Here is a 42,360-nt window from a genome sequence, read left to right on the forward strand (position 1 = left end):
TCTGACCCGAATACTTCATTTAGTCCCTCTTCTTGTAGTAGTGTTAATCTATCAACGGAAGCAGATATTAAAAAAAGGATAGGGGAGTATTATCAACTGTTTAGTTATCTCGATCTCGTAGGAACAGGCGAACAAGTATATCATGAAATATTAAGTAACTGGAATACAGACAAAGCGTATCAGGTTAATAGCTGTGGTAACTGGTAAGCATTGTTAAAGAGGCGTTGCCATAAGACCGCATAAAATAATAACTATATATTGTTTAGTCCTTATCTTTTTTTATTATTTTGGATAAGGACTAAACAATTTTAGTTTTTACAGTAAAATTTATTAGAAGACTTTCCACCATTGGGATTCGAGCCTACCGGAGTGTAGGCTTCTTTTCTTTTACATACAGGTTCACTAACTCTTTCATAATACCTTTAACAAGTGAGGTACTGCTCATATCTATATTTTACTTAAAAATCTTGCCTCAAGTATAAAACATCATTCGAACTAGTAAATGCATAGACATCATTTTTGCTACGTTCCATTAACTTCTTTAGTGCAAATTTCTTTTCTTTCCTAGTAATAGGTTTATCCCCGCGAGAAATACTTATGATCTGACCATCTTTACTAAATTCGTGAACAAATCGTGTTGTCATACTATCATAAATTTCAAATTCAGAATCAGGCCATTGACTGGTCTTTTTCATTTGCCAAACAATAAATCTTAAGTCCTCAGTTACATTTTTTACTTTCATAAAAAATCACTCCTTGTTAAATAATAACAGTACATATGTTCTTGTTTTTATGATATAATAAGAACTAACGTTCGTCAATAAAAATGATGGAGGGATAAATATGATGGGATTATTAACTAACTCATTAGAAAAAAAAGGAAAAATTATGATTTACTATATGGACAATCAAAATATAGTTACTCAGAGGATTGTAAGAGTGATTAAGGTGGAAGATAATCGATTGATTGCTTATTGCTACTATAGACAGCAGGTGCGCTCATTTAAAATAGATAACATTTTATCATGTGGATCAGTGAAAGGGAGAGTAGGAGCATGAATGTCAATGATCGAGGAAATAAAAAGTGGTCAGCTATGATGTTGCCAGAACATGTTGTTGAACTTAAAAAGTTGAAAAAAGAAGTGTCACTACAACAAAAACCATCAATTGATGAACAACAATTTCAGGAGTTTAATTTTCGTTTGGCTTTAGCCCAAAAAGACAATTTGTGTGTAGAAGTGAAATATTTCCATTCAGGAAGCATAAAAATTGTAAAAGGATATGTGGATATGATTAATTATGTAGATCAATTTATGGTGATTGAAGGTATTAAATTAAATCCTGTTGAAATATTAGACGTAATAATCACATAAAAAAGGACATCCCATGTTTTTATTTGGGGTGTCCACGTATTGTCCACATAAAGTACACGGAATGTACATAAGGTAATATTTTCTATTTATTACTTAGAATAAATAAGTATGCTATTTATTGTTTTATCAATCTGTAGATATGTTAATGTTAGCCATTTATATGGTGATATATATTTGCAAGATATAAATGTTTTTAGGTTGGTTGGTTACTTTATAATCTTGCAAGACATTATTTTATCACGGTTTAAAGTTACTTTCCAGTCTTTAAAAGTGATTTGTAAATAACAGTCTAGATTTACATCAAATGTTGTTTGAATTTTGTTTTTGAAAAAAATGGAGAAAATGCACCGTATGTGCACCTTTCTCCATTAAGAAGTTTAAATCATGAATTTTATTGGAATAATCCTATCTAAGCAGCTGCTTTCTGCTCTTTATCTTTTTTGAAGACACCCATAAAACCTGCAATTCCAATTAAAATTGCGGAAATTAAATAAAACATAGAAATACTTATAAGGCCCCCAATTGCTGAAATTAATAATAAAATACCACCGAACTTGGCTTTTGACTTAACGACAACTGAACCCACAATAGCTAATGCGGAAAATAAGAAGGCTGCCCAGCCTAAGCCAGTAACTTCACTGGTACCTGTTTCACTAAATGCAGCATCTATACCGCCAACAAATAAAGCGAACATAGCACCAAAAAATCCAAAAATACCTCCAATTAATCCCAATACAAATTCTGTAGTTCTCATACAACTACCCCCTTAAAAAATTTTTTTATGTAATCTGTACAAAGGTATAGTTAGATCTATCTGTACAGTAATTACCACCTGTTAATTATAAAATATTTGAAATTAATCGTTAATGTATGTAATGATAAAATATACCTATATGAATGTTAAAATTTTTAGTTTCAAGAATAATTTAACTAATTTATATTATAATAATCCTATTTTATCATGTTTCTAAAACAGAAAAAATAAAAATTGCTAAAAATGTAAGCTGATTATGAAATTCCATTCCCTTATAGTCATCCATGTTCAAGAAGTATAGATCAATAGAACCAATCTTCCGATAATATAATGAATTTCCTCCTATTTGGATATCTTTATATTTTTTACGAGAAAAATCTTGTGAAAGCTGTAGGAATGTCTCTTACATAAACAACGATGGCACTAATGAGGTAACATATAAGAGGAAAAGCATTTGGGCTAGTGAAAAATTGTCAGATCAAAGACGATAGCTGTTGTCAGTCAGAAAGTTGAAGTGACAAAAAGGCCTTCGCTCTATTCAATATAGAGCGAAGGCCTTTTTAAAAGAGAATAAACCAGTCCATGTCTGATCTATTCCCCGTTATACCAAGCAATCAAAGCTTGCGTACCCCGATCTTCTAATCCTTTCTCAGCTAGTTCTTCGTATAATTCTAATGAAAGAGCAAGGCCTGGTGTGATGAGGTTCATTTTTTTGGCATTGGTTAAGGCGATTTTCATATCTTTAATAAAATGTTTGATGTAAAAGCCTGGATCAGTATCATTTTTAATCATTCGCGGAGCTAAATTGGATAACGACCAACTTCCGGCAGCTCCGGTTGAGATGCTTTTCAATACACGGACAGGGTCAAGCCCGGCTTTTTTGGCGTACATAATGGCTTCTGTTACCCCAATCATATTCGAGGCGATAGCGACTTGATTAGCCATTTTGGTATGCTGTCCAGCCCCTGGAGGTCCTTGTAGTACGATATTTTCTCCCATTAATTCGAAGATGGGGAGCATTGCTTCAAAATCTGACGGGGTACCGCCAACCATAATCGCCAGCTTGGCATTTATCGCACCTACATCTCCGCCAGATACCGGGGCATCTAAGCTATGTAATCCTTTGGCAGCAGCAGCTTGATAAATCTTTTCGGCTAATAGTGGATCTGAGGTCGTCATATCGATGAGAAAGGTACCTGTATTAGCATTGGCAATAATTCCGTTCTCGCCTAAGTAAACCCCTTCGACATCTTGCGGGTAGCCAACCATGGTGATAACTACATCCGACTGCTGCGTCAAACGGGCGGCATCGTCTTGCCAAACGGCGCCATCCTCTATTAGGTCTAACGCTTTTGCCTTCGTCCGTGTATACACATGTACTGGATGTCCTGCCTCCATTAAGTGGCGAGCCATACTTTTCCCCATCACGCCCGTTCCAATAAAACCAACTGTTTTCATCTAGTATCATCTCCTCGATTAGAAATTAAGCAACCGATTACATATTATTAATGTAACAAAAATAGCCAAGAGAAGAAAATAAAATGCGCAACAGCATTTTTTAAGAACAAAAGCGCAGAGCGCCCGTTCAGCAACGTACGAACTGGACTGAAGCGTAGGAGATAAAGGCAACACGGCGACGTAAGGAGTCGATGTTAACTTATCGTACGACGCTGAGGGAAGTTGCGCTAGTTGCTGGGCGCTCGGAGCTAGACGTGGCTATTCGTTTGCAAATAGTTATCCACAAGCGAGTATTTTATAATTTCCTAGACCATAAAAAAAGAAAACAAGCAGATTATTCCGCTTGTTTTCTGTAGAGAGTCTTACATATTTTCTTGTTCTGTGAGTGTTAGGGTAGTGGTTTGTAAGTTTCCATCGCGATAAAAGGTAATATTAACTTCATCTCCTACAGCTGTTTCACTGTATAGGTATTGTTTTAGGTCTAACATGGATTCAATCTCTTTTTCATCTATTTTGGTGATGACATCATAACGTTCTAATCCAGCTTCATCAGCAGGAGAATTAGGTTCAATTTGAGCAATCACTACCCCATTCTCTACACTTTCATCTAGCTTCAATGTTTCTTGGACGTTTCGAGTTGGAACAGTAGAAAGATCAACAGCGCTAAGTCCTAGGAAAGGACGAACTACTTGATTGTTCGTTTCTAGTTGGTCAATGATTGGTTTAGCATCATCAATTGGAATTGCAAAACCAATTCCTTCTACTTGGGCTTGTGCAATCTTCATCGAGTTAATCCCTATTAACTTACCATCTGCATTAATCAAGGCACCACCACTGTTACCAGGGTTAATAGCTGCATCTGTTTGGATCACACTGGTTGTCCAATCGGGCTGCCCATCTTGATTTAAATCTATATCAACGGAACGATCTAAGCCGCTAATAATACCTTGTGTTACAGACCCAGCAAACTCTTGACCTAATGGGTTACCGATGGCAATTGCTGTTTCTCCTACAGAAATATCATTGGAAGATCCCATCTCGGCTACCGTAGTTACTTCATCATTGGGAATGCGTAATACAGCTAGGTCTGTTAATTGATCGGTTCCGAGTACCTCAGCAGGGACATGCTCACCGTTTGTTAAGGTAACCTCCACTTCCTGAGCACCTTCTACCACATGGTTATTGGTGACAACATATGCATATTCCCCATCATCTTTATATACAACTCCGGAACCAGTACCAGCAGCGTCAGATTCCTCCCAGAGATTAACTTGTTGGATATTGGAGATACCAACTACGGCATCAGATACTTTCTTGACAGCAGCACTGACTATATTGGCAGTGTCTGTATTCACTAGATTTGTTGCAGCAGTGCTATTATCTTCTCCGGCTACTTCTTGAGTTGGGGCTTCTGTACTATCTCCAGCCGCCTCTGGTTCATCATGTACCATATTCCAAAAAATTCCGCCAGTGAACAGCGCTGCGATCACACCGCCAGCTACTCCGCTCATTAGCATAGGTAAGGTATTTTTTTCTTTTTTAGTAGATTGATTTGATTCCATATATATTCACAGCCTTTCTTGAATGGTTATTAAATTTCTTACTGTTATCATACTATTTATTTAAGGTACATTGATGTGATATTTGTAGAAAATATGTGTAAAAGTAACTAATTATCAATCATTACTTAAATTTTATTAGTAAATGTGAGAAAATATGAATAAAAGCCGTCCATTCGTGGTTTTTCTGTTGCTGATGGCTTGTACGGTGATAAATACAAAGAGGTGAAAAAAGATGAATCAATCTATATACATTGTAGAAGATGACGCAAATATTCGTGATATAGTAAAGGCTTATTTAGTAAAAGAAGGTTATCGTGTCACTTTGTTAAAAGATGCGGAAGAAGCATGGGAGCGTGCTCAAGACGGACAACCAGATATGTGGATCTTAGATATTATGCTGCCAGGTATGGATGGCTATGAATTGTGCAAGAGGATCCGGCAGGTTAGCGAAGTGCCGATTATAATTATTTCAGCAAAAGATGAGGAAGTCGATAAAATCTTAGGGTTAGAATTGGGAAGCGATGATTATTTAACCAAGCCATTTAGTCCTAGAGAACTAGTTGCCAGAATCAAGCGACTGTTTAAGAGAGCAGAGGCACAACCTGTACTAAAACAGGCAACAGATGATATCTTAAGGCTTGGCGCCTTAGAAATCGATCAAGCCGGCCGAATTGTCCATTGGCATGATAAAGAAATTGATGTGACGTCCAAGGAATTTGATATGTTAGTGATTTTTACAAAACAGCCTAATCGTGCTTTTTCACGAGAAGAGTTATTAACCTTTGTTTGGGGAAATGATTACTTTGGCAGTGACCGGGCGGTAGATGACTTAGTCAAGCGTCTAAGAAAAAAGCTGGAACACTTGCCAATTGAAACGGTCTGGGGCTATGGCTACCGCTTAGAATATGAGGAACAGCAATGAAACTTCAATATCAGCTAACGATTGCTTTTACGACTTTATTAGTGGTCATTATGACACTGGCTGGCATTACGATTTATGCCCAAATGCTGCAGATGTTAATTAAGGATGAACAGCGGCAATTGGCAGATAAGGGTGAGCTTGTTGTTGATTTTATTTTGTCTCAAGGACTAAATAATACGGATAATGTTCATCGCTTACTACAGCTGATAAGTGAATATGACCTTGAAGTGTTTGCTTACGATGAAGGGAAGGAATATATTATTTTTTCCTCCATGCCTAATACAGAGATGCTGGAAAACTGGGTAGAGCATTATAATCTCAATAGTCCTTCACAGCCCTTATGGCAAGGGGAAGAAGACCGTTATGTCGTATCGATTATTCCTTTTCTATCCCCGGTATCGACACAGCAATTAGTATTGCTCACGCCGTTGGATGATCTGCAGGGCGTTCAGAGCAGCTTGATCAATCGGTTAGTGATTATCTTTTTAATGGGAATCGCCGTAGCGGTCTTGCTTAGTCATTACTTAACAGTGAAACTGGTGACACCATTAACCCAATTGCGCCATCAGATGAAAAAGATTGAGAAGCGGCAATTCGATGATATGGAGACAATCAAGGCTAGCGGAGAGATTAAGGAAGTGGAAGAAAGTGTGCGGGAAATGGCAGATGAATTGAACAGTTTTATTCAATCCCAGCGTCATTTCTTTCAAAATGCCAGTCATGAACTGAAGACACCGTTGATGACTATTCAAGGCTATGCAGAAGGAATTCGTGATGGTATCTTTGATGGTGAGGAAAAAGACCGTGGATTTGATGTGATGGTTGCAGAGATTAACCGTTTGAAGAAAATCATTAATGAAATTATTTTATTAGCCAAGCTGGATAGTGAACCGGAGCTGTATCAACCTGATGTAATTGATTTGACAGAGTTTATGGAACGGGTGATGGAACGTGCCTTGCCAATTGCCAGTGAGAAGGGAATTGACATTTCTCTCACACAAAATGAACAGGTACGCCTGTATGCAGATGAAGAGAAATTATTGCAGGCAGTGATGAATCTGGTTGCGAATGCAATTCGGCATGCAACTAGCAAAGTGGAGATCATGACAACGATTGAACAGAATAAGTTAATGATGAAGGTTCAAGATGATGGGCAGGGAATTGATGACGAACTCTTAAAGAAAATCTTCCACCGTTTTATCAAAGGGGAGAGTGGAGATACTGGCTTAGGTTTAGCGATTGCCAGAGCGATTGTAGAGCAATCAGGCGGTACGATTAAAGCGATGAACAAGTCAGATCATGGTGCCTTATTTACGATTGCTTTCGCAAAATTCGAAAAAAATCCAGAAAAATAATAGTAATTTCTCTTAATTGTGGTATACTAGTTTAGTTGTAGAACGTGTAAATTGTCGAATGAATGCATGTTTTTAAGCGTAGGCTATCAGCTAATCACAAGGAAACCGTATCGATGTTTTTCTCACCGATCAGTAAAGCGAGTGTTGGTATGTTAGCTTCGTGTCTAATTTATAAGGAGAGAACAAAGATGACGCAATTAAGAGAGAACCTTCGAAATATAGCGATTATTGCCCACGTAGACCATGGAAAAACGACTTTAGTAGATCAGTTACTTCGTTACTCGGGGACTTTTCGTGAGCATGAACAGGTAGCCGAACGTGCTATGGATTCTAATGATATTGAAAAAGAACGTGGAATTACTATCTTGGCAAAGAATACAGCCATTAATTATAAAGATACTCGTATCAATATTCTGGATACGCCAGGACATGCCGATTTCGGCGGTGAAGTAGAGCGGATTATGAAGATGGTAGATGGGGTATTGTTAGTAGTAGACGCCTATGAGGGCTGTATGCCGCAAACCCGTTTTGTATTAAAAAAGGCTTTGGAACAGAAATTGCAGCCGATTGTTGTCATAAACAAGATTGACCGTCCAAATGCCCGTCCAAATGAAGTAATCGATGAGGTGTTAGATTTATTTATTGAGTTGGGAGCAGATGATGATCAATTGGAATTCCCAGTTGTTTATGCTTCTGCTTTAAATGGTACATCCAGCTTCCCAGATGAAGAACAGCAAGAAACAATGGAACCTGTCTTTGAAACGATTTTAGAGAAAATTCCGGCACCAATCGATAATGCGGATGAACCACTACAATTCCAAGTAACTATGTTGGACTATAATGATTATTTAGGCCGAATTGGGGTTGGCCGAGTGTTCCGCGGAACAATCAAAGTGGGCCAGCAAGTATCTTTAATGAAAACAGATGGATCAGTTAAGAACTTCCGTGTCAATAAACTATTTGGTTTTATTGGTTTAAAACGAATCGAGATTCAAGAGGCAGCAGCAGGGGATATTATTGCGGTAACTGGTATGGAGGACATCAATGTTGGGGAAACAGTTTGTCCAACTGATCACCAAGAAGCACTGCCAATCTTGCGTATTGATGAACCAACTCTGCAAATGACCTTTGTGGTAAACAACAGCCCATTTGCAGGACGGGAAGGGAAATATATCACCTCTCGCCAAATCGAAGAACGACTTATGTCTCAACTAGAAACAGATGTAAGTTTGCGTGTAGAACAGACTGCTTCACCAGATGCGTGGGTTGTCTCAGGGCGTGGTGAATTACACTTATCGATCTTAGTAGAGAATATGCGCCGGGAAGGGTATGAGCTTCAGCTCTCCAAACCGGAAGTTATTGTGAAAGAAATCGATGGAGTGCAATGTGAACCAGTGGAACGTGTCCAAATCGATGTGCCCGAAGAGTATACAGGCCCTGTAATGGAGGCGCTAGGTTCTCGTAAAGGCGAAATGATCGATATGGTGAACCATGGAACAGGGCAAGTGCGAATGGAGTTTAAGGTGCCATCCCGCGGATTGATTGGTTATGCCACAGAGTTTATGACCCAAACCCGTGGTTATGGTATCATCAACCATACCTTTGAAGAATATGCTCCACTTTTCAAAGGGCAAGTAGGCGGTCGGCGTGAAGGTGTACTCGTTTCATTGGAGAATGGAAAAGCCTCAACATATGGGATTATGAATTTAGAAGATCGTGGTATTATCTTTGTCGATCCTGGAACAGAGGTATACGCAGGAATGATTGTCGGCGAACATAACCGTGAGAATGACTTAACTGTTAATATTACGAAGGAAAAACATTTAACCAATGTTCGTTCTGCCACAAAAGATCAAACGGCAACGATTCGTAAGACGCGTAAGTTATCGTTAGAAGAGGCTATTCAGTATTTAAATGATGATGAATACTGTGAAGTAACACCGGAATCGATCCGACTTCGCAAGAAAATCTTGAATAAAAATGAACGAGAAAAAGCCGCTAAAAAGAAAGGCTGATTTCTTTGAAAATCCTCAGTGAGCATAAGGCTTGCTTGAGGATTTTCGTTTATCATGCTGTTCATTGTCTGGAAGCTTTCTTAGTTTGGCTGCTATTCGGAAAGGTGTTCATATCGATACTAATAAATAAAAAATGGATCAATTTAGAAACGGGGTGAAAGGATGCGTTTTTTTAAACGAGTTAAGTTCTTGTTTCAGTTTCGTCAGTCAATTCCTTTCTTCAAGGAGTTCTATTTATCACGGGAGGTAACAATTGCCTCTAAACTGATATCCGTCTTACTAATTATCGGTTACGCTGTTTTTCCGTTTGATTTGATCCCTGATTATTTGCTTGTTTTAGGTATTTTTGATGATATAGTAGTGATTAGTTTTATCCTGCAGTTAATGGTTAAGATGGCTCCAGATCAGCTCAAAACAAAATATAATTTGAAGCAGTAAGATATACTGCCATTTTTTTGCAGTGTAATTGGCTGTATGCCTTTCAATTCAAACAATAAGGCTAAGTGGGAGATCCAACAGCCAGTAAGTCTTGATTGGTTCAACTAAGGTTTGGTAGGGGAGAGAGGAAACGGACGAAGTTCACGGCGTCGTGTCGTAGCGCCTGCACTAGCGCATTCTATGCCTCGGCCCACTGAACGAAGTTTCACTTTATGGTAGAATAAATGAAAACAACATAGGAGTGCGGTATATGACAAAATTCGGGATGATGCTTCTTACCATCTTGCTATTATTGGCTGGGTGTGGAGAAAGTGATCAAACGAGCGAACCGAGTGAACAAATAAGGACACCTAAATTGCCAGAAAAAGAGGCCGTAGAAATTAACCCTAAAATAACTGTGGCTGCAGTGGGAGACATTTTAATTCATGACAGGGTTTATGAGGATGCTTGGGATGGTGATCGATATGATTTTCTCTCCATGATGACTGAGGTTGGCGAGTACTTAGAGGAACCGGACATTACCATGGCTAATCAGGAAACGATTATGGGAGGCGAGGAGATTGGTTTATCTGGTTATCCGTCCTTTAACAGTCCATATGAAATAGGAGATGATCTCCAAGAGACGGGTGTGGATATGGTAACGATGGCTAATAACCATACCTTGGACAGAGGAGAACAGGCGATACGCAATGCGATTGACTATTATGAAGAAATTGGTATGGAATACACCGGCAGCTTTAAAAGTGAGGCAGATCGAGAACGGATAAGAGTGTTAGAAACAGAACAAGGTATTTCGATTGCCTTTTTGAGCTATACCTATGGTACCAATGGTATTTCGACGCCGCATGGAAAGGACTACCTTGTTAATCTAATAGACCGGGAACAGATTGCCCAAGACGTCGAGAAAGCAGAGCAAGAAGCTGATATTACGATTGTTAGTCTGCATTTTGGCCAAGAAGAAGAGCGTTCTCCAAATCAAGAGCAGCAAGAACTGGCACAATATGCCGCTGATCTAGGAGTGGAAGTGGTGATTGGTCATCATCCTCATGTGCTGCAGCCAATGGAATGGATCGAAGGGCGGGACGGAAAACCGACATTAGTTGCTTATTCCCTTGGGAATTTTTTATCTGGACAGTATCAATTCTATAATCGGATTGGCGGGATATTACAATTCGATCTTGTCAAAGAGAAAAATGAAGTTACCGTACAAGCCCCGCGGTTTCTGCCGACATTTGTGACTTTTGATATAGAAGAGGATATCATGAAGAATGTGCAGGTAGTACCGCTGGAGGAAGTGCCAGAAGGTCAAATAGATGATCCTGGACAGGCTTTAGAGGAAATCGAAGCCCACCTTTCTCAGAATATGCCCGAATTAGAATTTATCAGGAACAATGGGACAGATTAGTTGCGCTAGTGTAAGGAAAATGCTAGTTTTTAATACAAAGGAACTAAAAAAGGAGAATGAATAATGGAAGCAATTCAAACTGTAGAACAATTTAACGATATTATTTCATCTGATAAGCCAGTAATTATCAAATTTTATGCTGATTGGTGTCCAGACTGCAAACGTATGGACATGTTTATTGGTGAGATACTAGAGCAGTATAATAACTATGATTGGTATCAAGTAAACAGTGACGAGGTAGCTGGTCTGGCGGAGAAATATGATGTAATGGGAATTCCGAGCCTGCTTATTTTTCAAAACGGTGAAAAGGTCGCACACCGTCACAGTGCCTACACCAAAACACCAGATGATGTTCTATCATTTCTACAAGAAGAATTAGCATAATCATAGGGGCTTTTACCACAATCCGCTGGTAGAAGCTCTTTTGTTGAAATCAACAGAAACCGATCCTGCCTTGGAACAGTAAAGAAAAATAAGATCCAGTGTACGCGCTGATTATTACGGAAAAGGAGCGAATGCTTATCAATCATAGGTATAGTACAAGCGATTTTCCCTCACAACATATCTAATAAAATTTCCGCAATGAATATGTCCATCGTAACTAACCTCAGCGGAAAGGAAACTTTTCACACTATTGTACCGTATGCATAATACATGCAACGGAATTTATTCCTTTTGATTGAGTCTGCCAACTTGACGGAGTCTGGGGCAGACATATGAGAGATAGCCATCTGATAAATGGAGGGAGGGGATTGTGTGCTAGAAGTGAACGGCTTAGAAGTATCTATTCAACAGCAGGTAATTTTGCATGAGATTAGCTTTTCACTGCAACAGGGTTCTATCACGGCATTAATCGGTCATAATGGGGCCGGTAAATCAACCATTATGAAGACGATAATGGGATGGCAGGAAAAACGGGAAGGGACCATTCAATTGAATGGAGTCGATCAAGATCAATCATTTGTGGATTTCAAGCGTCAGTTATCGTACATACCCGAAGAACCATTCTTATTGCCAGAATTAACAGTGATGCAGCATTTTCAATTATATGGTCAAAGTTATCAGCTAGAACAGGAATTATTTAGAGAACGCGTCCAAATATTTACAAAAACCTTTGAATTAGCCGATAAATTAAATGAATATCCTGAAGCACTTTCAAAGGGGATGCGCCAAAAAGTCCAGACAATTTGTGCACTGCTGCCCGATGTCTCCTTATTGTTAATCGATGAACCTTTTATGGGATTAGATATAGATGCCGCCGCCGATTTAACCGAACTTTTAAAAGAAAAGGCGGCTAAAGGTACCATGATTTTATTGACGTCTCACCAACTGGAGCGGATGGAGGAATTGGCAGAACATTATATCATGCTGCATCATGGAGAGATAGAAGAACAGGGATTGATGGTCCATTTTCAAGCTTTATCGAGGAGAACTACCAAATGAAAGCCACGATACAGTTGTTGCGATTCTTGAGAAAAAGCCGGGCACAAAAGAAAAAGAAGTTATACCAGCAGGCAGTTGGTGTGGCATTTGATTGGGTCATCATGATCTACCTAGCATTTTTTGCGGGGCTGGGTGTTTTTATTGGCTATGGCTTTATTCAAGAGGCTGCAGATATGTTGCTGGCTTATCAGTCCTTGTTGGCAAGTATTTTGCCAGTAGTGCTTCTTGGTATTGTCCTCAGTATGATAGGGCTCTCTTTCTATCAGCCGGGAATAGCGATTACTAGTACGGAATGGAAGCTTACTTCCTTGCCGTTTACTATGGAGCATATTTGGCTGTTACTTTATTTAAGGGCAATCGCACATAGGGCATTACTAGTGAGTGTAATCTTTTTTATGATCTTTATCCTCACCCCTTATCCATTAGAATTTGTCTTACCATGGTATAGTTACTTTTTGCTGGCAGCTGTCCTAACTCTCTTACCTCAGTGGTATATATTCCAGATAGAGGGCTGGAGAAAGCTGTTGTTTTGCCTTGTTGGTTTTGTCCTGATCATAATGGCAAGGCTGTTATTTGCGATATTGGATTTAGATCCTACACATGTCTTTATTCTTGCATTGGCACTGCTCCATGTTTATTTATGGCCAAGAAGGCTAACTCACATTAATTGGCAAAAGGTAATGGAAAAAAATGATGAAAAGGTATGGAATATTACGTTTGTCAACTATATGAGCGGTAATCATCAGCCCAAGATAAAGCGACATTATTTTGTCAAAAGCTTATTTGCCTCTCCACGGCGAAAACAGCCATTTGATTATCAAGATAAGATGAAGGTGATGCGCAAGTTATGGTGGAAAAGTTTTGAGCAAGAAGTTAATCAGGTGGCAAAATTTATCTCCAGTCTATTGGGATTAGTGATTGTATTACTATTTCTTCCATCAGAGATGCAAGGAATCATGAGTCTTGTTATTATTTTTTTATTTGTAACTATTTCGACCAGTTTCTTTCTATTTTATTTCAAGATAAATTAATCCATAGTATTCCATGGGATGTGAACGCCATCCTTCGATCTTTCTGGCAATTCGTTATATGGCCTGTAATTGGTTTACCGACTTTGATAATGATTATGATAGGAATTAGCCATACCTGGAGTCTATTATTGATCTTACAGGGCCTCTTTTTAATCTTTGTTTTATTATTTTTAATGGCGTTGCAATTGGAAGAAATGGCTTGTAAGTTGCAGAATAAATGGTATCAGATTTCTCCTTTCGAACGAGGGATTCGTCTGTTAACATACATCAGCGTGGCGGTAAGTTTTATATATCTGTGGATTATAGGATTAAGCATTGTTTTATTAGGGTATTGGAAGCTAAGAATAAAAAAAGATGTATAAAGTGAATGTTAACAAAGTGTAGTAGAGGGGACTAACATCGGCAACGACTTGGGCATATGATTACTCGTCCTGCCGAAAATATGTGTTGCTACCGATATGTCCGTCGAAAGTGCAATTAACACAAGAAGTTTGCCATGTCATTTTTATTAAATGTTTTGAACATCCTGATAAAGTTTAAAGGGGATAGTGGAAGGGTGATGAATATGTTGCAAGAGAAGAATGAATATATACAGAAGAAACAAGATCCGTCTCTGAAGTTGTTTGTTGTACTGTCTAAGGCTTATCGGTCGGTTGCTGATCAAGTCGCAAAAGACATAAGCAGTTATGGCCTTAACACGACTGATTTTGGTGTATTGGAATTGCTGTATCATCAAGGTGATCATACATTGCAGAAGATTGGGGAAAAGATTTTGCTGGCAAGCGGCAGTATTACTTATGTTGTAGATAAATTAGAGAAGAAAGGTCTGATTAAACGCACGCCATGTCCAACAGACCGCCGTATCACATATGCTTCGATTACAGCGGAAGGTGAGCAATTACTGAACGATATCTTTCCGCAGCATTGGAGACAAATAGAGGCGATTATGGGGGGCTTAGAGGAGGAAGAGAAATTAGCAGCGATTCAATTGTTAAAGAAGCTCGGGTTATATGCGAATAATCTTTCTAAGAAAAAATAGTTTGAAACCTGTAAGAGGTGGGTAGAAATAACTATAAGCATTTGTTCGAAAAAGTTTACTTAGAATGATATCTCGATTACGAAAGATTACTTTTTTGGTTTATGGAACACACCGTTAAGGAACCACAGGACCATGAGAAGGGGACTGTACTTCTTAAGCCATCATGTTATCTGTGCAGCAGAACAGTAAATCATACGTATGAGTCATATCGTTAGTTGTTTATCAAGGTATGGATGCATTCATGCTTTTCTCTCGGAGTTAATCGGTTAGCATGTGATGGAGTGGACAACAAATGGTTTCATTCTAGGGTAGGGAACTTTTTGAACACGCACTATCATCACTTTCTGAGGGGGTACATCCAGTGAATCAGCAAATAGATGTATACATCAGCGATAATTGTGCAGAATGTGAAAAGTTAATACAATTTTTAGAAGAGGCTAACCTATCTTTTTATGAGAAAAACACTACAAAAGATAAACAGAACTTAATGGAATTACAGCAACAAAATGTGTTTATCACACCTGCAGTTATTATCGATGACCATCATCCCATTATCGGGTTTCAACCAGATAAAATAATACGTTTAGTGAATTTATAAGTAACCATTCGCCACCCACTTGCATAGGCTAACAAAAAGCAGATCGGGTGGAGGGATAAAAATGGACTATTATAGGTATAATAATGGGTATCCAGGGCAATTTCCGAATCAGCAGGCTTCGCCTCATTATATGCCGCAAACATACACAACGCCATTACCAATGACACCTTTTCAATATTATCAGAAACCAATGATGCCCAATCCTTATGAAGGCTGGAAGCAAACCTCTTCTTCGCCAAAACCTTCTAATTCTATGTTACAATATTTTCAGGATAAGAATGGTGAAATGGATTTGGATAAGGTTTTTCATACGGTCAATCAATTAGCTAATACTTATCAGCAGGTGTCCCCTTTAGTGAAGAATATGGGTGGGTGGTTAAAAGCATTTCAAAAATAACTTGGCAATGTGCATAGATGAGATACCATGTAACAGATTCGCATAGAAACGAATTAATCCGTTTTCTAAATCAAAGGGAATTCTTTATTTAGCGAAACTAGAGGTATGCTATGAGCATGGATCAGGCAAGCTTTAGCTTGAACGTATGCCATTTGAAGAAAAGAATCGGGAGCAGGTCCATAAAGGGATCAGCCCCCGATTCTTTTCCTGCCGACAAATCCCATTGTTGTTTATTGAGCGTTAAGCTGCCGTAATCTTCTTTTTTTATAAGGAAGGAATGCAGTGATTCTAATGCGCTGCTCATTATTTACTAACTCGTGAGAAGTCGTCTTTCTGATGAAATCTCACTGAAAATAAAAGGAGTATGATATATATGCCAGCATGTCTTATTATACATGGATTTACGGGTGGTCCTTATGAGGTAGAGCCGTTAGCCGATTATCTTGCAGAATACACGGACTGGCATGTTGAGGTTCCAAGTTTACCTGGCCATGGATTAGGAGAAGATCAACGTCATTTAGAACTTACCTCGGTTTCCTATCAAGATTGGCTTGATGAAGCTGAAGGTGCCTATTTAGAATTGCAAAAAGAACATGATATCATTTATTTGATTGGTTTTTCCATGGGAGGGATGATTGCTGCTTATTTGGCAGCAAAGTATTCTTGTGAAAGACTAGTACTGCTGTCTACTTCACGACGATATATTAGCATCCCGCAGATGGGTTTAGATATGTTTCGTTTTGCCCAAAAGGCAGTCAAACGGCAATTAAAGGATGATCAATTATTTAACCATTATCGCAAGAAATATGGCACTGTTCCAGCAAGGTCCGTACGGGAATTTTTGCGCTGTATGAAATTCACTCGTCCATATTTGAAGGAAATTAAACAACCTGTTCTCATTGTACAAGGTTTGCAGGACGGCATGGTACCTTATTCGGCTGTACATTACCTGGATAAAGAACTGCCGGTCGAAGCAGAAATTATCTATTTCTACGATTCCAAACATTTGATTTGTTTGGGAGAGGATAAAGATGTTGTCATTGCCGCCGTGTTTAACTTCCTGACCAAAAAAGATATTTCCCAAAAGATACGCTCTGTCTAAGGAGAGGCGTATCTTTTTGTTGCATAGCAATATAGTCTTAGAAAGCCACTTCAGAGACTATCCCATTCCCCACAGATTCCACAGGAAATTTTTTCCGATAAGATCTTCAGCCTCCTTATTGGGAATTGATCGTGATAATTATCGTCTGTAAGATTTTAAATTGAGATATCAAATAACCAATGTATGAAACGGGCAAAACTTTTGCTGATATGACTAAATTGGAAATAATGACATACATAATTCAGCTTTTCAAATGAATATATTCTCCAGTTAAAGTTTATGTTAAGAAATAGTAAAAAACATTGGGGATAGACGATTTGTAGCTTAAAATGAGTCATGTCTAGTTTGGCAAATCACTAAAAGGGGGCAGCCATGAATAAATACTATGATGAAATTCCATATATTCGGGCAATAGCATGTATCATGGTGGTTCTGGTTCATGTTTCTGCTAATTCATATAGCAATTCTCATTTTGCTGATTTTTGGAGTCTTTATATTAATCAGTACAGTCGTTTAGGAACACCTGTGTTTGCGGTTATAAGCGGTTTCTTGCTGTTTCATTCAGTGAATGGCAGATCTTTTCGTCTTAGCAGGTTTTTAAAATCGAGAACAGCCAAGATTGTACTCCCTTTTATAATCTGGTCTATGGTTTATTTAGTGATAAGGGCCTCCTATGGAGAAGAAGTTTTTACGAGTATGCGGCAATTTTTAGGTCATTTTGTGTATGGTTCAGCCCAGTATCATTTGTATTTCATTGTGACGGTCATTCAGTTTTATCTAATTTTCCCTTTGCTTCAGATAATAAAAAATAGACGGATTATTCTGTGGCTGTTTTTTGTTAGTATTCCAATGCAATATTGGTGGTTTCAAGCGGCTACTGAGGTGAGCTTGCGATCGGGAATAGTAGATAATATCATTCATCATCATTCATTTTTACTGTATTGGCTTTCCTATTTTATCTTTGGAGGTGTATTACAGTTCTATTACCACGAAATCAAGGAATGGATTGCCAAATATAAGTATCTTGTTTTATCTGCTTTTATTATTACGCTTGTATTGATCTTCCGTGAAATAGAACAAGGGAGCTTGATTGCTTCATCAAGGGCAGAGAATATGTTGTATGTTCCCGTTTTTGTGTTGTTCTTACTAATGACTTTTCCCTATCTAAGCAAATACTCGTCATTTGCAGTGATATGGCGATTGGTTGGCAGTTATTCAATGGGAATTTATTTGGTGCATCCACTGATTATTTTTTTATTGGATAAAATAAATCCGCTATACCCGTTATTATCTTATCAAATCGTGCTGGTGTTTCTCCTTGTCCTTACCTTATCGATTTTGCTAATTCGTTGTATCCTCTTTCTCCCGCTTTCTAACTATATTATTCCAGTTGGGAGGAGAAAGTAAAAATGATGACAGACTATCTCAGGATAGCGTCATCATTTTTTGTCCTCTTATAGAGAAAGGCTGCCAGATGTTCTTATTCATGTGATATAGTAATTTTCATTTTGCGGTTGCGGCGTGTGCTGGCTACAAATAGTAACAGACCAAAGATAACGATTGTTCCGCCCAGCCATTGGGACCAAGAGATCAATTCACCTAAAATAAGGTAGGCTAACAATGAGGCACCGATTGGTTCAAATAGTATCGCCATCGATATATAAGAAGCACTCAGCCATTTTAAGGCCCAATTGAGTAAGTTAAGTCCAAAGATAGTAGGGATAACGGCTAAGGCAATAAAAATCAGCCATTCACTGGACTGAAACCCGGTTAAGGGATTTTGTCTGATAAGGTTATAGATAAGAATGATCACGGCGCCACAACCATAAGCGATAAAGGTATAGCTCATCACAGATATTTTCGTGCGTACTCCTTGCCCAAATAAGAAATAAATTGTGATAAAAACTGCCCCAAGTAAAGCTAGAAAGTCACCATAAAGTGCTTCGCCGGCTATTTGAAAATCTCCCCATGCAATGATAAAACTGCCAAAGATGGCGATGATCATACTAATCACGGTACCGGCAGAGAAGCGTTCATTAAAAAATAAATATGTACCAATAAAAGCAAAGATAGGCTGGAGGGTAACAATTACGGTTGAACTAGCAACAGATGTATATTGAAAGGATTCAAACCATACGATAAAATGAATACCAAGACTAAATCCTGCCAGCATGGTAAGCAGCCATTCCTTTTTTCCTAGTTTTCGTAGTTCGTCTTTCTTTTTTAAGACGATATAAGGTAATAATATAAGTCCGGCAAAAATGAGGCGGTAATTGGCTGTGACAGCTGAGGGAATGTCTCCTGCCAGTTTCACCAAAACTGCTGCTGTAGAGACAGACAGTACACCAAAGAATATTGCCATATATGGAATAAAGGTTTTTTTCATGATATTCACCTACATTTGGAATCGTTTATGGGTGGAGCAAATATAAGAATTAATTCTGTGCACTTGTCATTACTGAAAAATTCCCAGGATGTTTAGCTGAAAAGGCATGTATTTTGTATTTTCATTATAACTTAGTATAACAGTATCTTTGGTATTATAACATTAATTGTGCAATATTCTATAGAATTATTCATCATTATGTGTTATTATGTAATAATCCATTGAATGGTCATTCATGAGCCTCTTCCAAAGTGGAAGGAAGGCTCTTTTCATTGCGCTGGCTCAAAGCGTCCTTAAAGAGGTTGTTCAAAAAGTTCAATAAAAATGACACAGCAAATGTTTCTGTGATATGAGTAACCACAGCCTCATGATGTTGGGAACTTAACCGATGAGGTCCTGTTTACGGAACCTTTTGAACACCCACATATAGGTGGTATGTATCTTCGTATGAGCAGAGGCTGACGATAGAAGCATCACATAAGTAAGCAGAAAAAGATTACGATTAAATACTCATGTAAATTCTCTAACTTGGATACACTGGAAATAACGATGAAAATAATGATAATAGAGATGAGATATAGATAGTAAAAGAAGGAGTAGAATAAACAAGTGACAAATTTTAATGAACTAGGTATTTCAACCCCGATTATGAAAGCTTTGGAGAGGATGGGATTTGAAGAGGCAACCCCGATTCAATCTCAGACTATTCCATTAGGCCTGGCGGGAAAAGATGTAATTGGACAAGCACAAACAGGTACAGGTAAAACGGCAGCATTTGGAATCCCAATGTTGGAGAAAATTGATGTGAATCAACGTGTGATTCAAGGATTAGTGGTAGCCCCTACAAGGGAATTGGCTATCCAAGTATCAGAGGAACTGCATAAGTTAGGGAAAATTAAAGGTGTTCGTACGTTACCGGTGTATGGCGGTCAGCATATGGATCGTCAAATTCGTTCTTTGAAGGACCGCCCGCACATTGTGGTAGCGACTCCTGGACGTTTATTAGACCACTTGCGTCGCCGGACTATCCGTGTTGATCAAGTGCATACTGCTGTATTAGATGAAGCAGATGAAATGTTAAACATGGGCTTTATCGATGACATTCGTGATATTCTAAAGGCAATTCCAGAAGACAGACAAACCTTGCTATTCTCGGCAACTATGCCAAAAGAAATCCGTGATATTGCCACTACTTTGATGAAACAGCCAGAAGAAGTAAAAGTGAAGGCAAAAGAAATGACGGTTTCTAATATTGACCAATTTTTCGTAGAAGTACATGAAAAACAAAAATTCGATACCCTAACCAACCTCCTAGATATTCATGTACCAGAATTGGCGATTATCTTTGGACGTACGAAGAAACGTGTAGATGAACTTACAGAAGGGTTACAAGCTCGCGGCTTCCGTGCAGAAGGTATCCACGGTGACCTGACACAAGGTAAACGTACGTCAGTATTAAACAAATTTAAGTTTGGCCGCATTGAAATCCTTGTGGCTACAGATGTAGCTGCTCGTGGATTAGATATTTCTGGTGTGACACATGTGTATAACTTTGATATTCCTCAGGATCCAGAGAGTTACGTACACCGTATCGGTCGTACAGGACGTGCTGGAAAAACGGGAGAGGCTATCTCATTTATTACACCGCGTGAAGTACCACACCTACAGCTAATTGAAAAAGTGACGAAGAGTAAAATGAAACGGATGACGGCTCCGAGCTACGATGAGGCTAAAAGGGGTCAGCAGCAATTAACAATTCAGAAAATGGTTAAAACGATTGAGAAGAAAGATCTGCAAGATTACCGTGAAACAGCTAGTGAGATCTTGGACGAATATGATTCCGTCACAGTCGTTGCTGCAGCTCTTAAAATGTTGACAAGAGAAAGACGTCAAACGCCTGTCACTTTATCATCTGTTCAACCAGTTAGTGTGAAGAAGGCGAGTAAAGGTAATAACAACAAGAAGTTTTTCCGTAACGAGAAACGCAGTTATGGCAGAAAAAACAAACAAGGCAGCGGCGGCCGCAACCGCAAATTCCAGAATAAACGAAACAACAATAAAAATCGCTAAGTAAATATGGAAAAAGGATGAGCTGGGATCGAGATGGCTCGTCCTTTTTTGATTTTAGTCAGTGATGCCTTACAAGCAGACCAGACCTTTCATCTGACTACTCAAGACAGGATGAAGTGTAATTCTTGAGGGATAGCGTAATGAGAGGCAGGAATGCTAATATAGGTAAACGGTAGGATAACATTGACAACGGTTACATTTAGCCTTATACTTTAGGAGAAAAGTTGATATGATTGAGATATGAAACTGGAGACTCATTAAATGATCCATGCAGGTTAGACTGGATCCGTTTTGGTGAGTCTTTTTCTTCATTCAGCTAAGCAGATGGTAGGTGCCGTATACCCTCTCCTTCAAACTTCAACAGGAGTCGGTGAGACTTGACGAGAAGGGTGCTTTAGGTACGTAGCTGAACAAAAGTTCTATTGACGAAAAACTTATTTTATTAAAGGAGGAAGGCAATATGGGATTACATGAAGTAGCATTTCCGTCATTTAGTGAACAAGATACGATTAAGGGGTGGATTTATACTCCGATTCGAAAACCGAAAGGGATTGTACAGCTGGTGCATGGCTTTGGAGAGCATTCCAGGCGATATTTGCATATGATTTTGCGTTTGAATGAGGAAGGGTATATCGTGGCTTGTGACGACCATATTGGCCATGGTAAGACAGCATATGATTCGGGCAACTGGGAAAATTGGGGAGAGAAAGGCTATATGACGATGGCAGAAGATGAGCATCAATTCCGTCAGATTGTACAAGAGAAATTTCCTCATTTGCCATTTTTCTTATTCGGCCATAGTATGGGATCGATGATTGTTCGAAATTATCTGACCAAATATGGTGAGGGGCTGAGTGGTATTATCTTGTGCGGAACATCGGGTGTTTTCCCGTTTGCCGCAGAATTGAGTGTAGAGCTGAAGAGCCGAATAGAGGCTGGAGAAGGCGATCAGGTGGACACGGATGCGTTAGGCAAGTTACTGGGCTGGATGACAGAGCGAATTGATCAGCCGAATACAGCAAATGATTGGATTAGTGGTGATCCAGATATTGTAGCTGATCATGCTAATGACCCATTTAATAATTTTACGTCACCTCCTAATATCCGTTCTCTATACTATTTTGTGCAGATGATGGAGCAGATTGTAGGCACGGAGTGGGCGGAGAAGGTACCGAGCTCCATTCCGATATATAATATTGCAGGTGATCAGGATCCTGTTGGTTTATATGGAGAAGGGGTATATGCCGTATCCAATTGGCTAGCAGAGACAGGCCATAACGTAAAAACAAAGCTTTACAGCGGCTACCGTCATGAGATTCATAATTATCGTGATATCCGCGAAGAAGTAGAGGATGGAATAGTAGCCTTTATAGACGAAGTTTTACAAGGAACAGTCAAGTAAATAAAGCGGCTCAGAAAATGCACTTCTGAGCCGTTTTATTTATAGATCCATATCATTCTTTCTAAAGCAAACTCCCCAACAACCCAAGTACTACCAGTAGGATAAAAAAGCCAAAAATAATCTTTTTGAGATAGGGCTGGAAGCGGTATTGTTTTTTATTCCAGCGGTTTGGATCAAAGCCTACTTGTCCTTCTGGCACTGCTTTTCTTCGTATTGGCCGTGGGACAAACGCTGTTACATTTTTAAGGATGATCGGTCCGAGGGCAAACCCTGCAATAAAACCAAAGATGTGGCCGGCAATATTAATATTAGGACGAAGAAAGGTCATAACCAGGCCAATTATGGAAATAAGGAAAATTAATCGGGCGCTTTGCGGGTCAATCAGCTGTTTTTCAAAGAAAATCATAAACATATATAAACCAAAGAGTCCAAAGATGGCCCCGGAAGCTCCGACATGTGCATAGAGGGGATTTGGTTCAATAATATAGGTCAGGATATTAGCAGCGATCCCGGTAATCAGATAAGCTACTATGAATTTGAATTTGCCCAGCATTTGCTCCAAAGCTGGCGCAAATAGGATCAGTGAAAAGGAATTAAACGCAAGGTGAGCAAAGCCACCATGTAAGAAAATCGGGGTAACTAATCTCCAATATTCTCCCTGTTCGATGCCAAGATTGATTCCAACCCCTAAATAATATAACCATTGCCCCCATTCCGGAACAAAAGTAGTGAAAAGCCACACACTAACCTGCAAAATAATAATAGCCGATACAATGGGATAAAAATGCAAAAAACCTTTAAAACCTTCTGTTCTAATAAACATAGAATACTCCCTTTACTTTATAGATTGATTTTATGATTGTGGTAATAGTCTGTGATCCCTCCACTTTCAATGATACGAAGATCAAAGAGACCGAATGTTTGGATAACAGGTGCTAACATTTTTTGTAAGATGCATATAGTTGGATAAAGAAAGGCCTGACGGATGAAAACCTTCCTTTATTTTATCATAATCATGCCCTTTTTTACTATGAAAGCCGTCCTTTTATAGAGGATGTTCAAAATTTTATTGAACTTTTTGAATGCGCTCTTATATAGTTCTGAATATTCATAGAACTCTAATTATTTTTTCACATCCCTCTCATGGCTCTCTCATTTTTCAGCCCTATAATTTACTCAAAGATAAAAAACGAGAAGAAATGGGAGGCTATCAGAATGAAAATTGTAATCATACCATCAGGATTTAAAGAATGTTTAAGTGCGGAGGAAGTGGCTGCCTCAATGGATTTAGGAGTACGGAGGTTTGACCCATATGTACAAACAGTAATGGTACCTATGATTGACGGTGGGGAAGGATTTGCTGAAACAATTGTAAAGATAAAAAAAGGAAAACTAATTTCGCAAGAAGTAATCGGACCAGTTCATGACAAGATAGAGAGCCATTTTGGTATTTATGAAGAAAATGGAATAAAAACAGCGGTAATTGAAATGGCTGCTGTTGCAGGACTGAAACTAGTTCCACATGCTAAGCGCAATCCTTTGCAAACTACTACATTTGGTGTGGGACAATTAATCAAAGCGGCTTTAGATGCAAAGGTGACTCATATTTTAATCGGGTGTGGTGACTCTGGAACATCAGATGGAGGAGCGGGTATGGCTCAGGCACTAGGTGTGCGTTTTCATGACAAACAGCAGCAAGTACTGGATATCAGCGGCGGTGGGGACTTGCCTCAGATTGCCTATATTGATAACTCTGATATAGATCCAAGACTGGCAAACGTGCAGATAGATGTAGCATGTAATTGGCATAACATTCTTTGTGGAGACAAAGGAGTGGCACGTGTCTTTGCACCGCAAAAAGGAGCTTCTCCTGAAGAGGTGGAGCAATTGGCATACAATTTAGAGCATTATGCGCAACTTATATGGCAACACAAAGGAATTGATGTAAGAACTGCACAGGGGAGTGGAGCTTCAGGCGGGTTAGGAGCGGGCTTACTTGCGTTTACTGAGGCAACATTGCATCCTCGATTTGAAATTATTATGCAATATATTCAAATTGAGGAACATATAAAAGGGGCAGACCTTGTTTTAACGGCGGAAGGTTGTTTGGATCATCAAACGCCAAATGGGAAAATACCAGCGGAAGTTGCAAGGATTGCAGGGTATCTAGGCGTTCCTGTTATTGCAATCACTGGAACAATTGGTGAAGGAGCGAGCGCCAATTATACAAGTGGAATTGCTGCTTATACCAGTATTATTCAAAGTCCCATATCTTTGGAAAAGGCAATGAAAAATGCCTCTGCATGGATAGCAGATAGTGCAGAAACAGCTGTGAGACAAATTCAGGTTGGTTATCAAATAGCAGAACGAAAATATAAGCGAGAGATAGTATGAATATGAATGCGGTTACTAGAATGGAAAGAAGAAAATCAACGTCTTTTCAGCTGTTCAAAGGTTACATGTTTTCCTTGCCGAATTACGCCTATATACTTTTAAGTCTATTTATTGTATTTTGTTTTGCGGTTCTGTATGCCAGTTCATTGAATTATGATGGGAAGGTTACACTGATTGTTTTTGCGATAGCAATGACCTTATGGATTACTACCAAACTTCCTGCCGGTTATGTAGCACTTGGAGCCCTTTTGTTGATTATCCTCTTAAGAGGAAGTGATACAAGTCTGTTATACGAATCTTTTTCATTAGAAATTGTTTGGTTAATGATTGGCGCATTTGTCATCGGGGAGGCCATCAAGGTCTCTGGATTTGCCAATAGAATGATGGAGGCTGTTATCAGTCGTTCTACTAACTCGAATGGCGTGTTATTTTATATGATGGCTGCCTTGTCCCTGCTGTCTATTTTTATTCCTTCTACGTCAGGCAGGGCTGCTATCACTCTGCCTGTTGTAAAGGAATTAGCGAATGTCATCAAGGATAAGAAACAAATACAAATTCTGGCTTTATTTGTACCGACTATTATTCTGATGACAACTTCAGCAACTCTTATTGGAGCTGGCTCACATTTAATTGGTGTAGAACTATTAGAAAAAGCAACTGGCAAGACCATTTCTTATCTGCAATGGCTTATATGGGGATTGCCATTCGCTGTGTTTATTAGCTTGGTCACTTATTTGGTGGTGCGTTTTCTGTTGGTTAAAAAGAGTTCTATTCCTTTATCATCAGCAGAGATCAAGAATCAGAGTATGCGTTTAAAAAAGAGGAAAATGACGAAAGATGAAAAGCGAGCATTAATGATTATTGGAATGTTGGTGTTGCTATGGTTAACAGAGGGACTTCACGGCTATGATATTGGATTAATAACAATAATCGGTGCATTAGCTTTTATGTCACCTAAGTTTGGACTGATCTCATGGAAACAAGGTATCGAGGCTGTATCATGGAATTTAATTCTATTCGTATCAGCTGCGACTGCTTTAGGGATAAATTTGGTAGATACAGGTGTGGTCAAATGGATTGAGACATCTATTTTTCAGCTGATCACTAGTTTTTCTGACTTTTCTACGTGGGGGATGCTTTGTTTTATTTTAGTTGTTTCTATTACAAGCCATTTATATATCACTTCTCATACAACAAGGGCTATTGTATTTATACCTGGATTAATTCTGCTGAGTACTTCTTTTGGTTTTAATACAACAGCTGTACTATTTTTAGGATTAGTAGGAATGAATTACTGCTTAACGTTTCCGGTAAGTTCCAAAGCACTGCTTGTTTATTTTGAAGCAGAAGAGATGCACTATCAAGCCAAAGATCTCATGAAGTTAAGCATGGTATTAATGCCGGTTTATTTCATCAGCATGCTGTTATTTTATTTTACGTATTGGGAATGGACCGGTTTATCTTTGTGAAAAATAGAAGGCATGGTGGATGCTAATCTTAAAGGTTTGTCTATTTCTTGAGTGGAAAATAGTAATACGTTCAATGGTTATTTTATTTTTTAATCTGGTAAGCTATACTATGATATAAAGCGAGATTAATCGGGGTATTAGCGTCCATTCCTCCGCTTAGACATCTTTCCAAGTCGGAAAGTAGGAGCCACACGGACGACTGCACCGGGATAAACTCTAAATAATTAGATTGGGTGGAGCAGATGATAGCTGGAATTGGAATAGATATCATTGAATTACATAGAATAGCAGAAATGCTGGAGCGTCAGCCGCGTTTACTGGAGCGGATTTTGACAGAACAGGAGCGGGCAATATTAGAACGCTACAACCCTGATAAGCGCAAGATCGAATTTATAGCCGGGCGTTTTGCTGCAAAAGAGGCCTTTTCTAAGGCAATGGGAACAGGTCTGGGCAAGTTGAGTTTTTTGGATATTGAAGTGACAACCAATGCACAAGGTGCACCTGTCTTAGCGGCTAAGCAATTAAAGGGGGCAACTTGTTTTGTCTCTATCTCTCATAGCGACGATTATGCGGTTGCTCAAGTAATAATTGAGAAGGAATCGTCATAATAAGAGAGGTTGTCTCATACTATTTTAGTGCGGGTAGGAGGGAACAAGATGTACATCGTAACCGCGGAAGAAATGTACGAAATAGATCGGTATGCGATAGAAGAAAAGGGAATTCAGGGTAAAATTTTAATGGAGAACGCAGGTGCTCAAGTTGCCAAGGCAATGATCCATGATCATGGAAAGCGGTCAAAAGCCGCCATAGTAGTCGGAAGTGGAAATAATGGCGGTGATGGTTTTGTTATTGCACGCTATTTACAGGAGTTCGGCTGTGAGGTGACCGTTTTTCAGATAGTTGCCGATCACAAGATAGCAGGGGATGCTGCATACCATAAACAGTTATGGTTGCAAGCAGGTGGAGCGCTCACACAGATTAAGGAGGCTGCTGATTTAAAGGAGAGATTAGCTCTGTTTGATATCGTGGTCGACGCTATCTTAGGAATTGGTGTCAAAGGTAATCTTCGTGAACCAATTCGCAGTATGATCAATGCGATCAATCAGTTATCGGTTAAGACCATCGCAGTGGATATTCCAAGTGGTTTACCTGCTGCAGACGATCATTCGGTCGATATAGCTGTTGAAGCGGACTATACCTATATCATTGACGCTCCCAAACAATCATTATTTTGTGAAGGGATGACCTGCTACTATGGCAGTTGGCAGGTACTGCCGATTGGTATTCCCAGTCAAGCGTATGCTGCTATACAGAGGGGGCTGTGGCGGCAGCGAGATGTCCAGGCTAGCTTGCCGAGGCGAGAGGTATTTTCTCATAAAGGGAGTCATGGCAAAGGAGCGGTAATAGGTGGTCAATTAACGATGCCTGGTTCGATCTGTTTGTCAGCAAAGGCAGCACTTCGCTCAGGGGCAGGGCTAGTAACAGTCGCTACATTGAGAGAGAATATTGTGATTGTAACAAATCAATGCGTGGAAGCGACTTATCATGTCCTACCTGATTTTACCGCACCTTTAAGTGAATCTAGTCTGCATACGTTAGCCAGTTATGACGCAATTGCGGTTGGCATGGGGATGGGAAGAGAACCCTCTGAATTGGTCCAAGCGTTATTGCAGGATACGGATGTACCTTTATTAATTGATGCAGATGGCCTGTATCAGTTAAAGCCATTATTAGCGAAAGGCTGGAATCGAATGGCTCCGGTGGTGATTACCCCTCATTATGGGGAGATGGCTATGCTGACAGGACAAGACGTTGCTTCATTAAAACAAGCCCCTTTCTCCATATCACAACAGTTTGCAGCAAGATATCAGGTCTATGTGGTGCTGAAAGGTAAATATACCATAATCACCAGTCCAAACGGTCAACAAATGGTTAGTGATCAAGGCAATGCGGGCTTAGCTAAAGGCGGAACAGGTGACGTTTTATCTGGTATTTTATTGACGATGTTGATGCAGCATGATGAGGTAATGCCAGCCTTAGCAAATGGATGTTATGTGCATGGAAGAGCGGCAGAAATTCTCGTCGAGCGGCAGCATACGACCACAGATTTGCTGGCAAGCGATGTGATTGAAGGTCTATCGCAAGTATTTCGTACATTAACTTAACGTGTGATTGTTCCCTTTGTCCACTTTAGAGGAGGCAAAGGAGAGATGTCGCGATGAAGAAATATAGCCTATTGATTATTGGCGTGCTGCTGTGCTTGGTATTAGCTGCATGTGGGGAAAAGTCAAAAGAAGATGTCATGGAGAAATTGGAAAGCGTTGCAGAGGACATGGGTTCTTATCAGTCTCAAGCAATGATGACCTTAGAGATAGGGAAAGAAGAGCAAGTCTACCTTGTTGAGGTTGCTCATAAGAAAGACGATTTTTATCGTGTTCTTTTGAAAAATGAGCAAGATGATGAGGGAAGCCAAATCATTCTGCGTAATGCCGATGGGGTGTTTGTTCTGACACCAGCATTAAATAAAAGTTTTCAATTTCAGAGTGAGTGGCCGACCAATAACAGCCAGCCTTACTTGTTCCAATCACTGCTTCAGGATATAGAGAATGACAGTGAAGCAGGGTTTAAGTCAACAGAGAATTATTATGTGTTTGAGACGAAAACAAGTTATGAAAGTAACAGCAACTTACCGTATCAAACCATTTATTTTGATAAGAAGACCTATACACCTGTATTGGTCGAGGTGCTAGATCAAGATAAAAATCCGTTAGTAAAGGTGGAATTCAGCAGCTTTGACATAGATGCAGACTTGCCGGAAAATACTTTTGATATGGAAACGAATATGACAAGCAGTATCTTCGGTGTGCCGGTGATGGCTCAGGAAGATCTGCCAAGCACACTCACTGTTCTATATCCTAATGAACCAATGGGGGCAGAATTAGTTGAGGAAAATCAAATGGATACGGAAAATGGTAAGCGCGTCCTGCTTTCCTATCAAGGAGAGAAAGATTTTACAATCATTCAAGAGACGTTGAATGTTTCTCCAACAAGTGCTGCTATTCCAGAGACAGTTTCTGGTGAACCGGTCGATCTTGGCTTTACGGTCGGCGCCTTCTCTGATAATTCATTAGAATGGTACCACCAAGGCGTACAGTACTTCCTAGCTAGTGAGCAATTGACGAAAGAAGAAATGCGTGAGGTTGCCAGATCTATGTCAACAGAGGAAGCTATCAAGTGATGAAAAAATACTTGTCGTAACTGTTGAGAATCGACTTTCTCAGCAGTTATTTTTTTCACAAAAGGATCGTCTCGAGAAGGCGAGTGGCCATCATTCTCTTCAAGCGGCCATTAACTGTCACAGAGTGGCCAGTAAACAGCTATAAGAGGCCACTAGTACACCACACACACCTTAGGCTCAAGGACTGTCTTTGCGCTTTGCGTATAATCGGTTTATAATGATAATCGTGTTAATTAAAAAGAAGGAGTCTTACAATGAATAAAAATTTTTACCGAGATTCATGGGTAGAAGTGAATTTGGATCATATTATATATAATATACAGCAACTCCGAAATAGATTATCAGACAAAACGAAGATATATGCAGTAGTCAAAGCAAATGGTTACGGACATGGGGATGTAGAAGTCGCAAAGGCTGCTTTAGCCGGAGGTGCCGACCGGCTAGCTGTCGCATTGTTGGATGAGGCATTGCAATTAAGGGAAGCCGGTATTACCGCACCTATCTTGGTGATGGGCTGGATACGTCCGGAAGATGCTGTTACTGCTGTACAGCATGACATTACGATTACATGTTTTCAAAAGGAATGGCTGGAGGCATTACAGCAATATGACCTGCCTAAGCCGCTAAAAGTCCATATGAAATGGGATACTGGCATGGGCCGGATTGGGATTAGAAGTGAACAAGAATTGCTGGAGATTCTGCCATATGTAACGGTTGATCATGTGGAATTAGAAGGGATCTTTACTCACTTTGCCACGGCAGATGAAGGCAGTACAGAGCTATTTGAATTCCAACTAGCTCAATTTAATAAATTATGGTGCCTTTTTCAAGCTAAATGGGAAGGTGAGCCCGTATTGCTTCATACAGGTAATAGTGCTGCCAGCATGCGTTTTCCTGAGAAGATGTTCGATTATGTCCGCTATGGTATCAGTATGTACGGCTTATATCCTTCTCCTGTTGTCAAAGAGGAACAGCCTATCGATTTGAAACCAGCTTTCTCTTTACAAAGTCGTCTCATCCATGTCAAAAAGGTGGAGAAAGGGGCAACGATTAGTTATGGCGCCACTTATGCAGCGAAAGAAGAAGAATGGATTGGAACGATTCCTTTAGGATATGCGGATGGCATTCGCCGGGCTTTGCAGGGTGCCGAGGTGCTTGTCAATGGCGAGCGTTGTGAAATAGTAGGGCGTATTTGTATGGATCAATTGATGGTGAGGCTATCGAAAAGTGCACAAGTGGGCGATCTAGTGACATTGATAGGTGAACAAGGAAACCAAAGGATTGAAATGGATGAATGGGCAGATTATTTGGATACGATTAACTATGAAATCGCCTGTATGATTAGTTATCGCGTGCCAAGAATATATCTGTCAGAGAAAGAGAAAATTGTCGAATAAGCGAGATAAAACTTCTGTTACTAAAGATCTTGTTGAAAAATAATTAAAATATTAGAAAACCCCTTTGCAATGGCATATTTTGAATGGTATGATAGTGTTAATTGAATGAATTAGGTATGTTTATGTCGGTGGAGGTGGATGATTTTGTCTGAAGATCTAAAAGAAGTTGCGGTACGCTTACCAAAAAACCTGCTGAATGAGGTGGATGGCTTGATGAAAAGCGAAAATAGTAATTTAAGCGACTTTATTTGCCAAGCAACCAAAACTTACTTGCAGGAAACAAAAAAGCGCCATATACAAGAGGCGATGCAAAAGGGCTATATGGAAATGGCTAATATCAATTTAAATATTGCTTCAGAAGCTTTCCAAGCGGAAGAGGAGGCCGAAATCACCCTAGAACGCTTAGTGAGCGGGGTGTAGCCTTTGAAGGTCAAACGAGGCGACGTATATTTCGCCGATCTTTCTCCCGTTGTGGGGTCTGAACAAGGTGGCGTCCGGCCTGTGTTAGTTTTGCAAAATGATATTGGAAATCGTTTTAGCCCAACCGTTATTGTAGCGGCTATTACGGCGCAAATACAAAAAGCGAAATTACCAACACATGTCGAAATTGATGCGGAAAAGTACGGTTTCGAGCGTAATTCAGTCATTTTATTGGAACAGATTAGAACGATTGATAAACAACGATTAACAGATAAGATTACACAATTAGACAGTACCATGATGGAAAAAATCGATAAAGGATTAGAAATCAGTTTGGGTTTAACCGATTTCTGATCCATTATCCCCTAAGCACCCTAGCTTTTTGAATATGAGAGGCTGGGTGCTTTTTGTAAGGAAAATAAGTGTATAAGTATTTTTTGTTATTAGTGGACGAATATTCTGATAAGTTAACAGCGGGGACCAGCTGCTGGTGAAAGTCTGGTATATACATATGTACATCTATGATCGGCTTCGATGAAATTACCCCAGTAAAAATTGATTAGTCAAAACACCTCTTTATTCGTTTTATCCCTTTACTTAAGAAATGAGATTAGATATTTTTGGTCAGGAAATTGATGAAAAATGTCTAAGCTGAAAAGCGGCTTTATTTCAATATTAAGCGTTAACAACTGGTGCTTGAGAAGGACTGTCGTTTAATAGATACCAATGAAAACTTATTTAGACTTATATATTTAAGGATCGTCAAAGTTCGATTTCTATTGTACAATCAATATATAGAATTTATAGTGGAGGTTTGTGAAAAAATGCCAGAAGTTTTGCGGAAGATTGTCATATCTAATAGTGATGTTATTTCAAAGAAGTGGTTAGCAGAGATAACGGAAAAACGAAAACCAGACTATAATACTAGTATTTCAGACAGCTTGTATCATACCACCAACCAGGAATTTATTAATGTGATTTTTTCTAGTATAAACCGCCAAGGAAATACAGGGGCAATGGATGACTTTGCTGAACGCCTGATTAATTTAGGGTGGCCGTTAAGCTATATTACAGAAGGCTTGCAGACTTTTAGAAAAGTGACAGTTGACTTTATTCTTGAACAGTCAGATCAAATCGATTCTGGGGAATTTTCCAAAATATTAAATGTAGTTGAGGATTGGATATCTCCAATTATTACACAATTAGTAAATGAATATTCGGGCAGCTGGGAGAATACTGTCTCTCTGCAGAGAATGGCATTAAGAGAACTATCCGCTCCGTTAATTCCGGTAATGAAAAATATTACGATTATGCCTTTAGTTGGGACAATCGACACCGAACGAGCGAAATCGATTATGGAGAATTTGCTGGAAGGTGTGATGAAACACCATTCAGAAGTGGTTCTCATTGATATCACGGGTGTCCCTGTCGTGGATACGATGGTAGCCCACCATATTATTCAGGCAGCAGAAGCTGTACGGCTGATCGGTGCTACTTGTATTCTAGTCGGAATCAGACCAGAAATTGCTCAAACGATTGTCAACTTAGGGATTGATTTAAGTAAATTCCCAACAAAGAGCACCTTAAGAAAAGGCTTTGCTACCGCTCTCAAAATCACCAACCGTGAAATTGTTAACTTAGATAACGCAAACGAAGATGTAACACAAATTCTAGACTCATTAAAAAAATAAGGAGGAGGTGCTATTATGAGAATACCAATATTAAAGCTGCATCATTATTTATTGGTATCCATACAAATAGAACTTGACGACCAAACTGCGATTAATTTCCAAGAAGACTTGCTCGATAAGATACATAAAAGTGGAGCAACCGGAGTTGTCATAGATTTAACATCCGTTGATATGATTGATTCTTTTATTGCCAAGGTGTTAGGTGATGTGGTATCCATGTCCGATTTGATGGGTGCTAAAGTAGTATTAACGGGAATTCAGCCGGCAGTGGCAGTTACGTTAATTGATCTAGGCATCCACTTGCAGAATGTCCCTACGGCTCTTGATTTAGAACAAGGTTTAATCAAACTTCGCCAGGAGCTTGAGGAGTGATGATGATAACTAAGTCGAGTGTGCATATAAAAAAAGAATGGGACATTGTAGGGGCCAGACAAATGGGAAGAGAGCTTGCAAAAGATTTAGGGTTTGGGACTGTCGATCAGGCTCGAATTACAACAGCGATTTCGGAATTAGCTCGTAATATATATCTTTATGCGGGATCAGGACAAATCATGTTTGAAATAGTGGAAGATCTCAATAAGAAAGGTTTAAAGATTATTGCTGTTGACAAAGGACCTGGAATACAAGATGTAAGCAAGGTAATGGAGGACGGCTTTTCCACTTCAGGGGGTTTAGGAGCAGGGTTGCCTGGTGTGAAAAGGCTTATGGATTATTTTGATATTGATTCTGCTCCTGATAAAGGAACAGTAATAACCACCATTAAATGGGTACGTTAGCAAAAATCCTGTCTTTTCATAACACTCCTAGATCAGCAAAGTGTGGAATGCTTTGACCATTTTAATGGTGCTAACAGGTAATCTTTTCCTTAAGAAACGAGGTGGAGTGTTTAAGTACCTGGATAAGTTGGACTGACCATGTGTTCCAATATGGATAGAAGTCTTACTTTTTGTAGTTAGGAGGTAATGGAATGGAACCCTATAAACTAGATTTTGAAAATTACCGAAAATTATTGATGAAATACATTGAATCAGAAGATGAATCAACATTATACCAAGCTGAACAGTTTACTAGGACATCCATGCAACAGCACATTTCTCCAGAAGAGATTATTAATGTGCATATTCAAATTTTAAAAGAAATCTATCCAGATATGCCTCATGAAATAGATGCTTCCATGAAGTTTTTGTTGGAAACGATGATTTCTTATGGATTAGCTTATCAAGAGTTTCAGTCATTACGAGAGAAACAAGTGGAATTAGAGTCAGAGATCGCAGTCGCTGCTAGTATGCAGCAGACACTTCTGTCCACAACAATCCCTAAGGTGCAAGGACTAGAGATCGGGGCAGTCAGTGTTCCAGCCCATCGAATGAATGGAGATTATATTCATTTTGTTACAGGTGGAGAATCAAGTAACATAGGTATTGCCATCGCAGACGTAATAGGTAAAGGAATTCCAGCAGCACTGGCTATGTCGATGATTAAGTATTCATTAGACAGTTTCCCTGATGCTATGTGCAGCCCAAGTGAGACATTAGAGAGTTTGAATCGGGTAGTAGAGCGCAATGTTGATTCCAGTATGTTTATCACCATGCTTTATGGCTTATATAACCGTGAGATCAGTACCTTATACTTCTCCTCTGCAGGACATGAGCCAGGCTTTTATTATTCCGCGGCAAGAAAAGAATTTGTAGAGATTCAAGCAAAAGGTCTTGTATTAGGTGTTTCACCACAAGTGAAATATGAAGAATATGAGTTGAAATTATCCGATGGCGATATGGTTGTATTGTTAACAGATGGTGTGACAGAATGTCGTTTAGGTGATAATTTTATTGAAACGGACGAGGTATTGAAGGTGATCGAAAAGTATATGCATTTACCAGCCCAAGAGGCGGTTGATAGTGTGTATCGTCACTTTGAAAGGCTTCAGGAATTTCAATTAAGAGATGATTTTACACTTATCTTTTTAAAAAAATGAGTTTGGCAGGGAATGATATAGGGTAAAAAGGAATAGGTAAGAGTTCTTGCTGCTTATTTTATGACGCTTGCCGTCCATAGATCTCGCTACATGAAATAAGCAGGTGGCGAGATCTTGGTATATGCTCAGTTTAGTTTTCTTGGCAGCAGTCAGTGCTAAGTGACCCGCTTTATTGGCCGTCGTATGCCCAATTCTGTGTGTGTAGGTGAGTGATGTGAAGGATTACGGTGTAAATAAAATTAGTTGGTAAACATTCGGGGGAAGCTGTGAGAACCCTCAAGAATGAAAATCTCACTTTATGTTTAGAGACTTTATGTTTAGAGGAGGTTGCTTGTGAATTTAAGTATGGAAGTTCATGATAAAGATGATGTATTGGAATTAGCATTAATTGGTGAAATAGATGCGTACACTGCGCCTAGCTTGAAGGAAACGATTTTGCCGTTAACCGAGCAGGCCAATAAAACAGTCGTTGTAGACCTAGAGCAAGTCAATTACATGGACAGTACAGGTCTAGGTGTATTTATTGGTGCATTGAAATCGGCAAATGAACATCAAAGTGAGCTGCGCTTAACGTCATTACAAGATCGGGTTCGTCGTTTGTTTGATATTACTGGGTTGGATAGCATAATCACTATTGACTCAACGGTACGGGGTGGAGATTAGACATGGAATCATTTGACTTCATTGAATTGAAAGTTCCTGCAAAAGCAGATTATATTGGTGTAGTCCGGTTAACGGTTTCTGGTATTGCAAATCGTATGGGGTTTAGTTATGAAGATATGGAAGATCTCAAAGTGGCCATATCAGAGGCAATGTCAAATGCGACAGAACATGCTTATAAACAAGGTGAAGAAGGCGAAGTAGCAGTAGGGTTCGGTGTTTATCCAGATCGTTTGGAAGTAATGATTGCCGACCATGGAGCCAGCTTTGATGTGGAAGAAGTAAAGAAAGGTTTAGGCCCTTATCAGAATACTCCATCTATAGTAGAGTTGCGTGAAGGAGGGTTTGGTCTATTTCTAATTGAGGCATTGATGGATAAAGTAGAGATAAAAAACGATTATGGTGTAATTGTATTAATGACTAAATACCTCCGCGAAAATGAGGTGGATATGAATGACGACCAAATCTCGACCACACAATAATCGTGAGGATGAGGTTTACCAGTGGATTCGTGATTTTCAAGAGAATCCTGATAATCAAGAGATTCAAGAGAAGATTGTGCTGACTTATCAGAAATTAGTCCGTTCATTGGCGCGCAAATATGCCAAGAATGAACTTATTTATGAAGACCTGGAACAAGTAGGTATGTTAGGATTACTGGCAGCCATTAGAAGGTACGATCCAGAAGTTGGTAAATCATTTGAATCATTTGCGATTCCCACGATTATTGGTGAAATTAAACGGTTTATTCGTGATAAGACATGGAGTGTCCATGTTCCCAGACGGATCAAGGAGTTAGGGCCAAAGATTAAAAAGGCTACTGAAGTTTTAACGGCAGAGCAGCAGAAATCGCCGACAGTTAAAGAAATTGCTGATTACTTAGAGGTCTCTGAAGAGGAATTATTAGAAACCTTGGAAATGAGTCAAAGCTACAATGCCCTATCAGTAGACCGCAAGATTGAAGCCGATTCAGATGGAAGCGAGGTTTCCATCCTTGATTTAGTAGGTAATGAGGAAGCAGGCTATGAAAATGTCGACCAAAAACTATTACTGGAGAAAATATTACCAATTTTGAATGAACGGGAACAGCAGATTTTGACGTATACTTATTTTGAGAATAAAAGTCAAAAGGAAACAGGAGAATTACTTGGTATTTCGCAAATGCATGTTTCTAGAATACAGCGCCAATCACTGAAAAAGCTGAGAGAAGCCCTGCAGTCTGAAAATATGGGGGTCTTTCGCTAATGGGTCACGGAGAATGTGTAGAGATTTCTACTTTTCAAAAACCAAAACAAGGTAATTTTTTTTGTGGCGACAGTTACTATTATAAAGAATTTCCGGATAGATTTATTTGTGCTTTGGCAGATGGATTAGGAAGTGGTGAGTGTGCTCAAGAGTCTTCGCGAATTGTTATGGATGTAATCAAGCGGAATGAGCATGACTCGGTTACCGAAATGATGAAGAAGAGTAATCAGAAGCTCTTGGGTAAACGCGGTGCGGTCTTAGGCGTATTACAACTTGATTTTGTAAACAAGCGGTACGTATATTCTTCTATCGGCAATATTGGTTTAATGATCGTTACAGCTAACTCGATCAAGAAACGGAATATTCCTCAATCTGGTTATTTAAGCGGCTATGATCGCCCTTATCGAGAAATGGCAGATGATTTAGAGGATAACATGATCTTTATTATGTTTTCAGACGGAGTAACAGCAAAAGAATTAGCTACTCCTCATTTTTTGGAGAAGGAAGTTCAGCGGATAACCGACACATATGCCAATTTCTATCAGAATAGTCTAGACGACGATACAACGTTAATTGCTATGAAATATAATCCGAAATCTTGAGTTATAATCAAGGTTTCTTTTTTTTGAAAAAATCCTTTTCTTTCTCAAAACAGGGACTAAAGATAAACATTTTTTCTGTACATCGAAAGGATTAAAGCAGGAAAAAAGGAACTATTGGTGGAAAGATATTATAGTGTGTGAATTAAACATGCAGGACGACGAGTATTTATGGATAGCGGTGTCTGTTAAAGTATATTGGTTTTGAACATGCATCTATAGTATGAGCGAGACTTTGCGCAAGAGTAATATTTTGTTAGAATAGAGAAAGTTCGACTTGAAGGAGGAACTAGATTGGCGAATCAAGAAAATTATCAACAATTAATCAATAGTGTCACAGAGAAAACACAAATTAATTCCAAAATTGTTCAAAGTGTAATTGGATTATTAGATGAAGGAAACACTGTACCGTTTATTGCCCGATATCGAAAAGAACAAACGGGATCATTAGATGAAGTACAAATCAAAGATATTCAAGATGCATGGAGCTATGTGAATACATTAGCCGATCGCAAGCAAGAAGTGATACGCCTAATAGAGGAACAAGGGAAATTAACCGAGGAACTGCAAGCAGAGATTGAAGCTGCAACACAGCTGCAAAAAGTGGAAGATTTATACCGACCATATAAACAGAAGCGTCGTACCAAGGCAACGATCGCAAAAGAGAAAGGACTCGAGCCATTAGCGGTGCAAGTCTTGGAGAATCAGGCGTTAGATATAGAACAAGAAGCCGCCGCCTATTTATCAGAAGAACACGAACTACATAATATAGATGAGGTGCTCCAAGGAGTACAGGATATATTGGCGGAGTGGATAGCAGATCAGCCAGAATACCGTGAATATATCCGCCAGCAAACACAACAGAAAGGCTTGATCACTTCTGTCTTAAAAAAAGGTGATCAAGACGAGAAGAAGATTTTCGAAATGTATTACGAATATAGTGAATCGATTCGCAAGATTGTTGCCCACAGAACCTTAGCTTTAAACCGAGGAGAGAAGGAAGAAATACTAAGGGTGTCCATTCAGCCTCCTGTTGAGCAGATTCAAGCTTATTTGGAAAAACAGATAATCAAGCAGCAGGCTGCTCTGTTTGTGAAGGAATTTTTTATTCGTGTTATAGAGGATAGTTATAAACGTCTAATCCAGCCATCGATTGAACGGGAGATACGTACCGATCTGACAGAACAGGCTGAGGAACAAGCCATTGATATTTTTGCTAAGAATCTCAAAAGCTTGCTGTTGCAGCCGCCTTTAAAAGGAAAATATGTGCTAGGGGTGGACCCGGCATTTCGTACAGGCTGTAAATTGGCAGTAGTGGATGATACAGGCAAGGTAAAGGCGATTGATGTTATCTATCCAACGGCACCGAGAAATGATACAGAAGGAGCTGCTAAGAAGGTTTTAGAGTATGTAACATCCTTCCCAATTGAATTGATTGCGATTGGAAATGGTACAGCCTCCAGAGAGACGGAACAGTTTATTGCTGGTGTCATGGAAAAACATCATTTAGATTTATCCTATATTATTGTGAATGAGGCAGGGGCTAGTGTATATTCTGCTTCCAAGTTAGCGCGTGAGGAATTTCCAGAGTTACAAGTAGAAGAAAGGAGCGCAGTATCTATTGCCCGCCGTATTCAGGATCCGTTAGCAGAGTTAGTAAAGATTGAACCAAAGGCTATTGGTGTAGGTCAGTATCAACATGATGTGAGTCAGAAGCGGTTGACAGAATCCCTTTCTTTTGTCGTAGAAACAGCGGTAAACCAGGTTGGTGTAAATGTGAATACGGCTTCCTCTTCATTGTTGCAGTATGTATCTGGTCTGAATAAAACAGTTGCCAACAATATTGTGAAATATCGTGATGAGCAGGGAAAATTTACTAACCGTAAGCAATTAAAAGATATTCCGCGCCTTGGTGCTAAAACATATGAACAAAGTATTGGCTTTCTGCGGGTGCCGGATGGTGATGAACCATTAGACCGTACGCCGATCCACCCGGAATCTTATCCTGCGGTGAATGAAATTTTTACGCAGCTTCAGTGTTCGGTTGATGATTTAGGGACAGATATATTAAAGGAACGTATTCAAGAATTGAATATGAAGGATCTGGCGGCTCATTTAGACATAGGTGTTCCAACCTTACAGGACATTCTAAAAGCGTTGATCAGTCCTAACCGAGATCCTCGTGATGACTTGCCACAGCCGCTGCTAAAGAAGAACGTGTTATCCATGGAAGATTTAGAGCAGGGGATGGAACTACAGGGAACGGTCCGAAATGTCGTTGATTTTGGCGTGTTTGTAGATATTGGTGTTAAACAGGATGGGCTTGTTCACATTTCTAAAATGTCGAATAAATTTGTGAAACATCCGATGGATTTGGTCTCTGTAGGAGATGTGATCACGGTTTGGGTCGATCAAGTAGATGCAGACAAACAGCGTATTGCACTTACCATGATAGAACAAGCCTAGTTTCTTTCCTTATCCCAATAGAAGAACCAACATTGATTTAACAGAGTAATTTGATACTTATTTTTCCCTTGAAAGGCCTCTCTTAACTGTTTTTTTAACCATGAAGGCATTTTCATTACTCCTTTTCCTCAGTTATTTACAGCTATTCTATGCGGAGTAATCGAGAGGTGTGATTGGACCGTGAACCAAAAGGAATTAGAACAATTAACACATGATATATCAGAAACGGTTTTTGAGAAACCTTTTCTTGATAAAGTTACATTTAATAACCGTCTGCGGACAACAGGTGGACGCTATATTCCATCCAAACGTTTGATTGAATTAAATCCAAAATACTATCATGAATTAGGCTATGAGGAGTTAGTCGGTGTAATCAAGCATGAATTATGTCATTATCATCTTCATATCGAAGGCAAGGGCTATCAGCATCGGGACCCAGAGTTCAGGCAGCTGTTAAAACGAACGGATTCCCCCAGATTTTGTAATCCTTTGCCTTCGATGAATGATAAGTACGCTTTTATCTATCAATGCAATGATTGTCAACATATGTATAAGAGGCAAAGAAGAGTAGATGTAAAACGGTATCGCTGCGGCAAATGCAAGGGGAAATTAATTCAAATAAAAAATGCTAAGAAGTATTGACGATTTTATAGGAGTGTGATAAATTATATTGGTGTCACTTTGAGACAAGCTTTTCAAGCAGTGACAAGTGATACCAACATAATTTTTATCAGAAAAATGTTGACAAACATTAGTAAATATTATAAGATATTTAACGTCGTCAGCAAGCTTTTCAACATTATTCCACAGTAGCTCAGTGGTAGAGCAATCGGCTGTTAACCGATCGGTCGTAGGTTCGAATCCTACCTGTGGAGCCATGGAGAAGTACTCAAGTGGCTGAAGAGGCGCCCCTGCTAAGGGTGTAGGTCGTGTAAGCGGCGCGAGGGTTCAAATCCCTCCTTCTCCGCCATTACATTTTTAATGGCCCGTTGGTCAAGTGGTTAAGACACCGCCCTTTCACGGCGGTAACACGGGTTCGAATCCCGTACGGGTCATCAGAAACAATTACATAGGTCCGGTAGTTCAGTTGGTTAGAATGCCTGCCTGTCACGCAGGAGGTCGCGGGTTCGAGTCCCGTCCGGACCGCCATTTATTGTTGGGCTATAGCCAAGCGGTAAGGCAACGGTTTTTGGTACCGTCATGCGCTGGTTCGAATCCAGCTAGCCCAGCCATTTTTATTTTTTAAAATTACATTCGTCACATGACGAATAATATATTCCATTAACTTGATCGATGGTTCACAAGCTTTTAAGTTAATATGGAAATAGGAGTAAGTAACTGAATTCCGTCAGTTTGCATACTTTAGTTAAGAGCCATTAGCTCAGTTGGTAGAGCATCTGACTTTTAATCAGAGGGTCGGAGGTTCGAATCCTCCATGGCTCACCATTTTTAACAGGTGAAGTAGTATGGAGCGGTCGTGGCGGAATGGCAGACGCGCTAGGTTGAGGGCCTAGTGGGTGAATAACCCGTGGAGGTTCAAGTCCTCTCGACCGCATAAAAAAACTATTGACTTCTATATAATGAATATGATATATTAATGGATGTCGCTTTAATTAGCGCCCGTAGCTCAATTGGATAGAGCGTTTGACTACGGATCAAGAGGTTAGGGGTTCGACTCCTCTCGGGCGCGCCATGACGGGAAGTGGCTCAGCTTGGTAGAGCACTTGGTTTGGGACCAAGGGGTCGCAGGTTCAAATCCTGTCTTCCCGACCAGTCGGAATCACATGAATTTTATATGCGGGTGTAGTTTAGTGGTAAAACCTCAGCCTTCCAAGCTGATGTCGAGGGTTCAATTCCCTTCACCCGCTCCATTATATAAATGGGCCTGTAGCTCAGCTGGTTAGAGCGCACGCCTGATAAGCGTGAGGTCGGTGGTTCGAGTCCACTCAGGCCCACCATTTATTACATTGATCATTGAAAACTGAACAAAACAACCAGTATGTAAAAGAAGAAAAAAGCAATATGCTAGCTTGTCAAAAGCGAGCACAAGACAACT

The 42,360-nt window shown here is 39.5% G+C and carries 44 protein-coding genes and 11 tRNA genes; 47 read left to right on the top strand and 8 right to left on the bottom strand.

The features are described 5' to 3' along the window. Nucleotides 1–207, top strand: a 207-nt coding sequence (locus JOD18_RS21150) for a hypothetical protein (protein ID WP_204671185.1), incomplete at its 5' end; no start/stop codon positions are given. Between the two features lie 251 nt (nucleotides 208–458). Here the strand turns inward: JOD18_RS21150 and JOD18_RS21155 are convergent. Further along, nucleotides 459–743, bottom strand: coding sequence for a hypothetical protein (locus JOD18_RS21155; RefSeq protein WP_204671187.1), 285 nt, complete (start codon nucleotides 741–743; stop codon nucleotides 459–461). A gap of 100 nt (nucleotides 744–843) precedes the next feature. Between JOD18_RS21155 and JOD18_RS21160 the strand changes: the two genes are divergently transcribed. Beyond that, a complete protein-coding gene (locus tag JOD18_RS21160) occupies nucleotides 844–1,059 on the top strand; it encodes a hypothetical protein (protein ID WP_204671188.1) in 216 nt (71 codons plus the stop codon). Then, nucleotides 1,056–1,373 carry a YolD-like family protein gene (locus JOD18_RS21165; protein ID WP_204671189.1) on the top strand — a complete coding sequence of 106 codons (318 nt, stop codon included), beginning with the start codon at nucleotides 1,056–1,058 and terminating at the stop codon, nucleotides 1,371–1,373. Before JOD18_RS21160 ends, JOD18_RS21165 begins: the two co-directional genes overlap by 4 nt. 409 nt (nucleotides 1,374–1,782) lie before the next feature. On the opposite strand, the gene JOD18_RS21170 is transcribed toward JOD18_RS21165, so the two are convergent. The 3 genes from JOD18_RS21170 to JOD18_RS21180 all read right to left on the bottom strand — a co-directional run bounded on the left by JOD18_RS21170 (nucleotide 1,783) and on the right by JOD18_RS21180 (nucleotide 5,147). Further along, nucleotides 1,783–2,127, bottom strand: a complete 345-nt coding sequence (locus JOD18_RS21170; protein WP_204671190.1) for a DUF4064 domain-containing protein — start codon at nucleotides 2,125–2,127, stop codon at nucleotides 1,783–1,785. A 591-nt stretch (nucleotides 2,128–2,718) separates the two neighbouring features. Next, on the bottom strand, nucleotides 2,719–3,585 hold the full coding sequence (locus tag JOD18_RS21175; protein ID WP_204671191.1) for an NAD(P)-dependent oxidoreductase: 867 nt from the start codon (nucleotides 3,583–3,585) through the stop codon (nucleotides 2,719–2,721). Nucleotides 3,586–3,947: 362 nt separating this feature from the next. After that, nucleotides 3,948–5,147 (bottom strand): S1C family serine protease, encoded by a 1,200-nt coding sequence (locus tag JOD18_RS21180; RefSeq protein ID WP_239588290.1) that lies wholly within the window; start codon nucleotides 5,145–5,147, stop codon nucleotides 3,948–3,950. 232 nt (nucleotides 5,148–5,379) lie between these two features. On the opposite strand from JOD18_RS21180, the gene JOD18_RS21185 reads away from it, so the two are divergent. The 11 genes from JOD18_RS21185 (at nucleotide 5,380) to JOD18_RS21235 (ending at nucleotide 15,790) form a co-directional block, all read left to right on the top strand. After that, nucleotides 5,380–6,069, top strand: coding sequence for a response regulator transcription factor (locus tag JOD18_RS21185; protein ID WP_204671192.1), 690 nt, complete (start codon nucleotides 5,380–5,382; stop codon nucleotides 6,067–6,069). Continuing rightward, complete coding sequence (locus JOD18_RS21190) at nucleotides 6,066–7,424, top strand: sensor histidine kinase (protein ID WP_204671193.1); 1,359 nt, start codon at nucleotides 6,066–6,068, stop codon at nucleotides 7,422–7,424. The genes JOD18_RS21185 and JOD18_RS21190 overlap by 4 nt, the downstream gene beginning before the upstream one ends. A gap of 188 nt (nucleotides 7,425–7,612) precedes the next feature. Then, a complete protein-coding gene (typA, locus tag JOD18_RS21195; protein WP_204671195.1) occupies nucleotides 7,613–9,439 on the top strand; it encodes a translational GTPase TypA in 1,827 nt (608 codons plus the stop codon). 162 nt (nucleotides 9,440–9,601) lie between these two features. Continuing rightward, a complete protein-coding gene (locus JOD18_RS21200) occupies nucleotides 9,602–9,877 on the top strand; it encodes a YkvA family protein (RefSeq protein ID WP_204671196.1) in 276 nt (91 codons plus the stop codon). A 250-nt stretch (nucleotides 9,878–10,127) separates the two neighbouring features. Continuing rightward, a complete protein-coding gene (locus JOD18_RS21205; protein WP_204671197.1) occupies nucleotides 10,128–11,282 on the top strand; it encodes a CapA family protein in 1,155 nt (384 codons plus the stop codon). 63 nt (nucleotides 11,283–11,345) lie between these two features. Next, nucleotides 11,346–11,666: a thioredoxin family protein gene (locus tag JOD18_RS21210; RefSeq protein ID WP_204671198.1), complete on the top strand. Its 321-nt coding sequence runs from the start codon at nucleotides 11,346–11,348 to the stop codon at nucleotides 11,664–11,666. 372 nt (nucleotides 11,667–12,038) lie between these two features. After that, complete coding sequence (locus JOD18_RS21215) at nucleotides 12,039–12,725, top strand: ABC transporter ATP-binding protein (protein WP_338029595.1); 687 nt, start codon at nucleotides 12,039–12,041, stop codon at nucleotides 12,723–12,725. Beyond that, the gene (locus tag JOD18_RS21220) at nucleotides 12,722–13,756 is read left to right on the top strand and encodes a hypothetical protein (protein ID WP_204671200.1); all 1,035 of its coding nucleotides are present in this window, start codon (nucleotides 12,722–12,724) and stop codon (nucleotides 13,754–13,756) included. The genes JOD18_RS21215 and JOD18_RS21220 overlap by 4 nt, the downstream gene beginning before the upstream one ends. A 565-nt stretch (nucleotides 13,757–14,321) precedes the next feature. Beyond that, entirely contained in the window at nucleotides 14,322–14,795 is a 474-nt protein-coding gene (locus JOD18_RS21225) for a MarR family winged helix-turn-helix transcriptional regulator (protein WP_204671241.1), read from the top strand. A gap of 361 nt (nucleotides 14,796–15,156) precedes the next feature. Next, a complete protein-coding gene (locus tag JOD18_RS21230; RefSeq protein ID WP_204671201.1) occupies nucleotides 15,157–15,393 on the top strand; it encodes a thioredoxin family protein in 237 nt (78 codons plus the stop codon). Between the two features lie 61 nt (nucleotides 15,394–15,454). Continuing rightward, nucleotides 15,455–15,790: a YppG family protein gene (locus JOD18_RS21235; protein ID WP_204671203.1), complete on the top strand. Its 336-nt coding sequence runs from the start codon at nucleotides 15,455–15,457 to the stop codon at nucleotides 15,788–15,790. Nucleotides 15,791–15,911: 121 nt separating this feature from the next. On the opposite strand, the gene JOD18_RS21240 is transcribed toward JOD18_RS21235, so the two are convergent. Then, nucleotides 15,912–16,094 carry a hypothetical protein gene (locus JOD18_RS21240; RefSeq protein ID WP_204671205.1) on the bottom strand — a complete coding sequence of 61 codons (183 nt, stop codon included), beginning with the start codon at nucleotides 16,092–16,094 and terminating at the stop codon, nucleotides 15,912–15,914. Between the two features lie 69 nt (nucleotides 16,095–16,163). Here JOD18_RS21240 and JOD18_RS21245 point away from each other — a divergent pair, with 69 nt between their 5' ends. Both JOD18_RS21245 and JOD18_RS21250 read left to right on the top strand, forming a co-directional pair. Next, nucleotides 16,164–16,892: an alpha/beta hydrolase gene (locus tag JOD18_RS21245; protein WP_204671207.1), complete on the top strand. Its 729-nt coding sequence runs from the start codon at nucleotides 16,164–16,166 to the stop codon at nucleotides 16,890–16,892. Between the two features lie 372 nt (nucleotides 16,893–17,264). Further along, nucleotides 17,265–18,299, top strand: coding sequence for an acyltransferase (locus JOD18_RS21250; RefSeq protein WP_204671209.1), 1,035 nt, complete (start codon nucleotides 17,265–17,267; stop codon nucleotides 18,297–18,299). 73 nt (nucleotides 18,300–18,372) lie between these two features. Here JOD18_RS21250 and JOD18_RS21255 read toward each other — a convergent pair whose 3' ends face one another. Continuing rightward, the gene (locus JOD18_RS21255; protein WP_204671211.1) at nucleotides 18,373–19,278 is read right to left on the bottom strand and encodes a DMT family transporter; all 906 of its coding nucleotides are present in this window, start codon (nucleotides 19,276–19,278) and stop codon (nucleotides 18,373–18,375) included. Between the two features lie 609 nt (nucleotides 19,279–19,887). On the opposite strand from JOD18_RS21255, the gene cshA reads away from it, so the two are divergent. Together cshA and JOD18_RS21265 are read left to right on the top strand one after the other, a co-directional pair. Next, nucleotides 19,888–21,348, top strand: coding sequence for a degradosome RNA helicase CshA (cshA, locus tag JOD18_RS21260; protein WP_204671212.1), 1,461 nt, complete (start codon nucleotides 19,888–19,890; stop codon nucleotides 21,346–21,348). A 460-nt stretch (nucleotides 21,349–21,808) separates the two neighbouring features. Then, the gene (locus tag JOD18_RS21265; protein ID WP_204671213.1) at nucleotides 21,809–22,750 is read left to right on the top strand and encodes an alpha/beta fold hydrolase; all 942 of its coding nucleotides are present in this window, start codon (nucleotides 21,809–21,811) and stop codon (nucleotides 22,748–22,750) included. 61 nt (nucleotides 22,751–22,811) lie between these two features. On the opposite strand, the gene JOD18_RS21270 is transcribed toward JOD18_RS21265, so the two are convergent. Next, entirely contained in the window at nucleotides 22,812–23,573 is a 762-nt protein-coding gene (locus tag JOD18_RS21270; protein ID WP_204671214.1) for a rhomboid family intramembrane serine protease, read from the bottom strand. 392 nt (nucleotides 23,574–23,965) lie between these two features. On the opposite strand from JOD18_RS21270, the gene JOD18_RS21275 reads away from it, so the two are divergent. From JOD18_RS21275 to JOD18_RS21355, 17 genes are all read left to right on the top strand, one after another. Then, nucleotides 23,966–25,144 carry a glycerate kinase family protein gene (locus JOD18_RS21275; RefSeq protein WP_204671215.1) on the top strand — a complete coding sequence of 393 codons (1,179 nt, stop codon included), beginning with the start codon at nucleotides 23,966–23,968 and terminating at the stop codon, nucleotides 25,142–25,144. 20 nt (nucleotides 25,145–25,164) lie between these two features. Then, the gene (locus tag JOD18_RS21280) at nucleotides 25,165–26,613 is read left to right on the top strand and encodes an SLC13 family permease (protein ID WP_239588291.1); all 1,449 of its coding nucleotides are present in this window, start codon (nucleotides 25,165–25,167) and stop codon (nucleotides 26,611–26,613) included. 242 nt (nucleotides 26,614–26,855) lie between these two features. After that, nucleotides 26,856–27,221, top strand: coding sequence for a holo-ACP synthase (gene acpS, locus JOD18_RS21285; protein ID WP_204671217.1), 366 nt, complete (start codon nucleotides 26,856–26,858; stop codon nucleotides 27,219–27,221). A 48-nt stretch (nucleotides 27,222–27,269) separates the two neighbouring features. Continuing rightward, complete coding sequence (locus JOD18_RS21290) at nucleotides 27,270–28,778, top strand: NAD(P)H-hydrate dehydratase (protein ID WP_204671219.1); 1,509 nt, start codon at nucleotides 27,270–27,272, stop codon at nucleotides 28,776–28,778. A 53-nt stretch (nucleotides 28,779–28,831) separates the two neighbouring features. Next, nucleotides 28,832–29,851, top strand: coding sequence for a LolA family protein (locus tag JOD18_RS21295; protein WP_204671221.1), 1,020 nt, complete (start codon nucleotides 28,832–28,834; stop codon nucleotides 29,849–29,851). A gap of 254 nt (nucleotides 29,852–30,105) precedes the next feature. Next, nucleotides 30,106–31,248, top strand: a complete 1,143-nt coding sequence (gene alr / locus JOD18_RS21300) for an alanine racemase (protein ID WP_204671223.1) — start codon at nucleotides 30,106–30,108, stop codon at nucleotides 31,246–31,248. A 138-nt stretch (nucleotides 31,249–31,386) separates the two neighbouring features. Next, nucleotides 31,387–31,668, top strand: coding sequence for a CopG family ribbon-helix-helix protein (locus JOD18_RS21305; protein WP_204671225.1), 282 nt, complete (start codon nucleotides 31,387–31,389; stop codon nucleotides 31,666–31,668). Nucleotides 31,669–31,671: 3 nt separating this feature from the next. Continuing rightward, on the top strand, nucleotides 31,672–32,022 hold the full coding sequence (locus JOD18_RS21310) for a type II toxin-antitoxin system PemK/MazF family toxin (RefSeq protein WP_204671226.1): 351 nt from the start codon (nucleotides 31,672–31,674) through the stop codon (nucleotides 32,020–32,022). Nucleotides 32,023–32,492: 470 nt separating this feature from the next. Further along, on the top strand, nucleotides 32,493–33,359 hold the full coding sequence (locus JOD18_RS21315) for an RsbT co-antagonist protein RsbRA (RefSeq protein WP_204671227.1): 867 nt from the start codon (nucleotides 32,493–32,495) through the stop codon (nucleotides 33,357–33,359). 15 nt (nucleotides 33,360–33,374) lie between these two features. Then, a complete protein-coding gene (locus tag JOD18_RS21320; protein ID WP_204671228.1) occupies nucleotides 33,375–33,731 on the top strand; it encodes an STAS domain-containing protein in 357 nt (118 codons plus the stop codon). 2 nt (nucleotides 33,732–33,733) lie between these two features. Then, the gene (locus JOD18_RS21325; RefSeq protein ID WP_204671242.1) at nucleotides 33,734–34,135 is read left to right on the top strand and encodes an anti-sigma regulatory factor; all 402 of its coding nucleotides are present in this window, start codon (nucleotides 33,734–33,736) and stop codon (nucleotides 34,133–34,135) included. Between the two features lie 191 nt (nucleotides 34,136–34,326). Further along, nucleotides 34,327–35,334, top strand: coding sequence for a PP2C family protein-serine/threonine phosphatase (locus JOD18_RS21330; RefSeq protein WP_204671229.1), 1,008 nt, complete (start codon nucleotides 34,327–34,329; stop codon nucleotides 35,332–35,334). A 333-nt stretch (nucleotides 35,335–35,667) separates the two neighbouring features. Next, nucleotides 35,668–35,997, top strand: a complete 330-nt coding sequence (locus JOD18_RS21335) for an anti-sigma factor antagonist (protein ID WP_204671230.1) — start codon at nucleotides 35,668–35,670, stop codon at nucleotides 35,995–35,997. A 2-nt stretch (nucleotides 35,998–35,999) separates the two neighbouring features. Then, nucleotides 36,000–36,476: an anti-sigma B factor RsbW gene (gene rsbW / locus JOD18_RS21340; protein WP_204671231.1), complete on the top strand. Its 477-nt coding sequence runs from the start codon at nucleotides 36,000–36,002 to the stop codon at nucleotides 36,474–36,476. After that, entirely contained in the window at nucleotides 36,448–37,239 is a 792-nt protein-coding gene (sigB, locus tag JOD18_RS21345) for an RNA polymerase sigma factor SigB (protein ID WP_204671233.1), read from the top strand. Before rsbW ends, sigB begins: the two co-directional genes overlap by 29 nt. Further along, a complete protein-coding gene (locus tag JOD18_RS21350; protein ID WP_204671235.1) occupies nucleotides 37,239–37,841 on the top strand; it encodes a SpoIIE family protein phosphatase in 603 nt (200 codons plus the stop codon). The genes sigB and JOD18_RS21350 overlap by 1 nt, the downstream gene beginning before the upstream one ends. A 291-nt stretch (nucleotides 37,842–38,132) precedes the next feature. Continuing rightward, nucleotides 38,133–40,304 (top strand): Tex family protein, encoded by a 2,172-nt coding sequence (locus JOD18_RS21355; protein WP_204671237.1) that lies wholly within the window; start codon nucleotides 38,133–38,135, stop codon nucleotides 40,302–40,304. Here JOD18_RS21355 and cmpA read toward each other — a convergent pair. Continuing rightward, a complete protein-coding gene (cmpA, locus tag JOD18_RS21360; RefSeq protein WP_204671238.1) occupies nucleotides 40,301–40,414 on the bottom strand; it encodes a cortex morphogenetic protein CmpA in 114 nt (37 codons plus the stop codon). The two genes, JOD18_RS21355 and cmpA, sit on opposite strands and share 4 nt — an antisense overlap. A 70-nt stretch (nucleotides 40,415–40,484) precedes the next feature. On the opposite strand from cmpA, the gene JOD18_RS21365 reads away from it, so the two are divergent. The 12 genes from JOD18_RS21365 (at nucleotide 40,485) to JOD18_RS21420 (ending at nucleotide 42,262) form a co-directional block, all read left to right on the top strand. After that, nucleotides 40,485–40,946, top strand: a complete 462-nt coding sequence (locus JOD18_RS21365; protein ID WP_204671239.1) for a SprT family protein — start codon at nucleotides 40,485–40,487, stop codon at nucleotides 40,944–40,946. A 161-nt stretch (nucleotides 40,947–41,107) separates the two neighbouring features. After that, nucleotides 41,108–41,182 (top strand) — tRNA-Asn (locus tag JOD18_RS21370). 1 nt (nucleotide 41,183) lies between these two features. Beyond that, nucleotides 41,184–41,274 (top strand) — tRNA-Ser (locus JOD18_RS21375). Nucleotides 41,275–41,287: 13 nt separating this feature from the next. Continuing rightward, a tRNA-Glu gene (locus JOD18_RS21380) sits at nucleotides 41,288–41,359 on the top strand. A 17-nt stretch (nucleotides 41,360–41,376) separates the two neighbouring features. Then, nucleotides 41,377–41,453, top strand: a tRNA-Asp gene (locus tag JOD18_RS21385). An 8-nt stretch (nucleotides 41,454–41,461) separates the two neighbouring features. After that, nucleotides 41,462–41,536: transfer RNA gene (locus JOD18_RS21390), tRNA-Gln, on the top strand. Between the two features lie 138 nt (nucleotides 41,537–41,674). Next, nucleotides 41,675–41,750, top strand: a tRNA-Lys gene (locus JOD18_RS21395). Nucleotides 41,751–41,775: 25 nt separating this feature from the next. Beyond that, nucleotides 41,776–41,859: transfer RNA gene (locus JOD18_RS21400), tRNA-Leu, on the top strand. Nucleotides 41,860–41,920: 61 nt separating this feature from the next. Then, nucleotides 41,921–41,997: transfer RNA gene (locus JOD18_RS21405), tRNA-Arg, on the top strand. A 3-nt stretch (nucleotides 41,998–42,000) separates the two neighbouring features. Continuing rightward, a tRNA-Pro gene (locus JOD18_RS21410) sits at nucleotides 42,001–42,077 on the top strand. Nucleotides 42,078–42,101: 24 nt separating this feature from the next. Continuing rightward, nucleotides 42,102–42,175, top strand: a tRNA-Gly gene (locus tag JOD18_RS21415). Between the two features lie 10 nt (nucleotides 42,176–42,185). Next, nucleotides 42,186–42,262, top strand: a tRNA-Ile gene (locus JOD18_RS21420). The last annotated feature ends 98 nt before the right edge of the window (nucleotides 42,263–42,360 follow it).

It is taken from the genome of Gracilibacillus alcaliphilus (genome assembly GCF_016909015.1).
Classification (GTDB): Bacteria; Bacillota; Bacilli; order Bacillales; family Amphibacillaceae; genus Gracilibacillus; species Gracilibacillus alcaliphilus.

What these genes read in the sequence shown, in the direction of transcription:
- JOD18_RS21155 (WP_204671187.1), bottom strand. Translation starts at nt 743, where the DNA reads ATGAAAGTAAAAAATGTAACTGAGGACTTAAGATTTATTGTTTGGCAA.
- JOD18_RS21160 (WP_204671188.1), top strand. Translation starts at nt 844, where the DNA reads ATGATGGGATTATTAACTAACTCATTAGAAAAAAAAGGAAAAATTATG.
- JOD18_RS21165 (WP_204671189.1), top strand. Translation starts at nt 1,056, where the DNA reads ATGAATGTCAATGATCGAGGAAATAAAAAGTGGTCAGCTATGATGTTG.
- JOD18_RS21170 (WP_204671190.1), bottom strand. Translation starts at nt 2,127, where the DNA reads ATGAGAACTACAGAATTTGTATTGGGATTAATTGGAGGTATTTTTGGA.
- JOD18_RS21175 (WP_204671191.1), bottom strand. Translation starts at nt 3,585, where the DNA reads ATGAAAACAGTTGGTTTTATTGGAACGGGCGTGATGGGGAAAAGTATG.
- JOD18_RS21180 (WP_239588290.1), bottom strand. Translation starts at nt 5,147, where the DNA reads ATGGAATCAAATCAATCTACTAAAAAAGAAAAAAATACCTTACCTATG.
- JOD18_RS21185 (WP_204671192.1), top strand. Translation starts at nt 5,380, where the DNA reads ATGAATCAATCTATATACATTGTAGAAGATGACGCAAATATTCGTGAT.
- JOD18_RS21190 (WP_204671193.1), top strand. Translation starts at nt 6,066, where the DNA reads ATGAAACTTCAATATCAGCTAACGATTGCTTTTACGACTTTATTAGTG.
- typA (WP_204671195.1), top strand. Translation starts at nt 7,613, where the DNA reads ATGACGCAATTAAGAGAGAACCTTCGAAATATAGCGATTATTGCCCAC.
- JOD18_RS21200 (WP_204671196.1), top strand. Translation starts at nt 9,602, where the DNA reads ATGCGTTTTTTTAAACGAGTTAAGTTCTTGTTTCAGTTTCGTCAGTCA.
- JOD18_RS21205 (WP_204671197.1), top strand. Translation starts at nt 10,128, where the DNA reads ATGACAAAATTCGGGATGATGCTTCTTACCATCTTGCTATTATTGGCT.
- JOD18_RS21210 (WP_204671198.1), top strand. Translation starts at nt 11,346, where the DNA reads ATGGAAGCAATTCAAACTGTAGAACAATTTAACGATATTATTTCATCT.
- JOD18_RS21220 (WP_204671200.1), top strand. Translation starts at nt 12,722, where the DNA reads ATGAAAGCCACGATACAGTTGTTGCGATTCTTGAGAAAAAGCCGGGCA.
- JOD18_RS21225 (WP_204671241.1), top strand. Translation starts at nt 14,322, where the DNA reads ATGTTGCAAGAGAAGAATGAATATATACAGAAGAAACAAGATCCGTCT.
- JOD18_RS21235 (WP_204671203.1), top strand. Translation starts at nt 15,455, where the DNA reads ATGGACTATTATAGGTATAATAATGGGTATCCAGGGCAATTTCCGAAT.
- JOD18_RS21240 (WP_204671205.1), bottom strand. Translation starts at nt 16,094, where the DNA reads ATGAGCAGCGCATTAGAATCACTGCATTCCTTCCTTATAAAAAAAGAA.
- JOD18_RS21245 (WP_204671207.1), top strand. Translation starts at nt 16,164, where the DNA reads ATGCCAGCATGTCTTATTATACATGGATTTACGGGTGGTCCTTATGAG.
- JOD18_RS21250 (WP_204671209.1), top strand. Translation starts at nt 17,265, where the DNA reads ATGAATAAATACTATGATGAAATTCCATATATTCGGGCAATAGCATGT.
- JOD18_RS21255 (WP_204671211.1), bottom strand. Translation starts at nt 19,278, where the DNA reads ATGAAAAAAACCTTTATTCCATATATGGCAATATTCTTTGGTGTACTG.
- JOD18_RS21265 (WP_204671213.1), top strand. Translation starts at nt 21,809, where the DNA reads ATGGGATTACATGAAGTAGCATTTCCGTCATTTAGTGAACAAGATACG.
- JOD18_RS21270 (WP_204671214.1), bottom strand. Translation starts at nt 23,573, where the DNA reads ATGTTTATTAGAACAGAAGGTTTTAAAGGTTTTTTGCATTTTTATCCC.
- JOD18_RS21275 (WP_204671215.1), top strand. Translation starts at nt 23,966, where the DNA reads ATGAAAATTGTAATCATACCATCAGGATTTAAAGAATGTTTAAGTGCG.
- JOD18_RS21280 (WP_239588291.1), top strand. Translation starts at nt 25,165, where the DNA reads ATGGAAAGAAGAAAATCAACGTCTTTTCAGCTGTTCAAAGGTTACATG.
- acpS (WP_204671217.1), top strand. Translation starts at nt 26,856, where the DNA reads ATGATAGCTGGAATTGGAATAGATATCATTGAATTACATAGAATAGCA.
- JOD18_RS21290 (WP_204671219.1), top strand. Translation starts at nt 27,270, where the DNA reads ATGTACATCGTAACCGCGGAAGAAATGTACGAAATAGATCGGTATGCG.
- JOD18_RS21295 (WP_204671221.1), top strand. Translation starts at nt 28,832, where the DNA reads ATGAAGAAATATAGCCTATTGATTATTGGCGTGCTGCTGTGCTTGGTA.
- alr (WP_204671223.1), top strand. Translation starts at nt 30,106, where the DNA reads ATGAATAAAAATTTTTACCGAGATTCATGGGTAGAAGTGAATTTGGAT.
- JOD18_RS21305 (WP_204671225.1), top strand. Translation starts at nt 31,387, where the DNA reads ATGATTTTGTCTGAAGATCTAAAAGAAGTTGCGGTACGCTTACCAAAA.
- JOD18_RS21315 (WP_204671227.1), top strand. Translation starts at nt 32,493, where the DNA reads ATGCCAGAAGTTTTGCGGAAGATTGTCATATCTAATAGTGATGTTATT.
- JOD18_RS21320 (WP_204671228.1), top strand. Translation starts at nt 33,375, where the DNA reads ATGAGAATACCAATATTAAAGCTGCATCATTATTTATTGGTATCCATA.
- JOD18_RS21325 (WP_204671242.1), top strand. Translation starts at nt 33,734, where the DNA reads ATGATAACTAAGTCGAGTGTGCATATAAAAAAAGAATGGGACATTGTA.
- JOD18_RS21330 (WP_204671229.1), top strand. Translation starts at nt 34,327, where the DNA reads ATGGAACCCTATAAACTAGATTTTGAAAATTACCGAAAATTATTGATG.
- rsbW (WP_204671231.1), top strand. Translation starts at nt 36,000, where the DNA reads ATGGAATCATTTGACTTCATTGAATTGAAAGTTCCTGCAAAAGCAGAT.
- sigB (WP_204671233.1), top strand. Translation starts at nt 36,448, where the DNA reads ATGACGACCAAATCTCGACCACACAATAATCGTGAGGATGAGGTTTAC.
- JOD18_RS21350 (WP_204671235.1), top strand. Translation starts at nt 37,239, where the DNA reads ATGGGTCACGGAGAATGTGTAGAGATTTCTACTTTTCAAAAACCAAAA.
- cmpA (WP_204671238.1), bottom strand. Translation starts at nt 40,414, where the DNA reads ATGCCTTCATGGTTAAAAAAACAGTTAAGAGAGGCCTTTCAAGGGAAA.